This window comes from Priestia koreensis (assembly GCF_001274935.1).
Classification (GTDB): Bacteria; Bacillota; Bacilli; order Bacillales; family Bacillaceae_H; genus Bacillus_AG; species Bacillus_AG koreensis.
Genome location: NZ_LILC01000007.1, coordinates 168,572 through 225,758, shown reverse-complemented (window position 1 = coordinate 225,758; position 57,187 = coordinate 168,572). Strand labels below are relative to the sequence as shown.

General features: G+C 40.9%; 61 protein-coding genes (2 of these 61 cut by a window edge). 40 read left to right on the top strand and 21 right to left on the bottom strand.

The genetic code is table 11. From position 1 onward, the window contains the following. From AMD01_RS06415 to AMD01_RS06400, 4 genes are all read left to right on the top strand, one after another. A protein-coding gene (locus tag AMD01_RS06415) for a branched-chain amino acid aminotransferase (protein WP_053400621.1) crosses the window boundary here: on the top strand, positions 1–65 show its 3' portion. It extends 1,003 nt beyond the left edge of the window; only the last 65 of its 1,068 coding nucleotides appear in the window; its start codon lies off the left edge, out of view; it ends in the stop codon at positions 63–65. Between the two features lie 191 nt (positions 66–256). Continuing rightward, on the top strand, positions 257–1,417 hold the full coding sequence (spoIIP, locus tag AMD01_RS06410) for a stage II sporulation protein P (protein ID WP_245638904.1): 1,161 nt from the start codon (positions 257–259) through the stop codon (positions 1,415–1,417). A gap of 187 nt (positions 1,418–1,604) precedes the next feature. Further along, positions 1,605–2,309: a Type 1 glutamine amidotransferase-like domain-containing protein gene (locus tag AMD01_RS06405; RefSeq protein WP_053400576.1), complete on the top strand. Its 705-nt coding sequence runs from the start codon at positions 1,605–1,607 to the stop codon at positions 2,307–2,309. A 353-nt stretch (positions 2,310–2,662) separates the two neighbouring features. Then, positions 2,663–4,054: a C40 family peptidase gene (locus tag AMD01_RS06400; RefSeq protein WP_053400575.1), complete on the top strand. Its 1,392-nt coding sequence runs from the start codon at positions 2,663–2,665 to the stop codon at positions 4,052–4,054. 45 nt (positions 4,055–4,099) lie between these two features. Here the strand turns inward: AMD01_RS06400 and AMD01_RS06395 are convergent, their stop codons facing one another. The 3 genes from AMD01_RS06395 to AMD01_RS06385 all read right to left on the bottom strand — a co-directional run bounded on the left by AMD01_RS06395 (position 4,100) and on the right by AMD01_RS06385 (position 7,287). Then, positions 4,100–4,957 carry a TIGR03943 family putative permease subunit gene (locus tag AMD01_RS06395; protein WP_053400574.1) on the bottom strand — a complete coding sequence of 286 codons (858 nt, stop codon included), beginning with the start codon at positions 4,955–4,957 and terminating at the stop codon, positions 4,100–4,102. A 1-nt stretch (position 4,958) separates the two neighbouring features. Further along, entirely contained in the window at positions 4,959–5,843 is an 885-nt protein-coding gene (locus AMD01_RS06390) for a permease (protein WP_053400573.1), read from the bottom strand. A 199-nt stretch (positions 5,844–6,042) separates the two neighbouring features. Beyond that, complete coding sequence (locus AMD01_RS06385; protein ID WP_053400572.1) at positions 6,043–7,287, bottom strand: MFS transporter; 1,245 nt, start codon at positions 7,285–7,287, stop codon at positions 6,043–6,045. 269 nt (positions 7,288–7,556) lie between these two features. Between AMD01_RS06385 and AMD01_RS06380 the strand changes: the two genes are divergently transcribed. Together AMD01_RS06380 and AMD01_RS06375 are read left to right on the top strand one after the other, a co-directional pair. Beyond that, positions 7,557–7,910 carry a YtxH domain-containing protein gene (locus AMD01_RS06380; protein ID WP_053400571.1) on the top strand — a complete coding sequence of 118 codons (354 nt, stop codon included), beginning with the start codon at positions 7,557–7,559 and terminating at the stop codon, positions 7,908–7,910. Positions 7,911–8,177: 267 nt separating this feature from the next. Further along, entirely contained in the window at positions 8,178–9,071 is an 894-nt protein-coding gene (locus tag AMD01_RS06375) for a glycerophosphodiester phosphodiesterase (protein ID WP_053400570.1), read from the top strand. A 38-nt stretch (positions 9,072–9,109) separates the two neighbouring features. Here the strand turns inward: AMD01_RS06375 and AMD01_RS06370 are convergent, their stop codons facing one another. Continuing rightward, positions 9,110–9,718, bottom strand: coding sequence for a VanZ family protein (locus tag AMD01_RS06370; RefSeq protein ID WP_245638903.1), 609 nt, complete (start codon positions 9,716–9,718; stop codon positions 9,110–9,112). A 133-nt stretch (positions 9,719–9,851) separates the two neighbouring features. Between AMD01_RS06370 and argH the strand changes: the two genes are divergently transcribed. The 4 genes from argH to AMD01_RS06350 all read left to right on the top strand — a co-directional run bounded on the left by argH (position 9,852) and on the right by AMD01_RS06350 (position 13,368). Then, positions 9,852–11,345, top strand: coding sequence for an argininosuccinate lyase (gene argH, locus AMD01_RS06365; RefSeq protein ID WP_053400569.1), 1,494 nt, complete (start codon positions 9,852–9,854; stop codon positions 11,343–11,345). A gap of 71 nt (positions 11,346–11,416) precedes the next feature. Beyond that, entirely contained in the window at positions 11,417–11,992 is a 576-nt protein-coding gene (locus AMD01_RS06360) for a DUF6434 domain-containing protein (RefSeq protein ID WP_053400568.1), read from the top strand. A 309-nt stretch (positions 11,993–12,301) separates the two neighbouring features. Continuing rightward, positions 12,302–12,775, top strand: a complete 474-nt coding sequence (locus AMD01_RS06355) for a YrvL family regulatory protein (RefSeq protein ID WP_053400567.1) — start codon at positions 12,302–12,304, stop codon at positions 12,773–12,775. Next, a complete protein-coding gene (locus tag AMD01_RS06350; protein WP_053400566.1) occupies positions 12,772–13,368 on the top strand; it encodes a hypothetical protein in 597 nt (198 codons plus the stop codon). Before AMD01_RS06355 ends, AMD01_RS06350 begins: the two co-directional genes overlap by 4 nt. A 31-nt stretch (positions 13,369–13,399) precedes the next feature. Here the strand turns inward: AMD01_RS06350 and AMD01_RS06345 are convergent, their stop codons facing one another. Then, on the bottom strand, positions 13,400–13,900 hold the full coding sequence (locus AMD01_RS06345; protein ID WP_053400565.1) for a hypothetical protein: 501 nt from the start codon (positions 13,898–13,900) through the stop codon (positions 13,400–13,402). Positions 13,901–14,154: 254 nt separating this feature from the next. Here AMD01_RS06345 and AMD01_RS06340 point away from each other — a divergent pair, with 254 nt between their 5' ends. The 5 genes from AMD01_RS06340 (at position 14,155) to AMD01_RS23940 (ending at position 17,430) form a co-directional block, all read left to right on the top strand. Next, on the top strand, positions 14,155–15,270 hold the full coding sequence (locus AMD01_RS06340; RefSeq protein WP_053400564.1) for a serine hydrolase: 1,116 nt from the start codon (positions 14,155–14,157) through the stop codon (positions 15,268–15,270). Positions 15,271–15,281: 11 nt separating this feature from the next. Further along, positions 15,282–15,803, top strand: coding sequence for a DUF1648 domain-containing protein (locus tag AMD01_RS06335; RefSeq protein WP_053400563.1), 522 nt, complete (start codon positions 15,282–15,284; stop codon positions 15,801–15,803). Then, positions 15,796–16,200 carry a GNAT family N-acetyltransferase gene (locus tag AMD01_RS06330; RefSeq protein ID WP_053400562.1) on the top strand — a complete coding sequence of 135 codons (405 nt, stop codon included), beginning with the start codon at positions 15,796–15,798 and terminating at the stop codon, positions 16,198–16,200. The genes AMD01_RS06335 and AMD01_RS06330 overlap by 8 nt, the downstream gene beginning before the upstream one ends. A 175-nt stretch (positions 16,201–16,375) precedes the next feature. Further along, on the top strand, positions 16,376–17,203 hold the full coding sequence (locus AMD01_RS06325; protein WP_053400561.1) for a hypothetical protein: 828 nt from the start codon (positions 16,376–16,378) through the stop codon (positions 17,201–17,203). Between the two features lie 53 nt (positions 17,204–17,256). Beyond that, a complete protein-coding gene (locus AMD01_RS23940; RefSeq protein ID WP_157052637.1) occupies positions 17,257–17,430 on the top strand; it encodes a hypothetical protein in 174 nt (57 codons plus the stop codon). Positions 17,431–17,443: 13 nt separating this feature from the next. On the opposite strand, the gene AMD01_RS06320 is transcribed toward AMD01_RS23940, so the two are convergent. Further along, a complete protein-coding gene (locus tag AMD01_RS06320; protein WP_053400560.1) occupies positions 17,444–17,626 on the bottom strand; it encodes a hypothetical protein in 183 nt (60 codons plus the stop codon). 132 nt (positions 17,627–17,758) lie between these two features. Beyond that, positions 17,759–18,568 carry an alpha/beta fold hydrolase gene (locus AMD01_RS06315; RefSeq protein WP_053400559.1) on the bottom strand — a complete coding sequence of 270 codons (810 nt, stop codon included), beginning with the start codon at positions 18,566–18,568 and terminating at the stop codon, positions 17,759–17,761. Positions 18,569–19,061: 493 nt separating this feature from the next. On the opposite strand from AMD01_RS06315, the gene AMD01_RS06310 reads away from it, so the two are divergent. From AMD01_RS06310 to AMD01_RS06295, 4 genes are all read left to right on the top strand, one after another. Continuing rightward, on the top strand, positions 19,062–19,727 hold the full coding sequence (locus tag AMD01_RS06310; protein WP_053400558.1) for a cobalamin B12-binding domain-containing protein: 666 nt from the start codon (positions 19,062–19,064) through the stop codon (positions 19,725–19,727). Next, positions 19,714–20,538, top strand: a complete 825-nt coding sequence (locus AMD01_RS06305) for an STAS domain-containing protein (RefSeq protein WP_053400557.1) — start codon at positions 19,714–19,716, stop codon at positions 20,536–20,538. The genes AMD01_RS06310 and AMD01_RS06305 overlap by 14 nt, the downstream gene beginning before the upstream one ends. A gap of 296 nt (positions 20,539–20,834) precedes the next feature. Beyond that, positions 20,835–21,479, top strand: coding sequence for an SDR family oxidoreductase (locus AMD01_RS06300; protein ID WP_053400556.1), 645 nt, complete (start codon positions 20,835–20,837; stop codon positions 21,477–21,479). A gap of 165 nt (positions 21,480–21,644) precedes the next feature. Then, positions 21,645–22,124: a hypothetical protein gene (locus AMD01_RS06295; protein WP_157052636.1), complete on the top strand. Its 480-nt coding sequence runs from the start codon at positions 21,645–21,647 to the stop codon at positions 22,122–22,124. Here the strand turns inward: AMD01_RS06295 and AMD01_RS06290 are convergent. The 3 genes from AMD01_RS06290 to AMD01_RS06280 all read right to left on the bottom strand — a co-directional run bounded on the left by AMD01_RS06290 (position 22,116) and on the right by AMD01_RS06280 (position 25,842). Further along, positions 22,116–23,096 carry a quinone oxidoreductase family protein gene (locus AMD01_RS06290; RefSeq protein ID WP_053400554.1) on the bottom strand — a complete coding sequence of 327 codons (981 nt, stop codon included), beginning with the start codon at positions 23,094–23,096 and terminating at the stop codon, positions 22,116–22,118. The two genes, AMD01_RS06295 and AMD01_RS06290, sit on opposite strands and share 9 nt — an antisense overlap. A gap of 115 nt (positions 23,097–23,211) precedes the next feature. Then, the gene (locus AMD01_RS06285; protein ID WP_053400553.1) at positions 23,212–24,090 is read right to left on the bottom strand and encodes a PhzF family phenazine biosynthesis protein; all 879 of its coding nucleotides are present in this window, start codon (positions 24,088–24,090) and stop codon (positions 23,212–23,214) included. A gap of 135 nt (positions 24,091–24,225) precedes the next feature. Continuing rightward, on the bottom strand, positions 24,226–25,842 hold the full coding sequence (locus AMD01_RS06280; RefSeq protein WP_053400552.1) for an APC family permease: 1,617 nt from the start codon (positions 25,840–25,842) through the stop codon (positions 24,226–24,228). A 442-nt stretch (positions 25,843–26,284) separates the two neighbouring features. On the opposite strand from AMD01_RS06280, the gene AMD01_RS06275 reads away from it, so the two are divergent. The 12 genes from AMD01_RS06275 (at position 26,285) to AMD01_RS06220 (ending at position 37,782) form a co-directional block, all read left to right on the top strand. Beyond that, positions 26,285–26,731 carry a DUF4385 domain-containing protein gene (locus tag AMD01_RS06275; RefSeq protein ID WP_053400551.1) on the top strand — a complete coding sequence of 149 codons (447 nt, stop codon included), beginning with the start codon at positions 26,285–26,287 and terminating at the stop codon, positions 26,729–26,731. A 69-nt stretch (positions 26,732–26,800) separates the two neighbouring features. Continuing rightward, entirely contained in the window at positions 26,801–27,445 is a 645-nt protein-coding gene (locus AMD01_RS06270) for an NUDIX hydrolase (RefSeq protein WP_053400550.1), read from the top strand. Between the two features lie 83 nt (positions 27,446–27,528). Next, positions 27,529–28,350, top strand: coding sequence for an MBL fold metallo-hydrolase (locus tag AMD01_RS06265; protein ID WP_053400618.1), 822 nt, complete (start codon positions 27,529–27,531; stop codon positions 28,348–28,350). 94 nt (positions 28,351–28,444) lie between these two features. Then, positions 28,445–29,035, top strand: coding sequence for a GNAT family N-acetyltransferase (locus tag AMD01_RS06260; RefSeq protein WP_053400549.1), 591 nt, complete (start codon positions 28,445–28,447; stop codon positions 29,033–29,035). Positions 29,036–29,175: 140 nt separating this feature from the next. Continuing rightward, complete coding sequence (locus AMD01_RS06255; RefSeq protein WP_053400548.1) at positions 29,176–29,400, top strand: hypothetical protein; 225 nt, start codon at positions 29,176–29,178, stop codon at positions 29,398–29,400. Between the two features lie 255 nt (positions 29,401–29,655). Continuing rightward, complete coding sequence (locus AMD01_RS06250; protein WP_053400547.1) at positions 29,656–30,102, top strand: GNAT family N-acetyltransferase; 447 nt, start codon at positions 29,656–29,658, stop codon at positions 30,100–30,102. 44 nt (positions 30,103–30,146) lie between these two features. Beyond that, complete coding sequence (locus AMD01_RS06245) at positions 30,147–30,887, top strand: SDR family oxidoreductase (protein ID WP_053400617.1); 741 nt, start codon at positions 30,147–30,149, stop codon at positions 30,885–30,887. Positions 30,888–31,011: 124 nt separating this feature from the next. After that, positions 31,012–32,736, top strand: a complete 1,725-nt coding sequence (locus AMD01_RS06240; RefSeq protein WP_053400546.1) for an ABC transporter ATP-binding protein — start codon at positions 31,012–31,014, stop codon at positions 32,734–32,736. A 47-nt stretch (positions 32,737–32,783) separates the two neighbouring features. Continuing rightward, positions 32,784–33,008 carry a hypothetical protein gene (locus AMD01_RS06235; protein WP_053400545.1) on the top strand — a complete coding sequence of 75 codons (225 nt, stop codon included), beginning with the start codon at positions 32,784–32,786 and terminating at the stop codon, positions 33,006–33,008. 113 nt (positions 33,009–33,121) lie between these two features. Then, positions 33,122–33,796, top strand: a complete 675-nt coding sequence (locus AMD01_RS06230; RefSeq protein WP_053400544.1) for a response regulator transcription factor — start codon at positions 33,122–33,124, stop codon at positions 33,794–33,796. Continuing rightward, a complete protein-coding gene (locus AMD01_RS06225) occupies positions 33,793–35,166 on the top strand; it encodes a sensor histidine kinase (protein ID WP_053400543.1) in 1,374 nt (457 codons plus the stop codon). Before AMD01_RS06230 ends, AMD01_RS06225 begins: the two co-directional genes overlap by 4 nt. 282 nt (positions 35,167–35,448) lie before the next feature. After that, entirely contained in the window at positions 35,449–37,782 is a 2,334-nt protein-coding gene (locus tag AMD01_RS06220; protein WP_245638902.1) for a heavy metal translocating P-type ATPase, read from the top strand. A 46-nt stretch (positions 37,783–37,828) separates the two neighbouring features. Here AMD01_RS06220 and AMD01_RS06215 read toward each other — a convergent pair whose 3' ends face one another. Continuing rightward, positions 37,829–38,077, bottom strand: coding sequence for a hypothetical protein (locus AMD01_RS06215; protein WP_245638901.1), 249 nt, complete (start codon positions 38,075–38,077; stop codon positions 37,829–37,831). 116 nt (positions 38,078–38,193) lie between these two features. On the opposite strand from AMD01_RS06215, the gene AMD01_RS06210 reads away from it, so the two are divergent. The 3 genes from AMD01_RS06210 to AMD01_RS06200 all read left to right on the top strand — a co-directional run bounded on the left by AMD01_RS06210 (position 38,194) and on the right by AMD01_RS06200 (position 39,715). Further along, complete coding sequence (locus AMD01_RS06210; protein WP_053400541.1) at positions 38,194–38,631, top strand: MarR family winged helix-turn-helix transcriptional regulator; 438 nt, start codon at positions 38,194–38,196, stop codon at positions 38,629–38,631. Positions 38,632–38,637: 6 nt separating this feature from the next. Then, positions 38,638–39,063, top strand: a complete 426-nt coding sequence (locus AMD01_RS06205) for an organic hydroperoxide resistance protein (protein WP_053400540.1) — start codon at positions 38,638–38,640, stop codon at positions 39,061–39,063. A 136-nt stretch (positions 39,064–39,199) separates the two neighbouring features. Continuing rightward, the gene (locus tag AMD01_RS06200; RefSeq protein WP_245638900.1) at positions 39,200–39,715 is read left to right on the top strand and encodes a CcdC protein domain-containing protein; all 516 of its coding nucleotides are present in this window, start codon (positions 39,200–39,202) and stop codon (positions 39,713–39,715) included. Between the two features lie 51 nt (positions 39,716–39,766). Here the strand turns inward: AMD01_RS06200 and AMD01_RS06195 are convergent, their stop codons facing one another. The 5 genes from AMD01_RS06195 to AMD01_RS06175 form a co-directional block, all read right to left on the bottom strand. After that, the gene (locus AMD01_RS06195; RefSeq protein WP_053400538.1) at positions 39,767–41,395 is read right to left on the bottom strand and encodes a PAS domain-containing sensor histidine kinase; all 1,629 of its coding nucleotides are present in this window, start codon (positions 41,393–41,395) and stop codon (positions 39,767–39,769) included. A gap of 192 nt (positions 41,396–41,587) precedes the next feature. After that, positions 41,588–43,498: an ABC transporter permease gene (locus AMD01_RS06190; protein WP_053400537.1), complete on the bottom strand. Its 1,911-nt coding sequence runs from the start codon at positions 43,496–43,498 to the stop codon at positions 41,588–41,590. Continuing rightward, positions 43,473–44,243 (bottom strand): ABC transporter ATP-binding protein, encoded by a 771-nt coding sequence (locus tag AMD01_RS06185; RefSeq protein WP_053400536.1) that lies wholly within the window; start codon positions 44,241–44,243, stop codon positions 43,473–43,475. The genes AMD01_RS06190 and AMD01_RS06185 overlap by 26 nt, the downstream gene beginning before the upstream one ends. Positions 44,244–44,397: 154 nt before the next feature. Beyond that, positions 44,398–45,408, bottom strand: coding sequence for a sensor histidine kinase (locus tag AMD01_RS06180; protein ID WP_053400535.1), 1,011 nt, complete (start codon positions 45,406–45,408; stop codon positions 44,398–44,400). Continuing rightward, positions 45,405–46,100, bottom strand: a complete 696-nt coding sequence (locus AMD01_RS06175; protein WP_053400534.1) for a response regulator transcription factor — start codon at positions 46,098–46,100, stop codon at positions 45,405–45,407. Before AMD01_RS06175 ends, AMD01_RS06180 begins: the two co-directional genes overlap by 4 nt. A 240-nt stretch (positions 46,101–46,340) precedes the next feature. On the opposite strand from AMD01_RS06175, the gene AMD01_RS06170 reads away from it, so the two are divergent. After that, a complete protein-coding gene (locus AMD01_RS06170; protein WP_053400533.1) occupies positions 46,341–47,666 on the top strand; it encodes a polysaccharide biosynthesis protein in 1,326 nt (441 codons plus the stop codon). Between the two features lie 28 nt (positions 47,667–47,694). Here AMD01_RS06170 and AMD01_RS06165 read toward each other — a convergent pair whose 3' ends face one another. The 5 genes from AMD01_RS06165 to AMD01_RS06150 all read right to left on the bottom strand — a co-directional run bounded on the left by AMD01_RS06165 (position 47,695) and on the right by AMD01_RS06150 (position 53,288). Next, positions 47,695–49,500 carry a transglycosylase domain-containing protein gene (locus AMD01_RS06165; protein WP_053400532.1) on the bottom strand — a complete coding sequence of 602 codons (1,806 nt, stop codon included), beginning with the start codon at positions 49,498–49,500 and terminating at the stop codon, positions 47,695–47,697. An 85-nt stretch (positions 49,501–49,585) separates the two neighbouring features. Beyond that, positions 49,586–50,716 carry a Ger(x)C family spore germination protein gene (locus AMD01_RS06160; protein WP_053400531.1) on the bottom strand — a complete coding sequence of 377 codons (1,131 nt, stop codon included), beginning with the start codon at positions 50,714–50,716 and terminating at the stop codon, positions 49,586–49,588. Beyond that, entirely contained in the window at positions 50,713–51,828 is a 1,116-nt protein-coding gene (locus tag AMD01_RS06155) for a GerAB/ArcD/ProY family transporter (RefSeq protein WP_053400530.1), read from the bottom strand. Before AMD01_RS06155 ends, AMD01_RS06160 begins: the two co-directional genes overlap by 4 nt. After that, positions 51,821–52,207 carry a spore germination protein gene (locus tag AMD01_RS24900; RefSeq protein WP_281176848.1) on the bottom strand — a complete coding sequence of 129 codons (387 nt, stop codon included), beginning with the start codon at positions 52,205–52,207 and terminating at the stop codon, positions 51,821–51,823. Before AMD01_RS24900 ends, AMD01_RS06155 begins: the two co-directional genes overlap by 8 nt. Further along, positions 52,107–53,288, bottom strand: coding sequence for a spore germination protein (locus tag AMD01_RS06150; RefSeq protein ID WP_281176847.1), 1,182 nt, complete (start codon positions 53,286–53,288; stop codon positions 52,107–52,109). Before AMD01_RS06150 ends, AMD01_RS24900 begins: the two co-directional genes overlap by 101 nt. 199 nt (positions 53,289–53,487) lie before the next feature. Between AMD01_RS06150 and AMD01_RS06145 the strand changes: the two genes are divergently transcribed. The 5 genes from AMD01_RS06145 to nfsA all read left to right on the top strand — a co-directional run. Continuing rightward, complete coding sequence (locus AMD01_RS06145) at positions 53,488–54,105, top strand: alpha/beta hydrolase (protein WP_053400529.1); 618 nt, start codon at positions 53,488–53,490, stop codon at positions 54,103–54,105. Between the two features lie 378 nt (positions 54,106–54,483). Then, positions 54,484–55,182, top strand: coding sequence for a polysaccharide deacetylase family protein (locus AMD01_RS06140; protein ID WP_083446445.1), 699 nt, complete (start codon positions 54,484–54,486; stop codon positions 55,180–55,182). Between the two features lie 37 nt (positions 55,183–55,219). Beyond that, positions 55,220–55,825 (top strand): DedA family protein, encoded by a 606-nt coding sequence (locus AMD01_RS06135; RefSeq protein ID WP_053400528.1) that lies wholly within the window; start codon positions 55,220–55,222, stop codon positions 55,823–55,825. Positions 55,826–55,852: 27 nt separating this feature from the next. Then, positions 55,853–56,989, top strand: a complete 1,137-nt coding sequence (locus AMD01_RS06130) for an MGDG synthase family glycosyltransferase (protein ID WP_053400527.1) — start codon at positions 55,853–55,855, stop codon at positions 56,987–56,989. A gap of 105 nt (positions 56,990–57,094) precedes the next feature. Then, positions 57,095–57,187, top strand: partial view of an oxygen-insensitive NADPH nitroreductase gene (nfsA, locus tag AMD01_RS06125; protein ID WP_053400526.1) — the 5' end (the start) only. Its footprint extends 657 nt past the window's final position; only the first 93 of its 750 coding nucleotides appear in the window; the start codon lies at positions 57,095–57,097; the stop codon falls past the right edge of the window.

Below are 57,187 nucleotides of genomic sequence, written 5' to 3'. Positions count from 1 at the left end.
AAGAGATGACAGATATTCAGCTTGGAAGAATTCCAGATCCATATCAATGGACGGTAGAAGTATAATTGAACATGACGAAAAACTAGGCCTTGTGCCTAGTTTTTTTATGTGGAAATAATAAAACAAGCGAGCTTTATGCCACTTTTTTAGCTTCTTTTATTCGTATTCTAGCAAATTTTACTAGAATAAATAGGGATAATTTAAAATGCTAGAACATACACATAGAGACAAGAACTAAAAAAAGAGGTGAGGCTTGTTGAAGTATCCAAACGCAGGCAAAGTAAACGGGTTGAAATCAAATATGAAGCTTGTCAATTTATTAATTGTTTTTACCATTGCTAGTTTTCTCTTAATATCGTTGCTTGCCTCTCCTTTACTTAAAACAGATATGGCGTCCTCGACAATGTATAAGTTTTTGTCTAAATATAAAACAGAAGCTATGATGTATGTACTCGGAAGTGAAAATCCTTATTTTCTACAAGGTTTAGATAAACCAGTTAAAATGCCTTCCCTCTCATCAACCGCTTTGCAGCTGGCTACTAACATTCACATCACGGATGTGCGAACGCTGCTTGGAAATGAACTTCCTGGATTCAGCTTTTACGATTCAGAAATTTTAGCAGGCGAAGGGCTTCATTATACCGAGTTTCCAATTGAATCCGCTCCACCTCTTGACGTCGTCTTAAAAGAACGCGCAGAAGTCAGCAAAGAAGTAGCAGAATGGAACAAAGAAAGCGAAAAACCGTCTCCTGGTCCAGCTATAAGCGGGCGGAAAGTGTATATTTATCACACACACAGCTGGGAGTCATACTTACCTCTTCTTGGTCTAACAGGTGATCCGAACGAGAACAAAGCCGTTGATGCGAAAACAAACATTTCGTCGCTTGGAAATCTACTTGCGAAAAAACTGAACGCCAATGGTATTGGAACGATTAATGATCAAACAAACGTCGGAACAAAATTAAATGAGAAAAAGTGGGGAACGTCTAAAGCATATGCAGTATCAAGAGAGATGGTCCAAGAAGCAATGGCGAAAAACAAAAGCTTAGACTTTTTCTTAGACTTTCATCGTGATGCCCTACGTAAAAAGAGTACAACAACAACCGTTAATGGCAAATCTTATGCACAAATTGTGTTTGTTGTAGGAGAAGAAAATCCAAACTTTGAGAAAAACAAGCAGTTTGCTAATGACCTCCACAAACGATTGGAGGAAAAATACCCTGGTGTAAGTAAAGGGGTTCTTGGTAAAAAAGGAAAGAAAGTAAACGGTATTTACAATCAGGACCTTTCACCAAATTCAATCGTCGTAGAGCTCGGAGGAGTCGACAATACGGCTGCGGAGCTTCAGAATACGATTGATGCATTTGCAGACATATTTAGCGACTACTTTTTTAAGGCTGAAAAAGTAAATGGGTAACAGAAGCTTGGCGCTGAAATCTTTGTTTGCTACCTTTGTGTTAACGACCTTGTCGTATTTATATTCAGCGCTTAGCGTCTTCACCGTTTCCTTATTTCTGACCGGCTTCATCATATCATGCTACTACTTTATTACAGAGCAGCTAAAATAACCCATATGTTATAATTTGGGAAAAGGGGGCGCTCATATGAGACAGATTATTGCACTTGGAGGCGGCGGATTTTCCATGGAGCCGGAAAATCTGCTTCTTGATCAGTATCTAGTAAGTCAGGTAAATAAAAAACAGCCGAACATTTGCTTTATTCCTACCGCTAGCGGAGATTCTGAATCGTACATTGAACGATTTTATGAAGCGTACAAAAAGCTTTCTGCAACTCCTACACATCTTTCCTTATTTTCGCCAAACTGGGGCGAGAGTCTGGAATCATTTATTTTACAACAGGACATTATTTACGTAGGGGGAGGAAGTTCTCGCAATTTGTTAACGCTTTGGAAAGAGTGGGGGTTAGATCACCTTCTATTAAAAGCATATGAACAAGGAATTGTACTAGCCGGTATTAGTGCAGGGGGAATTTGCTGGTTTCAAGAAGGAGTTACGGATTCGGGAGGCCCAACGTACAGAGAAATATCTGCGCTTGGAATTTTACAAGGAAGCTTTTGTCCACATTATGAGGGTGACGAAAAAAGACGACCAGCGTATCATGAGCTTCTTCAGGAACAGCGCATAACGGAAGGATACGGAGTGGATGACAGTGTAGCTCTTCACTTCATAGATGAACAGCTTCATCAGGCAATATCGTCTGTAGACGGAAAAAGAGCCTTTTATGTGAAAAAGCAAGATGAGAAGGTTGAGGAAAATAGTATTCAACCACTATTTTTAGGAGACAGTTAAGTCAAAAAGCCTGTACGGAGACAAGTGATCCGAACGGGCTTTTTTTGATGTTTTTTAAGAAAAAAAGGGCATGTCTATCAAACTTTCCACTTATGTTCAACGTATATTAGAAAAGGTGGCACCGTGTGCTTTTCGTTAAACATTACAGAATCATTACATTTCCATAATTAACAAGACGTGTAGGAAAGAAAAGGTTATAATGGTTTTGTTCTATAAGTCTTACGGACTATCAGAATGTTGTCGATATACATAAGAGAAGCACGAATGATGATTAAATTTGACATAAAAATAAGTCGATAGATTGAGAACGACCCATTTGCATAATGCAAAACAGAAAACGGAGGATTTAAAAAGTGAAAAAGAAACTAGCCGTCTTACACACAACAGTAGTGCTAAGTTTTAGCAGCGTCCTCGCAACGCCGCTAGTCGGGCATGCTGAAACGATCCAGGATATGCAAACGAAAAAAAGCTCCATTCAAAAAGAACGAGAAAATGTGAAACAAAGTATTCAAGCAACGAAAGAAAAGATTACAGCGGCAAAAGGAGAAAAAGAAAAAATCCTCGAGCAAATTAAACGTTTATATTTAGCAATTGCACAAAATACAGCAAAAGTGAAGGAAACGGAAGAACAGATTAAGGATAAACAAACGGCTATTTCTAATCTTGAAGCAGAAGTTTCTGACCTTGAAGAGAAGATGGAAAACCGCAAAGGAATTTTAGAAGAACGTGCCCGCTCTTTCCAAGAGAACGGGGGAAGTCTTAGCTACTTGCAAGTACTCCTTGGTGCGTCTAGCTTTAGTGATTTTATTGACCGCGCAGATGCGGTGAACACGATCGCAGAAGCGGACGAACAAATTCTAAAGCAAACGAAAAAAGATCAAAACATCCTAGAGAAAAAACAGAAGACGGTCAAAAAGCGTTTGGATGAACTGACAGATATTAAAGCGGAATTAACGGAGATGATGAGCGGACTTACAGCGCAAAAAGCACATCAAGATGCGTTAATGAAACAAGCGAATCTGACAGAAGCAGAAAACAATCGCTTAAAAGCGGAGCTTCAACAAAAAGATGGGACGCTTGCAACACAAGAAACACAAATTCAGCAAAATATTGAGGCGGAAGTAAAGCGTCAAGAGGAAGCGCGAAAAGAAGCGGAGCGTAAGCGTGAGGAAGCACGTAAAGCGGCCGAAAAGGCAGCAGCAGAGAAAGCGGCGGCCGAAAAAGCAGCTGCTGAAAAAGAAGCATCTGCCAAAGCGAAGCGTTCACAAGACACGGCGACTAGTCAGTCACAAGATACGTCAACATCATCGAACGTTTCCCTTCCTGATGATACGTCAACGCCAACAGGATCAGCAGCTGACGTTGTCACAGTAGGAAATCGCTGGATTGGCAACTCTGCTTACGTATTCGGTGGCGGTCGTAACCAAAGTGATATTGCAAACGGCTTGTTCGATTGCTCAAGCTTTGTTCACTGGGCATACTCCCAAGTAGGAATCAAGCTTGGACCACTTGGATGGGTGAGTACAGAAACGTTAAAGCATCAGGGACGTCAAGTATCCGTTGGTGACATGAAGCCTGGAGATCTTGTTTTCTTTGATACGTACAAAAAAGATGGTCACGTAGGCATTTATGTTGGAAATCATAAATTTATCGGAGCACAAAGCGCAGGGGTTTCGATTGCAGATATGAATAGTAACTATTGGTCTAGTCACTTCAACGGACGTGTGGTTCGGATTATTAACTAATGAAAAAAGCGTGTGAGCTGAACTCACGCGCTTTTTTTGTATCCATTAATTGAATTTCCAATATGCATATGGATCTTTCGGTTTTGAAATTTTTTCATAGCCGGTTACGTTTAAAATAGGAATGGTCTTTTTCAAAGGCTGATAATACATCGTGCTCATTTTTCCTTTGACAGTAAGCCACTGGTCGTTTTCCATTTTCATATCCTTTGGAAACTGAAGGAGCATGCCATAGACGCCGGCATCTGCAATACAGTGAATAATGCCAAAGCGGAAAACAAACAGCTGGTTGTCTTTGAGATCTTTATTGTTGTAACTGAAACCGGTTAGTTCAATGTTTTTACCTGTAAACTCACCTGGATAATGATAAAGGGCTTCCATGCCTTTTAAAAACATAGGGCCTTCTAATTTAATGGTATTTTTATCTTTGTAATACTTTTGCGTTTGATCCATCATTTTTTGATGATAATCGGCACCATAATAGGTGCTTGTGTCAGGCTCTAAAAATTGATGTAAGCTAGAGGAGCCACCGTCGTGCAAAATCGGAAAGTGAAATCCCTTTGCTTCAACGGTAGATGAATCAAGCGTTGCGACCGGAAAAAACATCACTGAGGCAAATGGAACAATTAGAATTGGATAAATAACGAGCTTTTTGTACCATTTGTCTTCGTCATGCGCATGATCATGTCCGCAGCTACAGTTTGGTCCGTGATCGTGGTGATGATCGTGCTGATCCTCGCCTTTCATATAAAAATAGAGCTGTGCTATCGTTAGGGCAAGGAAGATAAAAATAGCACTAAATGAAATATAGGAATACCGCATGTTAATATACTTCGTAATATCTCCTGTAGCATGAAGATGCATAAAAATAAACGTAAACGCCATTAAAATAATAATTCGGAGCACGTTACAACCCTCCTCTAATTAGAAAAGCTGCGCCTAAGAAGGTAAAAATAAACACGTACATAAACAGCACAAGCACAAACTTTCCTTTAAAATTACCAAGCATCATGAGCGTGTTCTTAATGTCAAACATCGGTCCGAAGGATAAAAAGGCGACAAGCGCATTGTTCGCAAAGGATCCTCTAAATGATGACGCAATAAACGCATCTGCAGATGAACAAACCGATAAAATAAAGGCAAGCACCATCATAACGACAATCGGCATATAATGGCCGTTTCCGATGGAGAGAAGTGTTGACGTTTTAACATAGGTTTGCATGGCAGCCGCAATAATGCTTCCGGCTACAAGGTATTTCCCCACAAGGAAAAACTCATCAATGGTATGTTTGATTGCTCCGCTTACTTTTTCCTTAAAAGGCATTTTAGCCGTAGAGTGAACATGAATTTCTTCTTTTAGCTGACTGTCTTTAAAATGAAATGAAATCATCCAACCCGCTAAAAGGGCCACGATGAAGGATAAACCAACGCGCTGACCAACCATACTCCAACTGTTCCCAAATGCAATATAAGTAGAAAAAATAACGACAGGATTAATAACGGGACCCGTTAGCATAAAGCCAGCAGCGGCGTGTAAAGGAACGCCTTTTGCGATAAGGCGCTTTGTGATGGGAATAATTCCGCATTCACAGGCTGGGAAAATGGCGCCCAGCAGTGTTGTAACAACGACAGATAAAAAACGATTTTTTGGGATGATTTTTGCAAGCATTTCTTCTGTCACAAACATTTGAATGATACCAGAAATAATAACGCCTAATAACACGAAGGGCATTGCTTCAATCAAAATACTGATGAAAATCGTATTCATCTGCAAAAACGATTGACTTGTCATGATGACACCTCACAAGTGGCTAGGGGGAAGAAAAAAACTAGCCGATTTAACATTTACATAGTCTATCATAATCATTCAAAATAGACTATTAAAATCCATTTGTAAGAAACGTTCTACATGTTTTGCAAGGGAGCTCTAAAGCTTGCGGTGGAGGGAAGGAAATGAAGTAAAGAACCCGTGTCGAGACGACACAGGTTCTTCATGAAGAGACGGTTGAATTGGCAATCTTTTCGCTTTCTCTTTCTAGCATTTTTTCATCCGTAATAGGTGATTTGACCGCTAGTAAGAGATTTCCGATGCGTAGCCCGCTTGCAAGGACATAGACCGCAATGGAACCAAATACTTCTGCAAGAGCACCTGCGCTCGATTGACCGAGCGGAGCGCTTGCCCACACCGTTAAACGGATACTAGCCCCTGCTCGTCCTAACATTTCATTTGGAATAAGCGATTGTCTGAGCGAAACCGAATAAATATTCCAAATGACGCCTGTTCCACCCATTACAATCATCGCGGCCATTAAAAGAAAAGGCTGTGAGCTTAATCCGATGATAAGAGGGGGGATAATTTGGATGCTAAGTAATAGATAAATCATCATTTTCATCGTAAAACGTGAGCTTAAAAAAGTGGAGAAGAAGGAAGCAACAATCGCTCCAATGCTAAATCCGGTCATAATTAAGCCCGATAGATCTGATGAAAGATGTAATTCTTGCTGTAACCGATACAAAAACACCACGCTCATGGCAGCATTTGCAATATTAGATACAAATGTCAAAATGCTTAGTGTGCGTATCGTCGGGTACTTCCATATGTAAGCAAGACCTTCGAGCATTTCTTTTCCCATATGCTTTTTCGCTGGTGCAGAAGTAGTAGATAAGGATTGTTTAATAAACAATAGCGTTGTAATCGAGAATATGTAGGACATACCGTCCACTAAGAGCGTATTTGCAGCTCCGATTTGGGTAACGAGTACACCCGCAATGGCAGGACCTGCAATCGAGCTTGCTGAAATGCCCATCTGCATGATAGAGTTGGCTTTTTTGAGCTGCTCTCGTTCCACGATTCTTGGCAAGCACGCACCATATGAAGCATCAAATAATGCATCACATACGCCCATCCCACTGCGTACAAGATACAAGTGCCAAATATGAAGCTCCCCCGTAACAAGTTGGGTAAGGGGAAGAGACAGAATGAGTAGCATTTTGCCGATATTGGCACCAAGCATAATTTTTTTTCGATCGTGTCGATCCGCCCACACCCCAGCAGGTAAAATGAAAAAGAGATAGCTAAGAAATCCACACGTAAATACGAATCCCATCTGTAAAGCAGAACCGGTGATTTCGAGGACAAGCCATGGAACAGCAAACCCACTGACTGCAGAGCCAAGCGTTGAAACGGTTTGTCCACTCATTAGCCACATGAAATCACGGTTTTGTTTTAGAATCACATTTTGTCATCTCCTTCCTAATATATGTAAGATTAGTTCATTTTACCCCTGTGCGAAAGGGCTAAAAGTATTGATTTTTCAGAAAAAATAATTTACTTTCCAATTCACGACAAGAAGCGTCAAAAATAGAACCTGAATGTCAAAAGGTTTTCGGCATTTTTTAGCGAAATATATTGTTACAGAAACGCATTCAATCGTCACTGCTTTCACAAAAGATTTTAGGGATGCACATGTATTCTGATTAAAACAGAACATTGGGAGGAATAATCATGGCTCAAATCTTAAAAGGTGTAAAAGTGGGAGAAAAATCCAAAGGTATTTTAGTTGGTACACTAGTAGGTGGGGTAGTGGCAGCAGTTACAACGCTTCTTGTCACACCAAAGTCAGGAAAAGAGCTTCGTTCGGATATTCAAGGACAAGCGGTAAGCGTGAAAAATAACGTCGTTCATATCGCATCAAATGCAAAAAAGAACGTGGTAGAATCGAAAGTAGTCGATAAAGTTCGTACACTAAAATTTGTTGGGAAGAAAAAATATCAAAGCATTCATGAACAGACTGGAGAAGAAAATACAGTCGAGTCAGCCGAAGGTTCTGACGAAAAAGAAGAACAAACGGCTATGTAATAGGTGTGGAAAAAGGAGGAGCACATGGCGTGCTTCTTTTTTTTTGAATGATGTACCTGTAAGTAGGAAAAAAGTGAGAGTATAAAATCAACCTATATCATCATTCACATAAAATGAAAAACATGCTAGGGTAAAGTCGGGTAGCGAGATTATGTTACATATGGAGAGAAGTTTTTCGTAAGCGTACACGATTTTAAAAAGCTGGGTACACTAATCATAACGAACTGAACCGTTAATTTTAGTGTGACCAAATGAAGGGAGACGCACATGGGAAAACGAATCGGAATCTTTATATTAACGGCTATATTAATTCTGTCATTTGCAAGCGGTGCTTCCAAGGCTTCATCAAAAGGAGATCTTTTATCTCCAAAGCGTATTGTAACGATTGCTCACCGAGGGGCATCAGGTTATGCGCCAGAGCATACGATGTCATCCTATCAGCTTGCTTATAAAATGAAAGCTGATTATATCGAGCTGGATTTACAAATGACAAAGGACGGACAGTTAATTGCAATGCACGATGAAACGCTCGACCGTACAACAAATGGATCTGGCGCTGTGAAGGATCATACGTTACGTGAAATCAAACAGTTAGACGCTGGGTCCTGGTTCAACGAAACTTATCACAATCAAGCAAAAATGGAGTACAAGGGCCTTAAAGTTCCAACGCTTGACGAAATACTTGAGACATTTGGCAAGCATGCGAATTACTATATTGAAACGAAATCGCCTAACACGTACCCAGGCATGGAAGAAAAGCTAATTGAAACGTTGAAAAAGCACCATTTAATCGGACCTCACGCGAAACGTGGTCAGGTGATGATTCAATCTTTTAGCAAAGACAGTTTGTTGAAAATACGTGATCTCGATCCTAAACTTCCAACCATTCAATTGTTAAATGCCAAATCGATGCAGTCTATAACAGATGCCACGCTAACAGAGATTCGGTCATATGCAGTAGGGATTGGACCGGATTTTAAATCATTGAAAGGTAAAAATGTTCAGGACATTCGTCAGCATGACCTTCTGTTGCATCCCTATACGGTCAATGATAAGGCGGAAATGACCCGACTTTTAACACTTGGCATTACAGGAGCTTTCACGAACTATGCGGATCTTTTTAATGAAGCTAAAAAAGAGTTTAAACATACCAATAGATAAACAAATCCCCGCGTCCTGTTTTAAAAGGTGCGGGGATTTTAGCGTTTGTTTAGGTTTATTACTTTTGTGAATAAAGGATACACCCAGTATCCAATGAGTACGCCTGCCATATTTAAGATAAAATCGTCGATGTCGAACGTTCCTCGATTTGTCAAACGCTGTGTGGTTTCAATGCCTAGTATTGCGACTGATGGAAGAATGACTAAAAGCCATGCGTGTAAAGAACCTTCCTTGTTTTTTTGCATGAGATAAATCCCGTGTGGCACAAATAATCCAATATTGGCGGCTAAATTGTAGAAAGCAACTAAAGGAGATACCGCTCCTGTAAAGTAAAAGGCGATCGTTTGAAAGGGAATGACATTCCATGAGCTATAGTCTTGATTGTTTGGGCGGAAAAACAGGAGGATCAATAATCCGATTGTATACATAATGAGCACCCAACGAAATAAAGGCCGTGAAAGCGGGATGGTTTCGCCTCGAACGAAAAACACACTAAAAAAAGTGAGCGCCGTCACGCAGATCCACATTACAACGACTACGGCAGGGTGGAGATAGGCCACTAGCTGAATGAACAACGGAAGACCGATGATAAAAATATGCTGAGATAATAGAAGAGATAGCCAAAATATTTTCGTCATTCTTTGCATGTGAAAACCCTCCTTGGTATGTTTACAGTGTTTTATTATACATCATGCTACGTCTATTCCAAATACATAACTCACATAATGCCTACACGCCTAATAAGATAAAGGAGGTTCACGTTAGAGAGGAGAGAAAGGTATGAGTCATTTTGAAAAGCAGTCAGAAGACAACGCGCACTTTCCGGCTAAAACATACGCAGACGAAATATTGGAACCCATTTTTGATTTTCAGCGTGATTATTTATATGAAGTAATGCTACAAGTTCACAGTGCTCATTCACTTATGCTTCACAAACAAAACATTCTCACAGCCGAGCAAACAAAGCTCATTTTGACGGCGATCTGCTCGTTGTCTTGTGAAAACTCCAAGCAGTGGTCATATCAATCCGCGTTTGAAGATTTGTTTTTTATGATGGAGGACAAATTAGGTAACATGATTGGAAAAGATTTGGCGGGTAACATGCACATTGCGAAAAGTCGAAATGACATGGGGGTCGCCATGTATCGTATGGTTCTACGTCAGCATCTGTTAGCCCTTATAGAAGAAGCTCAGGCGTTAGCAGAAGTGCTGCTATATCAGGCGGAGATACACAAAAATACGGTCATGCCCGCTTATACGCATACACAGCCTGCACAGCCAACAACGTTTGGTCACTATCTGATCGCCATTCTAGATGTACTTAACCGAGATATTGATCGCCTCTGGCATGCCTATGATACGGTGAATCAATCGCCACTGGGAGCAGCCGCTCTTTCTACGACAGGATTTCGGATTGATCGATTACTAGTAGCAGAATTGCTAGGGTTCTCAAGAATCATAGAAAACTCATACGATGCCGTCGCGGGTGGTGATTATTTGCTAGAAAGCGCGACGTCGGTGCTCGTACTAATGACTAACACCGGTCGCTGGGTGCAGGATTTCCTGCAAGGAGCGATGAAGGAATTTGCTGCGATTCGAGTGTCGGATGCTTATGTCCAAATTAGTAGCATCATGCCGCAAAAGCGTAATCCTGTATCGCTTGAACATGCCCGTTCGCTCGCTAGTTCAAGCGTCGGTGAAGCTCATTCGGTATTACAAATGATCCATAACACGCCGTATGGAGATATTGTAGATACAGAAGACGATCTGCAGCCTCATTTATATAAGGCATACGAAAAAGCGTCGCGTGTATTAAGGGTGCTTACAGAAGTCATTCGCACGATGGAGATTAATAAGAAGCTTTTAGAGGAACGCGCTGGTGAATCGTGCATTACGATTACAGAGCTAGCGGATGTGCTCACAAGGGAGAAGGGCGTCCCATTTCGAACGGCACATCACATGGCGAGTGGGGTCGCAACGTATGCTGCTAAGATGAGTAAGCGGCTAGATCATTTTACGGCGGCTGAGGTAAAAGAGCTTCTATCTGTCCCTCTCTCAGTGGAAGAATGGAGAATGATTGTTTCTCCGCTCGAATTCGTTAAAAAGCGCTCAGTACAAGGTGGGCCCGCCCCCTGTGAAGTAGAGAGAATGTGCACAGAGCGCAGAGAGGGACTGCGCTGTCAGCGAAAAACACTTGCTCTTGAAAAGGAGCGATTACAGCATGCAAATGACCAGATGGGGAGTTTTCAGCGAGCATTAGGTGTGGAAGCATAACGTAAATTATTTGAAATAGTAGAATATCTGTTCTAAAATGGTAATATATTGATTTTTTAGGAGATAAGCAAATGAAACCATCTTTAGTACAAAATCTCTCAAAAGACACGTTTTTAGACTACTACTGGCTGAAAACGGAGCTTCAGCAATTTTGTCGTGACTCAGGTATGTCTGCTTCCGGTTCAAAGGAAGAGTTAACCGAGCGAATTGCGCTTTTTTTAGAGACGGGGAAAAAATCAGCTCCGAAGCGTACGTCACGTAAATCCGGCATAAAAATTCCCGAGCCCCTCTCTTTGCAAACGGTTATTACAGACACTCACCGATGTAGTCAGGACGTACGTGCCTTCTTTAAAGAAGTGATTGGCCCTCATTTTCATTTTTCTACTTATATTCAAACCTATTTCAAACAAAATGTAGGAAAAACCTATGAAGATGCAATCGCAGCGTGGCACGAGGAAAAGGAACGAAAAAAGTCTCCTGACTATGAACGCCAAATTGGCGCACAGTTCCAATACAATCAGTTCACACGCGACTTTTTTCAAGACCCTCAAAACAAAGGGAAAACTAGGCAAGATGCGATTGATGCTTGGAATAAAGTAAAAAAAACAAAAGGAATGCAAACCTATCAAGAGAGCATTACGAACTGACAGCCCTCGCGCTGTCTTTGTTCGTTTGCCTCCAATAGGTTTGGGGCGACTGTACATAATGTGAAAAAGCAAGAAAAGCCGTTGAGCTGCTATGAAAGTGGACGAGCTTCTTCAATAGAAGAAAAATGGTATTTTAAAACGGCGTACGCGTAAAATCGCTAGATAAATAGGTAGAAATAGTGAGATTTAAAGTTCCCGTTTCATAGAGTAGAAGAATATGCTGTAAAGAATAGAGAGAAATGTTTGTACCGTTAGGTTGTATTCATTACGATCAACCAGCTTAGATGAAAAAAAGAAGGGGGACATCTTGTGAACTCAGATAAAGAATCCTTTCGTGACATGAGTATAGGCGTAAAAATTTTTATTGTGGTATCAGTAGGCGTGATTGTTTTAGGAGGCTTACTATTTTCTCTTTTCGTCTACTATTTTGGACTAGCAGGAATTTTCCGTTTGCTAGACGTATCCTATGAGTCATCGTTTGTGTTACTCAAATACGCTGTGTATACCTTTTTACTCTGCATGGTTTTAGATCTCCTTTCAAAACCTATTTTAGCACTCTTCAACTCTGTGCAGCCAAGTGCAGTCGGACAGGTTTTATTCCGGGCACTTGTCGATACGTTCTTTACCTGGCTTGCGCTGCATACAATTGATCAGCTCATGGAAAGCATCACAATCTCAACCGGAACGGAGTGGATTTGTGCCTTTTTGCTATTTATAGTGGACTGGGCATTAGATGATCGAAAGAAGGCAAAAAACGCTCAAAAAGCAAAGGAGGAAAAATGAAAAAATATTGGTTCGTTTTATTCGTAATCGCTCTTAGCATAACAGGGTGCAGCACGAGCAGCTCGTCGAAGTCTTCCACACAAAGCTCTATTTCTGTTCAGCCGGAAAAGTTAAGCAGTAGAGAACAAGAGCTGATCTCCAAAACAGGGGTAGGAACAATCAGTTATTTTACCTTAAGTGGACGTCTTAAAAAAGGCGAAGACATTGAATTTGAAGTTGTAAAAGTGGAAAGAGGAAAAAAGAGTCCTGGTTTAAAAAGCTATGGTGTAATGACAAAAAATCTCAAAAAAGAACTGATTTCGTTTGGAGTCGTCAACAGAAAGAGTAATCTACAACTCTTACTAGGGACGCCAGGTGGATTAGTGACCGGAAACGGTTCTGAAACAGTAAAAGCTTCTATGTTCCAAGATCTATCTTCAAAAATTACGCTTTCTAAAAATAAGCCCGCTTATCTTGCCGTATGGTCTGGGAACAAGCATGGATCATCGCTAGAGACGCTTGATCTACTTGATCATAAAGAGCTGATGAAGCGCTTGAAAAGAGTGGATGTGGCCTTTCTTTATCAACTAACATTGGTGGATAAAAAGAAATAAAAAACGTCGAACAGTGTGTTCGACGCTTTTTTTATTTGGCTGTATAGCCATATTCGTAGTGATCAAATTTTTCAGCATAGGCGTATTTCGGTGCTTTTGACGTGGGTGATTTTTTCCCGCCTACGTCCTTATACTGAACTTGCTTAAATTTGTATTTTTTATATACTTCACGGTAGCGCAGTGTGTATGTTTTTCCTTTTGGTACTTTTACAGACCAGTGCGCTTCATCAATGGATGTGGCAGACGCACTAAAACCTAATGCTTTTCCAATCGTAAAGCGTGAAGCTAAGACTGAACCAGAAAGCTCAATTCCATGCTCGATATCCTCTGATAAAGATGCAACAGAAGGGCCTTTGTACGTTCCGTTTGTTTCCCAACCTTTATGAACAGCTCCTACGTAGGCTGAGTCTGTAGCGGTCCAATACGTATATGTACGGTGACTGCTTGCTGCCATACTATCCGCTGGGATAGCAATGAGGGCTATGCTCGCAAAAACTAATGTCGCCATCAATGTTGTAATTGTTCTTTTCATACAGATCCTCCCTACTCGGTTTACTAACATACCATTATACTAGCATAAAAATAAGTTGCAATCCTACCGACCATTTCCGTATCTTTCACGCGGCTTTTTTTATGGAAACGTTGGATTTATCTAACTATTGAATAGCTTTTTTACATAAAAATTCCTTTTTGTAGCACTAAATATATAAAATTCCTGTTTGGATATGAAACTTACTATATCTTCCATTCGTATAAAGAGAGGGAAGGGAAGGAGTAATGAAAAAAATGAAGGTATCTCTGATCATTATTGCTCTTGGACTTATTGTTAGTGTTCTTATTACCCGATTTTCAGCAGCTCATGAACAAAAGCCAAAAGAGAATGATTTTTTAACATTTTTAACAAAGCACCCAGCTCAAAGCTCCATTGCGTTTATTCATAATGAACGCACGTTTGAGCACAACAGTTTTGAAGCTTTTCCACTTGCTAGCGCAGTAAAAACGATTATTGCCATTGAATATGCTACACAGGTATCGAACGGGACGATCAATCCGAACGAAAAAATACCGTTAAAGACGCTCAATGCTTATTACATAGGTCTTGACGGCGATGCTCATTATCAATGGCAAAACTCATTGAAAGAAGAGAATAAAGTAAGAGGTAACCGAGTAACGATTGAAGAGATTGCAAAGGGGATGATTCAATTCAGCTCTAATGCTAATGCGGAATATTTAATAGAACGACTTGGGTTACCTGAAATTAATGCACAGCTTAACAGGTTGCATCTGAACGATCACACGCCGATCAATGCTTTTGGTGGCTCACCGTTCATACCGTACGAAGTGATGGAAGGGAATATAACGAAGAAAAATAAGGAAGAGGCAAAGAAAAAGGTACATAAGCTTTCACAAAAGGAGTGGAATGAGTATGCGCTCACTGTTCATCAAAAGTTAAAAGAGGATGTGAACGGTGAATACAAACAAAAAGTAGATATTAAGAGCTGGTACGACAGAGACTTTGATCGAATGTTCACCGATCGATTTACAACAAGTACGACTCATGATTACGTGCAGCTTATGAATAGATTAAATAATCGGGAGCTATCACCGAAGGTCCATCAGTACTTGGATCCTTTACTAGAGTGGCCGATGAAATCAAAACAAATTCAGCAGGATTTTCAGCGCTTCGGTGGTAAAGGAGGTTCAACTGCTTATGTCTTAACGGATGCACTGTATGCGATTTCTAAAGACGGAGAAAAAACAGCTATGGCTATTTTTCTGAAAGATCTTACCCCGTCACAGCAAGAAAAGCTGCAGCAATCAATAGAAGCATTTGAATATCGCTTATTAACAGATGCTGCGTATCAAACACAGGTAGAGAAACAATTATCAGGTGAAAAGTGAGATGAAGAAAAATGTTTAACGAAACTCGTCCAGCTTTACAAATCCCAAGAACGCTCGTGGAATATGTGTTGACTATTGCTTCATTTGTACTGTGGCTTGCAATGATCGTATACATTAGCACTCAATGGCCTGCACTTCCTGATCGCATTCCGACCCACTTTAATTTTCAAGGAGAAGCAGATGGATGGGGTGGGAAGGGTATGGTGTGGACATTACCTGGGATCGGGATCGTTCTTTTGATCGGTTTAACCATTATAGAGCGCTTTCCGCACGCGTATAACTATCTTGTTCCAATTACAGAGGCCACCGCAAAAGCGCAGTATCAAAATGCTCGACTGATGATGGTGGTGATCAAATTTGAAATCATTGGTCTGTTTGCTTACTTTAGTTGGCAAAGCATTCAGCTTGCGTTTGGACGAAATGTAGGGCTTGGTAATTGGGAACTGCCTGTTGTTCTTATAATGATTTTTGGTACGTGTATTCTTTTTGTCGTTCGCTCATTTCGAATGAATAAGAGAAGTCAGCATGAGTAGCTGTAAGCGTATCATGTATCTAAAACAAGAAGAGTTGCAGCCGCTCTTAGAGGAAAGTAAAGAAGAGGGGTTCCGGTTTTTACAAAGGTTATGGGATGACTATGAACAAGGTGTAAACTGCTTTCACGAGCAAGGAGAAGTGTTGATGGGTGTATATAATGAAGAAGGACGTTTGCTTGCGATCGGTGGGATAAACCGAACCGATCAGCAAAGTGTTGGCAGACTAAGGAGATTTTATGTGACTCGGTCTCAACGCCGCAAAGGAACGGGTGGTGAACTTCTAGAGGCATTAATCGCATATGCGACTACATCCTATACCCAACTCGTTTTGTTTACGGATACACAGATTGGAGATGAATTGACCTTAAAAGGCCTTGAATATCCAAGGTTTTTTTAATTCTTGCTCCAATAAGGAATGAGACCATCAAAACGAATTTTGTTTCTACCTGCTTCGTTATCGGTAAAAAGAGCAACGCCTTTTCTATCTTTGTAGGCAGGGATTGGGCAGGAATGAGTAGAAGTTTATTTTAGGAGAGAACAAAGATAAGTATGAAGAAAAGGAGGGAGAGAGAATGGGGTCTGAGTATCCGACGCAAAAGGACTGGCTGCGGATTGCCGTTTTGACCGTCTACAGCATCGTTTTTTTTCTCATTGTGGCCTCTGCCGTGTGGCAACTAGCGACCGTATCTCCTGCATCTTCCTCTTCAAACGCTTCTGGATCGACGATTACGGATCTAGTTGTTCGTCCAATTGTAGAAAATCCTCGTGTGCAGATTATTTTCGAATACATTTTCTACTTGCTCGTGTGGTTGTTTTTATTTCTTCTTTTTCCGGTTGCTTTCAGTCGTTTAAAGCGCCTAAAGTTCTTTCAATTTGAGTTTGAAATTGAAGAAAAAGAAAAGCATGTAATTGAAGTGCTTAATGTGACCACTTCGAAAACGGCACTTCTATCAAAGTTTGCGACGGATAAAGAAGAAGTGCAGTTCATTCGAGAAGTACAGCATATGACGGACGTTAAGGAAGCACTGCAGCTGATGACAGAGAAGATTCAGGATTATTACGAACAGCAGCTGGGAATGATGTTTGAGTACGAGGTAGTAACAAAGGAAGAATTTGAACAGTCTCATGTCCCGCGCGTGGTGAAAAAGTCGTACCCGCTCGCAAAGGAGAGCCATGAAGCAGTTCCTATTAATAAGGACAATTTGGATCAGCTCTACAAGCGCAACTTCTTATTATCCGTTAAAACATATGAAGGACAAGAGTATGCCATTGTGCTGTCAAACCATCTGTCTGTGTTCGACGAGTATGACATGTTTGTTGTATCAGGCTTGTTGTCTTTAGCTATTAAGTACTTTGAACGAGCAAACGTCCTGCAATTTTTACGTGATCTGTCGCAATAAAGATTGAAAAAAAGCAGGAAACCTTTTACAATAAAGAAAAAGAGGTGAGGGTAATGAATCAGCATAATGACCAGGAGAAACAAGAGCAAATTGAAAAGTGGTCTTCAAAAGCTGCTGAAGTACTAGAAGGGCCTGTTTCCCATCCCCATCAGTTAAAATCACAAGTTCATATTACAAAAGATAGCGTGATCGTGAAAAAATACTTACAATATCGAATGGCTAAATAACCCGCTATGAGGGTTATTTTTTTATGTGTAATTGTTTGGCAATCACTGCTTGAATCACATGATTACGGCTTACCCAATTTGAAGCTCGCTGAATACGACTTGAACTCCATCCGCTTATCCGGTGGTTAGGATGGGGAGGGGTATCTAGAATATCCGCTGCTTGCTGCGCGTATTTTTGTAGGCGTGATGATGTCATAGAGTTCTCCTTTAACTTAATTGATACAGTAGTATACGAAGGTAAAATCAAAAAAGAGAATGTCCTTCCTTTTTAATATGAAGAAAAAGAAAAAAAGACATACAAAAAAAAGAGCTCTTCAGCTCTTTTTTCTTAGTCGACTAGCAGTACTTCCACTAATTTTGTATTGAAGTATTCCAATTCATCGTAAAACAGCCCGTGACCGCTCTCTTCAAAAGGAATGAGCTGAGAATTTGGAATATGATCATGCATGATCGTCGCAAATTCGAATGGACAAATTTGATCTTTTTTTCCGTGGAAAATGTATGTTTTCGCTTGGATGTCTGCTAACTCGCCTCGTAAATCTTCATCGCGCAGTGCTTCAAGTGCTCGAATCGTCCCGTGACCAGAGGCTTCTAAGTTTAATCCTGTAAACCATTCTTTAAACGGTTCGCTGACGTTGCTTTCGAAAAACTGTGTACCGAATTCTGCTAGCGTTTTCGGGCGATCGCGATACATGCCGTGAATAAGTGTATCAACTTCTTCTTTCGTTGAACCATAGGGGTAGTTTTCACGCTGTGTGAAGGATGGTGCGGCTGCTCCTAGCAATACAAGCTTGTTCGCTTGATGACCTTGGTGCCTTGTCATATAGCGGATGCAAATGGGACCGCCCATAGAGAAACCGACTAATGCAAAGTTTTCAAGGCTAAGCGCGTCGACTACCGCTCGAATATCATCTGCCATGCGATCATATGAATAATCATCAAACGGACGATCCGATTTTCCAAACCCTCTCAGGTCGATACCGATACAGCGATAACCATAGGCAGGAAGTGCATTGAACTGATATTCATACATTTTGTGACTAAGCGGCCAGCCGTGAATAAAGACCACCGGCTTTCCTTGTCCAATATCCTCCACAAATACATTAACGTTTTCTTCGACATTTACATAATAGCCCATCTTTTTTCCTCCGCTTCTAATCATGTGTAAAGAAGATTTATTCACTACACTATGTATTTCTCATTTCAAATAAGATAGTTAAGATGTACCCTTTACCTTCAATTTTTTAAACGCTCCGATGTGTTCGCTTTTTAGAAAATCAAATAGGAGAAAAACGTGAAAAATAGGGGATGTTGTCGAAAAAGAAAAAGCCGCGTGGAAAAATAGGAAAAAATACATCTTTTTGCTTTTTTATGAAGAGTTTTGATCATTCCTTTGTTGTGAAAGGGCGCTATATGTGATAAGGTGAAGTAAGAATAATAAGATTTGAACTTCAAATGAATTGAGCATCTAAGAACGAGAAAGTGGAACACCCTTTCTCGTTTTCGTTTTATAATGATTGTCTAATTAGGCAATCATCGAACGGAATTAGTCAAGAGCTCTCGAGAATGAGCGATCGGATTTGGTCAATTTATGGTGAAAGAGTTCTTTCCATTTTATTGAGGTGAACCGAATGACAGCAAGAGTAAAAGAATTTGTTAATTGCCTACTCGCTGGCGATCAAGACTGTGCATGGGAAATTGTCCTAGAGGAAATCCAACAGGGCAAAAGCAGCTTAGAAACTTACGAAACATTAATCACCAAAGCTATGCAGATAACAGGTGACTTGTGGGAAAATAATGTGATTTCTGTAGCGGACGAGCATGTAGCCACTACAACTTGTGATTATATATTATCTCGTTATCGATTTCATAAAAAGATTCAAGGTAACACATCGGAAGAGACCCCAAAAGCAATGTTTCTCTGCTTAGAGCAAGAGGAGCATTTTATCGGTTTAAAAATGGTATCACAGCTGTTTGAAGAACACGGTTGGAACACACGGTTTTTGGGCGCAAACCTTCCTATTCGCTATGCGGAAGAAATGGCGAAAGAATGGAAGCCAGACATTGTAGGGCTATCGGTCACAATTCCTTACCATGTCGAAAGGCTTTCTGAATACGTGAAGACGTTGGATCAATTAGAAAACAGACCAGTTGTAATGGTAGGCGGACGATTACTGCCACTGTTAGATTTTACCTCCCATTGTTCTGAGGAAACGTTATTAATTCCCAACCTTCACGAATTAAATAGCTGGCTAAACAGCTATAAATCGGGAGTGGAAATGAATGTCGATGCTTGAATATGTTCCTGTTCCTTACTTTCTTGTAGACACTGATTTTAATATTCTAGAATGGTCTGTACAATCTGGACACGTATTTCAACCAGCCGCCAATTTCTTAGATTTGGTCGACACATTCAGCAAAGACAAAGCGAAAAAATTTCTCGCTACACGCTCGTCAGATTCGGCGGAATTATCCGTTGATCAACCACATGAGAAGGATACGCTGATTCAACATCGTGGACAAGCAATTCAAAAAGTAGAAATTGTTTTAAAAACAAACAGCTCTCCATATTCCTTATTTGAATGTCATATTCAATGGGATAATGATATTGGACACTTAGTGTGCATCCAACAAGATGAGCGAATTCAAGAGTTAACAACCCTTGTGCAACGTCACAGAAAACGTTTGGCAGAGACAGACTTTGAATTGCTTCAGCAGAAAGAACAGCTAGAAGACTCGTTAAAGCGTATTAAACAGCTGTCAGCGTCGTTTATTAAGCTGTCACCGAGCGTAGGTCTTGTACCTCTATTCGGGGATCTTGATCGCCAGTTAGTGGATGAAAACACGAAGGTGCTCCAAGAGTGTGTGTATGATGGACATTATACGACGCTGCTGTTCGATTTTGGTGGATTAGCAGAACTAACATCCGAAGGAATTCATGCATTTGCTGAGTTTATGAAATCCTTCTACTTAATGGGCGTCACATGCTATGTGATTGGTATGAGACCGCCTCATACGCAATCATTGCGCAACCGTTCGTTCGGAGAGCAAATCATTTATATGAACAACTTAAGTGAAATTATTAATGTTGGAAAACACGTGAGTTAACAACTGCACGTTGGGAAGCAGCTAAAATGGCTGCTTCTTTTTTATTTATCTTTTTTTGCGAATTTACGATAATCTCTCTAAGACTTACGCATTTTACGTCAATAAATAAGCCCTCTTCACCCGAGAGAAGTGCTGTTTCTCGGGTTTTGGAGCTTTACGCTCACACTTGTTTTACCCATACATAAAACATATAAAACCTTCCATACTAGAGAAGATGAGCCAAACAGAATAATTGAAGTGAATAAATATTTTTGACATAATGGCTACAAATCTTTAGAAGGAAGGGGACTAACATCATGAAAGTATTGGTTGTAGGAGCAAATGGACAAATTGGGCAGCATCTTGTTCATCTATTAAAAGATAGCAGCACTCATACGGTACGTGCTCTCGTACGTAAAGAAGAGCAGGCAAACATCTTAGAGAAGTCAGGGATCGAAGCAGTTGTTGCAAGCTTAGAAGGAACGGTAGAAGAAATCGCAGAGGCAGCAAAGGGCTGTGATGCTATTGTCTTCACGGCGGGTTCAGGCGGAAGCACAGGGTCCGACAAAACGCTATTAGTCGATTTAGATGGAGCGGTTAAAACAATCGAGGCAGCCGAGCAGGCCGGTATTAAACGATTTGTAATGGTTAGTGCCCTTCAGGCCCATAACCGTACCAATTGGAATGAAAGCTTAAAACCTTACTATGTTGCCAAACATTATGCAGATCGTCTTTTAGAAACAAGCGGACTTACATATACGATCGTTCGACCAGGAGGCTTGTTAAATGAGCCTGGAACGGGCAAAGTGCGTATCGCAGAGGATTTAGAGCGTGGGTCGATCCCTCGTGCCGACGTTGCACAAACGGTTCTAATGTCATTGGACGCAGAGCGTACCTTTAATCGTTCGTTTGATTTAGTAGCCGGTGATACAATGATTGCGGAAGCACTGCAATCATTATAAAGTGAAAAAGAAGCGGAGCCATTGTTCCGCTTCTTTTTTGTTATAAAATAGGTTGTTGATGGAAAGGCTAGGGAAATCATTGTCCGTATGCAGGATTCCATTCATCCAAAGAGGAATGTATACAAAGAGGAAAGGAAGAAACTTTTTTTGAAAGGAACATACCAGATGCTGAAACGAATTTTAACTTTTTCGATCGTCGCAATGATCTTAACGATGGGTGCGTATCAATTGAATGCAACGTTTAACAATCAGTATGCGGTATGGAAGGAGAATTGGGGATTTTCCACCCCAAACCCATCCAAGTCACAGGTAATCTTTGAAAAAACGTCTAGCTTCCTTGGCCGTTCCCTAGCCTATGTCGTATTAGATTATAATCGCAAACAGTTTGAAACCATTCGCTATCAGGGCGTTTGGAAAACGATTGATGCGAATACGATGCAGCTGTTGCAAGAGAAAATTGAGGAATTTTCAAAGGATGCAAAAGAAAAAGGGCATGCGAAAAATAAAATTTTCCCGAAGCATCCCATTCAATATCAAGTAGGTGATTTGTACTTTTATAAATACAATCCAGAGCGCTCTAGCTACTTTTTAGCGATTTTGGATGTGCGAAACCACCGTTTGTATACGCTTGAAACACTATTGTGAGACGTGCAGTAAGATCTTTCCTGTGCTTTTTCTACTCTCAAGCCATTCGTGAGCAAGGGCCGCCTCGTCAAGAGAAAAGACGTTTCCAATGTTGATAGTCAGTGTACCTAAACGAAGAGCTTCAAATAGCTGAGCCGCAGGTTCTTGTAGAAGGTGAGGCTTTTTCTTTCTAGTCGTGCCTAAACTAAAGCCAAGAACGGAGCGGCAGCTCGCATGCAGCTGCTTCGTCATAAATGATCCAGTCTGTCCGCTTGAATTCCCAAAATGCACAAGACGACCATAATCCTGCAAACATTCTAAGCTCTTTTCCGCTACGACCCCTGAGATGGAGTCAAAGACAACGTCTACTCCTTGTCCATTTGTCAGCGTATGTACGTGGTCCATAAAGGATTCTTTCTCGTAATTAATAACGTAATCAGCACCTGCTTCTAGAGCAATTGCCTTTTTATTTGAAGCTCCTACCGTCCCTATAATAGTACCAGCACCAGCCGCTTTTAACAGCTGAATGAGCGTGGTTCCTACTCCTCCAGCGGCTGCGTGAACGAGAACAGCTTCCCCTTGTTGAACGCGGGCAATCTTATGAACGAGCATGAATGACAACATACCGACGACAGGACAGGCTGCCGCTTGCTCCAAGTCAATGCCTTCCGGTAGTTGAAACGTAAGATTTTGATTAGCTACAGCGTACTCAGCATAGCTACCACTGCTCGGAAATGCGACAACGCGCTCTCCAATCGCCACATTTTCTACGTTTCTTCCGATTTTCACAACCGTTCCAACCGCATCAAGACCTGGAATGAAGGGAAGCTTAGCATTTCCTTTTTTCCCATACCGAGCTTTTACGTCCGCGAAATTTACGCTTGTCATTTCTACTTTCATAAGCACGTCGTCATCACCGCAAGTAGGAAGTGCTGTTTCCACGTATTTTAATACTTCAGGTCCACCTAGCTCCTGTACCAACATTGCTTTCATTCATTTTCTCCCCTTTACTAGTATCTTCCAATTAACATAATAGTATAAAAGCAGGCGTGGACATAGATTATAATCCTTATGATCAGTCATAAGAAATTTGGATTAAAGGATTTTGTTAAAGAGAAATGGTCCATTTCTTCACAAATACAGCGTTGCCACTCATTTTCACTTCTTGGTGAGGACTAATCGAAATATGAACACGTCCGTCTCGGTTCATTTCTGACCCTTGTTCGATCACGAGCTGAACGGCATCTTCTGTTCGTTGAATATATCGCTGATAATACGCACCCATCACGCCTGATGCGGTCCCTGTTACAGGGTCTTCAGTTGTGCCAGAAAACGGAGAAGAAAAATGTCTAGCGTGCATATGGGTATGAGGATCAACAGTTTCCAAACAAAACGGATGAAGAGATGCGTTAGGCATGTCTTTTAATATAGAAGGAAAGAGGTCATTATATGGCTTCATTTGTGAAAAGGATGCTAGCGTTTTAATGGGAACTAATAGTGTCCAAATGCCTGTGCTTCCGTACATAATAGGAAGAGTGAGGTCAAGATCATCTTCCGTTAGGTTCATCGCTAATGCTAAGGCATCTCGATCACCGTGAAAATGGCGAAATTGCGGTGTTGCTTGTTGAAGCGTTATGTATAGCTGATTATCAACTTCAGTCACACGAACGGGGAGAATCCCAGCTTTCGTCTCGATCGTGTATGCTTCTTTCACAGGAAGAAGACCATGTGTACGAAGGGCAAAAAGGGTGGCAACCGTCGCATGACCACACAAATCCATTTCATGTCCAGGAGTAAAATAGCGGATGCGAACGTCAGCGACAAGAGAAGGTACAGGGAACGATGTTTCGTTAAATCCCACTTCTAGTGCAATACGCTGCATGTCTTCATCTGTTAATGATTCTCCGCCGAAAACAACGCCAGCAGGGTTTCCTTTATGGGGAACGTCGCTAAATGCCTCATAGTGATAAATGGTTATTTCTTTCATAAAAACACCTCCACGTAGTTTGTTAACTATACCATATATTTTAATTTCTGATTATATAAAGACAATAATATTATTATGTAAACTATATATAAAAAAAGAAAAAGACGATCCTTTTTGAGGGGATCGCCTTTTGTCTTAGTGTGCAGGGTTTTCTTCTGCTTTTTCATGCTCAGCGTGTTCTTCAGGTGATTCATCATCATTATCAATCATTGCTTTTGGTAATCCACTATACTTCGCCCAGAAGAAAATAGCGAGAGAAACAATGGCAATAATGATTAAATCGACAGGTGTATCAATAAGTCCTTTACCTCCACCGAATGAACCGATGTATGAAATGATCAGCATTACGATGTAGTACGCAACAAGCCACCAAGAAGATTTAAGCTGTTGCGGTAATTTTACTTTGTCTGTTGGAACGTATTTGGCGAAAATTAAGTAAACCACAAACATGATGAGCTGTGATCCAAGTAACCAAGAAATTGTTTTCCATCCAGACCAATATACAATAAATGAAGCAAAGATAAATGAAATAGGGGCAATGATGTTCATGCCTTTCAATTTAAATGGCTTCTCTAAACCTTTCGCATTAACAGAGAATGTCGCTGCTGAAACAGGAGCAATCGCATAAGAAAGAATTAATGCTACAGAACATACGTTAACAAGTGCATTCCAAGAAGGGAATGGTAGTGTCCAGAAAATAGATAAACCAAGTGACAACCATAGTGACGAACGCGGAATACCTGTTGCTTTATCAACTTTAGAAAACGTTTTGAATAATGTACCGTTTCGAGACCATGCATACACAAGGCGAGCTGTTGTATTCATGAAGATATTTCCGTTACCACCTGGTGATAAGATCGCATCAAATACAACAAGTGACGCAACCCATCCTAATCCTAAAACAACGGCGATATCTTTAAACGGAAGAGAGAACTTGTCTTGAATAGCTGTCCAGCCACCGCTTGAAATCATATCTGTCGGAATCGCTCCGATAAATAAAATTTGAAGAGCTGTGTAAATAACGGCTGCAAGAATGATACAAAGTACTAATGCGATTGGAATGTTTCGCTGCGGATTTTTAACCTCACTCGCGACCGAAACGATCGGGTGAAGACCTAAATATGCAAACATGACCCCACCGGTTGAAATGGCACCTTGTATTCCATCAAACCCAAATGGTGCAAATCCTTCTACTGTAAAGTTTCCTGATTTGAAGTGGAAGGCTAGTACAACGATGATTGTTACTGGAACGACGTATTTAAAAATCGAGATAATGATATTAGATTTTGCGAATGCTTTTACACTCCAGTAGTTCAGTAAGAAAAAGGCTACTAATAAAACAAATTGTAGAAGCCATCCTAGAATGGTAGGGGAGTCTGAGTTAGCCTTTGTCAGAACACCGCCTGCCCAGTAGTCTACGTACTGACGTACAGCCGTTACCTCAATCGAGATTAAGCTTGTGTAAGCCACGATCGTAATAAAAGAAATCATATAGCCGACTAGCGGTCCGTGTGAATAAACGGGATAGCGGATAATTCCACCTGTTCGTGGTAATGCCGCCCCAAGCTCAGCGTATACGAGACCGATTAGTAGGATAATGACCCCACCAATGATCCATGAGAAGCTCCCTGCTGGACCTGCCTGTGACGCTACGTTACTCACAGCGAACAGCCATGCAGATCCAAAGATTGCCCCAAGACCTATAAGGGTAAGATCTAATAATGATATCGTCTTTTTAAATTTTCCACCCATAAATGTATTGTTCCTCCTTCAAGTTAAAACCAATACCCAACGTTTTTTTCGCTTTCCCTCCTGTCTCTAACTTTTTTTCTTGCTGTATATTTACGCAAGACTATACAAAATTATTGCCAGGTTGAAAGTATTGCACATACGTTAAAATCATCATAAAAATTTGATAATGCATATGTAGTAATATGTGCAAATCTCCTTTTACTATACCTTCTGTCTATATACCTTAAACATGATTTTCACAGGTTTCAAGCGAGTATGCGCTTACAAATTAAATTCGTAAAATTCTTCATTTTGAATAAAAAACTTATATTTACATTAAAAGTAAATAATTTCCAAAACAAATCCTCCTTGTTCCTTCCTTTTTAGGAAGTGTCTAACCCTTGATAGAAAAGGGTAGATATGCATATAAACATGCAATAAAAATGATCAAGGAGGAGTGGAAATGGCATTCGATTACTCGTTAAACTTTGATGAAATAAATTTCCGGAAAAATCCCGAAAAATATCGGGTTGGAAGAGGTGAACAAGGAGTTTTACTCGTAGAACCGTACAAAAAAGAGATTTTACCCTATTGGAAATTCAAGACACCAAAAGAAGCGAAAGAATCCTCTGAGAAAATTTATGAGTTGTTTTTGGCGTACAAAAAAGCAGATGATTTCGTTGGGATGGATATGTCTAGAAAATTTCTGCAAATGGGGTACACGCGTGCACGGAGATATACAAACTACAAAGGTGGGCGCAAATACGACAAAGAAGGCAATCAAAAGGAACGTCAGCATGATGAAGAAAAAGCAAAATCAGCGGCTATTTTCGAAGAAAAGTGGAAAGTAGTACGGGAGGATGAAGACTATCTCACCAAAAAGAAAGCCCATCAGAAAAAATATGGGTAACAGCTCGATCTAATTCCTTTTCCGTACGTAAATTCGGTATGATGAAAGAGGAAAAGGAGGAGAGTCCAAATGGAAACAGAATTGATTCGGATTTTTGATGAAAACGAACGTCCAATCGGCGTAAAAACAAGAGCAGAAGTACACGAAAAAGGTTATTGGCACGAGGCGTTTCACTGCTGGTTCGTCGAAACGATCAATGAACAGGCATACATACATTTTCAGCTCCGTAGTGAGCAGAAAAAAGATTATCCGAACCTTTTTGATATTACCGCTGCCGGCCATTTGCTAGCGGATGAAACAGTTGTGGATGGTGTACGAGAGGTGAAAGAAGAAATCGGAATTGAGGTTACACTAGAGGAACTACGATCTCTAGGAACGTTAAAATATTGCGTCACAAGGGGGGCGTTGATTGATCGGGAGCTTGCCCATACATTTTTAGGTGTGAATAAATGCAGCATGAATCAATACGTACTTCAACGGGAAGAGGTAGCAGGAATGGCACGAGTTCGCTTAGAAGACGCAGAAGGATTATGGGACGGAACCAAAGACTCTATTCACATTGAGGGCTATATTGAGGACATTTCTGGTTTTCGGTGTATCTTCTCAAAGAAGGTCGGAACAGCAGCATTCGTTCCTCATGATTCAGCTTTTTATCAAGAGGTTTTTATGAAAATTAGAAAGCAACTAAATCGCTTCATCGGTCTAAAGTTGTAGGAAAAGTCAGTCTTTTGAGAGAGGAAGTATATGGAAGGAGATTGTATAGTAGAAGAAGAGATAACAAGGAAGGAATGGAAAATATGAATCATTACATTTGTGAAACGTGCGGTGTGCAATATGAAAAACAGTCACAAAAACCAAAGAGCTGTCCAATATGTTTAGAGGAAAGACAATACGTTCGTCCAAGTGGTCAGACGTGGACAACATTAGAAAAAATGCAGCAACAATCGTTTCACAATGAATGGATTCAAGAGGAAGAGTTTCTACATAGTATTAAAACGGTTCCGGAATTTGCGATTGGGCAAACGGCTTACCTTGTCGAGCACCAGGGCTACAACGTGTTATGGGATTGTATTACGTACCTGGATGAAAAAACAATGGAAGAAATAAAGGAACGAGGAGGACTTGATGCGATTGCACTCTCACATCCTCATTATTATTCAACACAGGTAGAATGGGCGGAAACGTTCAACGTTCCGATCTACGTTCATGAAGATGATAAGGAGTGGGTCATGCGAGCAAGTGAACATATTGTCTACTGGTCAGGTGAGAAGCTGACGCTTACAGATGGTCTGACTCTTCATCGTTTAGGTGGCCATTTTAAAGGTGCAGCGGTTCTTCATTGGGAGCGAGGTGATCAGGGGCGTGGGGTGCTTCTAACGGGTGATGTTATTCAAGTTGTAGCAGACCATAAATGGGTGAGTTTTATGTACAGCTATCCAAACCTGATTCCGCTTCCTCCTGAAAAAGTGGAAGAGATACAAGAAAAAGTACGACCTCTTCGTTTTAACCGATTGTATAATGCCTTTCATCGTATTGTGGAAGAGGAGGCGAATCAAGCTGTGCAACGGTCTGCTGAACGTTATATCCAAGCGGTTCGAGGTGTATTGTTTCAAACATAAATCTTATTTAAATAGGTCAAAATCATCAACTGATCGTTGTGAAAGATGTGGTATAATAAGTTTGAATTTTCGGTCAGTTGAAGGGGAGAAGGAAATGAAACAGTACAGGCTGAGAATAGAAGGGCAAAAGGTAGCGCTTCGAGACTTAACGGAGCGTGACGTTCGTAAGATGTATTATTGGAATTACGAAGCAGATGATCAAGAGCATCATAAATGGAATGGGCCGTACTATAAATTGAAAAACAAAACGCCAGATGAGTTTTTAGAAGGATTTCGCATGCGACTGCAAGAAAGTGAGACGGATCAGGCCCGTTCGATTATGGTCATTGAGGCAGATCAGCAATTGATTGGGATCGTTAGTCGTTATTGGGAAGATCAAGTGACGAACTGGGTAGAAAGTGGTATCGTTATTTTTGATTCCTCCTATTGGTCTGGTGGATATGGAACAGAGGCTTTTCAGCTTTGGACCGATTATCTTTTTGAGCATATGAATATTGTGCGCTTAGGTATTTCTACTTGGTCAGGGAACGTGAGGATGATGAATCTTGCGAGGAAGATTGGCATGGTAGAAGAAGGGCGAATTCGAAAAGCGCGCATCGTTGAAGGTGAATACTATGATTCCATTAAAATGGGGATGCTTCGCGAGGAATGGGAGCGCCTGCGCACGTATGAAATGACTAACTAAGGAGCTGCTTGTCCTATCAAGCGGCTTTTCTATGTGAAAAGGTGCATTTGATTTGTAAATAAAATGAAATGAAATACGGCTATCTTTTCCTAAACAAACATCGTATGATAAAGGAGACTATTTAATAAGGATGGAGAAAAATGGATTTCATGAAAATGAAAGTGTATGTTGAACTACTAGTTGTGGCGGTTGCGATCACTAGCTTAGTTTATGTTGTCCCTGTCTCTGCCTATTTAGGTACTCTCAAACCTGTATCAGCTGTCATCGATGCCTTTATTTGGGCACTTATTTGGCGTTATAACAGTTCCTTTCATGAGTTAGTCGGTAAATGGCAGGATCACGTTCAGCGAAAAAGAAGAAAATGATGAACAAAAAAGGCTTCTAATTGATTTCCAGTTCGTGAAATCAATTAGAAGCCTTTTTTCTACTTGAGAGTTCGTTTGACAAGTAGAGCTGAAGACTAGATTAATCCACCTGACAGCCAAAGGTGAACTGGAACAGAGATAGCAGAGTTTCATATTGACGGGTATTCCAAAAAGAGCTACGATAAATATAACAGTAAAATATTTGTATTATTCTAAAAATATACCAAAACATCATATAGGGAGAAGGTTTAAGGTATGCAGAGTATTCATTCATCATTAGATTACTTCATTACTACGGATCAAGAGCTTTTTGATCAATCGTTTATATGTGACTATTTACATAATACGTCTTACTGGGCCAAAGGACGTCCCTACGACGTCATTCAAAAGTCTATACATAATTCGCTAAGTTTTGGTTTGTTTAAAGGAAGTCCATCGAATAAAAAGCAAGTTGGATTTGCTCGTCTCGTCACGGATCAGGCGACGTTCGCTTACTTAGCTGATGTATTCGTAGTAGAAGTAGAAAGAGGACAGGGGTTAGGGAAATGGATGGTCGAAACCGTTTTAACACACCCCGAAATAAGTGACATTAAGCGTGTGATGTTAGTAACAAATGACGCACATGATCTTTATGCGCAGTTTGGATTTACATCACTAGCAACACCTGAAAAGGTGATGGAACTGAAGCGACAGCGTCCATAATGAGAAAAAGATAGAGACGGGAGGAAATAACAGTGGGTTTGTTTATGAAGCTTCACGATCAGACAGCGATCGTAACAGGTGCAAGCAGCGGGATAGGTGAAGCGATTGCTCACGAATTAGCGCGTGAGGGAGCGAATATTGTATTAGCAGCCAGACGGAGCGACCGATTAGAAGCGTTAGCTTCTCAATTAGAAAAAAAACACGGAGCGAAAACGCTCGTTGTAAAAACAGATGTTACGAGGCGAGATGAGATGGAAAGACTCGTGCAAGAAGCAAAGGATGAATTCGGTACGATCGATATACTCGTTAATAATGCAGGCGTGATGCTCCTCTCTTTTTTAAAAAACGATCACGTCGATGAGTGGGAGCGAATGGTGGATGTGAACATTAAAGGCGTTTTGTATGGAATTCATGCCGTCCTTCCATCGATGATGGAACAAAAGCATGGACATATTATCAACGTTTCCTCTGTTGCGGGTCATGAAATTTTTCCGTCTAGCACCGTTTATAGTGCAACAAAATACGCGGTGCGAGCCATTTCACAAGGAATGGAGAAGGAGCTTTCCTCATCTGGACTGCGTGTGACTAACGTGTCGCCAGGAGCGGTTTCAACAGAGCTTACCCAGCACATTACGGACTCAGAAGTGAAGGAGATGTTTGCAAGTCGCCCTATGAATCCACTGCAGCCAACGGATATCGCAAATGCAGTAGTATACGCGGTCACACAGCCTGAGAGCGTAAATATTAATGAAGTCATCGTGCGTCCAACAAATAAAGTGATGTAAAGGCTGAAGTTTATCCATGAGAAATAGGTGGGCCAACAGAGCTTGTTGATGAGCGTATACATGTTTCTTTTTGAAGGAAATATGTGATAATGAGTAAGATTGAAACATAAAGGAGTACGTGTATATGACATCAACATCTTTTCAGTTTCGGAAGCTTTGGAGGCTAACGAAACCGCCTAAAGGAAAGCTAGGTGTTTCACTTGTGCTATCATTACTCAACACAGGTGTGTCCCTTGCGATCCCTATTTTTATTAAACAGCTGATGGATTCTTTTCAAAACGGCTTTTCTCCGTCTATGATTGGGCTCATTGTCGGTTTGTTTTTTGTTCAGATAGCTTCAAGCGCCGTGTCTCTCTTTTTGCTAGCGCAAATTGGACAAGCGGTTGTTGAACGTCTGCGAACAAAGCTTTGGAATAAATTCATTCATTTGCCAATCTCATTTTACGACCAAAACCGATCTGGGGAAATGGTCAGTCGCATCACAAATGATACGACAATTGTCATGAATCTATTGTCAACAGAGATGATCGAGTTTATTACGAATAGCTTATCTGTTATTGTAGCCATCATCATTTTAATTACGATTGATGTACCGATGACGTTAATTTTACTCGCCGCTATTCCAGTAACGTTTCTTGTCATTATGCCGATGGCAAGAAAGATGTATAAAATTTCGAAAGAACAGCAGGATCATATGTCAAAGCTTACGGCCTTTTTAGCGCAAATGCTTGGCGAAATTCGCTTGATCAAAGCTTATACAACGGAAAAATCGGAGTTTGATAAGGGGAAAGAATCGTTTCACTCCCTCTATCAGTTTGGGATTCGTCGTGCGAAAATCGAAGCGCTCATTTCTCCGATCATGAGCGCTGTGATGACAGGAGTGCTCATTGCGATTGTTGGTTTTGGAGCATACCGCGTTAGTGCTGCGTACATATCAGCCGGAGAGCTCGTCGCCTTTGTTCTTTATTTATTTCAAATCATGATACCGATTAGTTCTCTTACACGCTTTGTGACGAGCTTTCAGCAAACAAAGGGGGCATCCGAGCGGATTTTTCAAATTTTAGATGAAGCAGAAGAACCGTATGAGGACGGACTTGCTGTAAAAGAGGCGGGTGTTCTGACGTTTAATAACATCGCGTTTGGCTACGGCGAAGACCTTATTTTGAAAAATGTCTCCTTTTCTGCTCAGCCAGGTACGATGACAGCTTTTGTAGGTCCGAGCGGTGTAGGGAAATCAACGATCTTCTCTTTGATGGAACGTTTTTATGAACCTTCATCTGGTGAAATTCGTCTTAACGGCCAACGTAGTGACGCCTATCAGCTAAAAGATTGGCGTGCCTTATTTAGCTACGTGCAGCAGGACTCCCCGATTTTAGTCGGAACGATTCGAGAAAACATGATGTACGGCTTGCAGGGTGAAGTGACGGATCAGGAAATCAGGGAAGCTTCTACTCAAGCGAACGCGCATGAATTTATTAGCGGATTTCCACAAGGATATGACACGCTCGTTGGGGAACGCGGCATCAATTTATCGGGTGGTCAACGACAGCGGATTGCGATTGCACGTGCTATTCTTCGCAACCCTGAGTTTCTTCTATTAGATGAAGCAACGGCAAGTTTAGATTCAGAGTCTGAAAAGCTCGTGCAGCAAGCGCTAGAGTCAATGATGAAGGAGAAAACGTCGTTTGTCATTGCGCACAGGCTATCTACTGTTGTGAACGCCGATCAAATTATAGTCATGCAAAATGGAACGATTACTGGTGTCGGTACTCATGAGGAATTAATGAACACGCATGATTTTTACCGAGGACTTGTCAGACAGCAGTTTCAAGCAGGGGAAGAAAATTGAAACCAATGTGATGATGACTCGTATAAAAAGAAGAAGGGGGAGGTAAGATGGATTTAGAAAAACGTCCTGAAACAAGTATTGTCCCAAAAGAGGAAGTAGACGAGTTAAAAAAGCAGGTGGAAGTGCTACAAGAAGCTGTGGAGCATTTACATATAGAGTTGCAGGAAGCGAAGCTTAATCAACCGAAGCCTGTCATTACTAGTGATATGGTGGGGCAAATTGGCGGCATGATTTTAGGGGCATTAGCCATTATCGGAATTTTTTGGTTGTAGAGTGTAATAGGGGAAACAAGCAGGCCCATCTTTATAGGTGGGCTTGTTCATATTGAGTTCATATTTGTTGTGTAAGATAATAGAAACAAGATTAGAAGAGAAAAGGTGAACGCATGATACGCATATTAGTAGCAGATGATGATGCACATATTCGAGAACTTATTTCGATTTACATAAAAAAAGAAGGCTATCAGGTCATTGAGGCAGCAAACGGAGAAGAAGCGTGGGGAAAGATGGAAGAGTATCGAATTGACCTCGCAATCGTTGATATTATGATGCCGTTAAAAGACGGATGGAGCTTAACGAAGGAAATCAAAGAGTTTTTTGATATTCCCGTTCTTATCATCACTGCACGTGGTGAATCAAATGACAAATTAAAAGGATTTGATGCGGGCACCGATGATTATATCGTAAAACCATTCGATCCCCTTGAGATGATGGCTCGTGTGAAAGCACTATTACGCCGATATCGTATTGAAGCAAACAAGCTTATTCATATCGGGCAAACCAAGCTAGATCGTCAAAAGCTTGAGGTGAGCATGTCAGATCTAACCTTTGACCTTCCTTTAAAGGAGTTCGAGCTTCTGTTTTCATTAGCGAGCACACCAGGTAAAATTTTTACGCGTGATCAGCTTATTGAGAAAATTTGGGGATTTGACTATGGCGGAGATGAACGGACGGTCGATGTACACATTAAGCGAATACGCGAAAGGCTAGGCGGACACCAAACAGGCTTTGAAATTAAAACCATTCGAGGATTAGGCTACAAGCTTGAGGTGTGTGGATGACAAAGTCTATTTACTTGAAAATAGTCATTGCGTTCATTGGAACCATTGTGTTTAGTTTAATCGTGTCCTTTATTTTATCTACTTCCTTTCGTGACAAGGAAATTGATCAGCGCTTGCAAAAAGACATGTGGCAAGTAGGGAAAGAGTTCGTTCATTTATACGGAAAAGAGGATGCAAATGAGCTGGCGTCCTTTCTGCATCATACATCTTTTTTTCAGTATTCTTTTGTGATTTATGATGAAAACATGCATGTAGAGCGCCTTGGAAATTCCAAGCATCCGTTTCGAATTACGGAGGGGGACGTTCACAAGCTTCTGAAAACCTCAGACGATTATTTAGTCTCTAAGCCAAAGGACGGGCCTCCTATGGGAATGGTGATGGGAATTCCATTTACAGAAGATGGACAAAAATACGTGCTATTTTTACAGCCTGATCCGATTAAACCAAACAAAGCGATTCAAAACGTTCAGCTCGTGCAGCTACTTTCTATTTTGGTCGTAGGTATTTTATCGTTTGCGCTGTTATCTCGACAGCTCGTAAAGCCGATTCGTAAGCTGACGAAAGCGATGAAGGAAATCGGAAAAGGAAATTATAATATTCGCGTCGAGCATGAATCAGCCGATGAAATTGGACAATTGACGGAGCATTTTAATCATATGTCAAAAGAATTAAATAAAATTGAAACGATGCGCCGAGAATTTGTGGCGAGCGTGTCTCATGAAATTCAGTCACCCCTCACATCGATTCGAGGCTTTGCGAATGCGCTAAAAGAAGAACACATTTCCAGTGAAGATCGCCTTCGCTATTTAAGCATCATTGAAAAGGAAAGCAGTCGCCTCGCACAGCTTGGAGGAAATTTATTAAAGCTCGCGTCCCTTGACTCCGAGCATCACCCCGTTACGCTGTCGACCTATTCGCTTGATGAGCAGCTGCGAACGGTGATTTTAGCGCTAGAGCCTCAGTGGAGCGGGAAAGATTTAGAATTGGATTTAAATATGAACGCCGTTCGAATTACGGCAGACCGTGATCTGCTTGAGCAAGTATGGATGAATTTACTTACAAATAGCATGACCTATACATCAGAAGGTGGGAAAATTGGGGTTGCACTGAACGTAGAGAACGGATTCGCTTATTGTATCATTTCAGATAGCGGAATCGGTATTTCGAAAGAAGATCAGCGCTATATTTTTGAGAGCTTTTATAAGGCGGATAAATCTCGCGGTGGGAAAGGAAACGGATTGGGACTAGCCATTACAAAAAAAGTTGTGTCGATTCATAATGGTTCCATCGGATTAGAAAGTGAGATTGGAAAAGGATCGATCTTTACCGTCACGTTACCATTGAGTGGAGACAAGGAAAGTCGAATGTAACATCATTCGGCTTTTTTGATTTTTATATGTTTATTTGAACAATTACTCATATAAGGATGTTATAATTAAACGAAATAGTGAAAATATTAGGTGATTGCGTACAATCCAAACGTTTCTTTTCACATATACTATGGAAAGCGTTTATGAATAATTGCACATATATTCATTTGGTGAACAATGTTTAACAGCGAACTGATATGGTAGAAAGAACTTTTTCAGTTAAATCATTTAGGTCCACTTAGGAAATTCTATAGATGAAAGATGAAATGGGAGGCATCGGTGGTGGAGAAACAAAAAACAAAACAAGAATTCATATTAGAAGGGCTCAATTGTGCGCACTGTGCGTCGAAAATTGAACACTCTATTCAACAAATAAATGATGTTGAAAACTGCATCGTCAATTTCGCGACAAAAACGCTGTCTTTTGATAGCCCTGTAACGTCAATAAGTGAAACATCGAAGGAAGCAGAACGGATTGTTCAGAAAATCGAACCTCACGTTCAAGTAAAACCGAAGGAAACGCACGCGATTACTTTAACGTTAGAAGGTCTCCATTGTGCAAACTGTGCGAATAAAATTGAACATGAAACCGCAGGATTAGAAGGCGTTCGTGAAGCAAGATTGAATTTTTCTACGAAAAAGTTAACCATTACAGGCGCTGATTTTGCTCAGCGTGAAGACGTGATCTCACGCGTGAAGCAAATTGTGAAGCGCTTGGAGCCAGATGTACAGGTGGTGGATTCCGAGGAAGAATCTTCTGCTTCACCAACGAAAAAGACGTTCACCCCGCTACTTGCGAGGTTAGGTATTGGTGGGGTGATGACCGCAGTAGCGGCTATTTTTTCCCTTCCTTTTGAACTCGAGCTTTCCCTGTTTATATGTGCGTATGTACTAGTAGGGGGAGACGTCGTTTTACGGGCGATGCGAAACATATGGCGAGGTCAGGTGTTCGATGAGCATTTTTTAATGGTTATCGCCACCATTGGTGCATTTGCGATCGGGCAATACCCTGAAGCCGTTTCCGTCATGCTGTTCTATCAAGTGGGTGAGCTCTTTCAAAGCCTAGCCGTCAACCGCTCTCGTGCATCCATTAGTGCGTTAATGGATATAAAACCTGAATATGCGCACGTAAAGCGAAACGGAGAAACGAAAAAAGTGTCACCTGAGCTTGTGAAGCGAGGGGAGTACATTGTCGTCAAACCAGGAGAGAAAATTCCGCTTGACGGTCATGTAGTAGAGGGACAGTCTACGCTTGATACATCCGCGCTCACAGGTGAGTCACTGCCTCGAAATGTGGAAGTAGGAAATGATGTAGTAAGTGGAAGCATTAATTTAAACGGGTTGCTTACCATTGAAGTAACGAAGCCTTACAAGGAGTCAACGGTCGCGAAAATTTTAGAGCTTGTGGAGCATGCAAGCAATCGCAAAGCGCCAACAGAAAATTTCATTACGAAGTTTGCTCGTTATTACACACCTGCAATTGTTGTAGGGGCTGCTGCACTCGCTGTTCTTCCACCGCTTTTTGTAACGGGTGCGACCTTTTCAGAATGGCTATACCGCGCACTTGTCTTTCTAGTCATTTCATGTCCGTGTGCACTAGTAATCTCCATCCCGCTTAGCTTTTTCGGGGGAATTGGTGGAGCTTCAAAGCGTGGTATTTTAGTAAAAGGAAGCAACTTTTTAGAAGCGCTTCAGCAAGTCAAGTATGTGGTTTTTGATAAAACTGGCACCTTAACAAAAGGTACATTTACAGTGACAGACGTTCATACACAAACCGTATCAAAAGATGAACTTGTTGCCTATGCAGCACATGCAGAAGCGTTCTCAACGCATCCTATTGCGGGGTCTATTCGAGCCTTTTATAAGGAAAAGATCGATGGAAAGCAAATTGCGAACTATCAGGAAACAGCTGGGTATGGAACAGAAGCCATGATTTACGGCCGCAGCGTTCTTGCAGGTAATGAAAAATGGATGGAACAACATGAAATTAAGTGTCCATCTATTGAAACAATTGGAACGCTTGTGTATATAGCGGTAGACGGGAAATATGCCGGTCACCTCGTTATTTCAGATGAAATAAAGCCAGATGCCAAGGCCGCAATTAATGCACTTAAGCGTCTAGGTGTGAAGAAAACGATCATGTTGACTGGCGATGCGAAAAGGGTGGCCAAACAGGTAGGTGAGAACGTAGGTGTTGACCAAATCTACGCCGAGCTTCTGCCTCATCAAAAGGTCGAGCAATTTGAAAAAGTAGACGAAGTGAAAGCAAAGCGTGAGAAAGTGATTTTTGTCGGGGACGGTATTAATGATACACCCGTTCTTGCTCGCGCCGATGTTGGGATTGCAATGGGCGGACTCGGCTCTGATGCAGCGATTGAAGCAGCGGATGTGGTCATTATGACCGATGAACCGTCAAAAATTGCCGAAGCGATTCACATTGCGAAAAAAACGAAGTCGATCGTATGGCAAAACATTGTGTTTGCACTAGGTGTAAAGGGCATCTTTCTTCTTCTTGGTGCTTTTGGCATTGCGACGATGTGGGAAGCGGTGTTCTCAGATGTCGGTGTGACGCTTCTCGCCGTACTTAATGCAATGCGAGTGCTAAAAAGCGAATAATAAAAAAGGAACTTCTCTCATGAGCAAGTTCCTTTTTTATTTCGGATTATGAACGTACCTCAAAATGCGCGTTAAACCAAAAATCCTCCTCTAATGTTGAAAAGGCAGATAAGAGATGAGGATGATTTTCTTCATCCATTGTGATCCACTGACCGTTGGCATCTTGCGAAATCGTGTACGTATTACCTTTCCTAAATAACACCACTGGGGGATGTACTTCGACGTAATCGTTCAGTTTTTTAAGAACATCTTCTTTGCAATAAATTAACTCCATACGTGTCACCTCAATTTTCATGTTTTACTATTATCCCACCAGTCATTGTCTTGGTCAATAAAAGAAGCTGTCCTTGCATTTTATGAGGTATTGTGTGAAACTTAATTGTGTGCGATTAAAATTGGTAGGTGCTTAAAATGAATGATCAAACGTTAAAATTAGAAAATCAGCTATGCTTTGCGGTATATGCCTGTTCAAAAGAAATTACAAGCATGTATCGACCCCTGCTGACCAAACTAGATCTTACGTTTCCACAATACTTAGTCATGCTCGTTCTATGGGAACACAAAGAAATGAGTGTCAAAGAGCTAGGAGCTCAATTATTTTTAGATTCCGGCACGCTTACCCCAATGTTAAAGCGTATGGAAACCGGTGGATTAGTGACTCGTCTTCGCTCCGAAATGGATGAGCGCATTGTGATGATTAGATTAACGGAAAAAGGGTATTCTTTAAAAGGAGAGGCGGCATGTATACCAGAAGAGGTAGCGCCGCGATTTGGTATTTCAACCGAAGAGTACATCAAGCTGTTAAAACAGCTACATCACATTACGCAAACACTACAAAAAGGAGATTGATGAATCATGAAACCAATGTACACAGCAAAAGCAACAACAGTAGGCGGACGTGACGGACACGTTAAATCAAGCGACGGAGTATTGGATTTAAACGTAGCGACACCGAAGGAAATGGGCGGAAAAGGCGGCGACGCAACGAACCCTGAACAGTTATTTGCAGCTGGATATTCTGCGTGCTTTGACAGCGCTCTGAACCTTGTGATCAATAAAAAACGCATCAAAGAGGTTGAGGGAACGGAAGTAACAGCAGAAGTAAGCATTGGAAAAGATGAGTCAGATAACGGATTTAAAATTGCAGTGGAGCTTATCGTAAAAGTAAAAGGCGTACCACAGGATCAAGCCCAAGAGCTTGTGGAAGCGGCACACCAAGTATGCCCATACTCTAAAGCAACTCGCGGTAATGTTCAAGTCAATTTAACAGTAGCAGAATAATGACAGAAGCTTTCCTATCAAGGAAAGCTTTTTTTTTTTGCTTAGATAACGTTTACGCTTCTTTTTATCCATTTAATGGTATTTTCGGATGTGATATAATGAGACATCTTCACATACGTTAAATGAAAGAGGTGAAATGATGCACGTACAGCCCTACATCTATTCATTTGTTATTATTGCATTCATCTTATACCGGCGAATTAAAAGAAGTATTGGTTTTCAGCTGTTTAAAACGAGGCGTCTTTTTATTAGAGCAATCCTTTTTTCCGTCATCGCCGTTTTGTTGTTGATAAACAGCGCTGTTCATCCTATTTCTTATTTGTACGATGCGATCGGAATTGTTGGCGGAATTATCCTGCTTAGCTATGCCCAAAAGCACAGTCAGCTCGAAATGCGCGAAAATCTTCTATATTATCGCACTCATATTTGGATCGAATCAATTGTTCTATTGTTATTTTTAAGCCGCTTTCTTTATCGTTTCATCCAAATCATGAAAATTGATCCTGAAACGCAGGCGAGCTACGGAAAGCATTTTGCGAGTGATCCGCTTACGATGATCGTTTTCTTTTTGCTAGCGACCTATTATATCGGTTATAACCTTTATATTTACGGAAAAGGGAAAAAATATTTGGACATGAAGCCCGTTTCATGAGAGTCCTAGCAAAAGAGCCTTGCATTCTATCGTTAGAATGCAAGGCTCTTTTTAGGCATGTGTTTCAGGAAACGTCACGATAACGGTTGTCCCGATACCGACTTCACTTTCATATTGAATGGTTCCACCATGCGAATGAATAATCCGGTGCGTAATGGTAAGTCCAAGCCCCGTTCCTTTTTCTTTGGAAGAATAAAACGGTTCGCCGAGGTGCTTAATCCGATCTCTTTCAATTCCTATTCCGTTGTCTTGAACGATCACTTGGATGCTTTCTTCCTGCTTCATAATCCGAATGTCTATCTTTGTAGCGGAAGCTTCCACCGCATTTTTGATTAAGTTAATAAAAATCTGTTTCAACTGATCCGTTTCACCCAATAGTAGGGAAGGACCTTCACCGCTATAGCTTACATCAATGGATGCGCCGTAATAATGCGCCTGTGAATCCATCAAATTCTTAACACCTATTAATAAATCGAAGATGTTACAGCGAGAAAGAGGGGTTTCCTGAGGTTTTGCTAACATCAGAAGTTCACTGACAATCCGATTAATCCGATTTAATTCATCGATCATAATGCTATAGTAGTGCTGGTGCTTTTCATCCTCTTGTTCCAACAACTGAACAAATCCTTTTAAAGAAGTAAGAGGGTTCCGTACTTCATGTGCCACGCTTGCTGCAAGCTCACCAACAACAGATAGCTTTTCACTTTTTCGCAGACGTTCCTGTGTTTCGCGGATGACCGTGACGTCTTTTCCGTAGCAAATAACGCCTTTGATCTCATCATTCACAATCATCGGAACAGAGGTGCAATGAAGTAAAACGGATTGTCCGCCTTGATTGAGAAACTGCACGTCTCCATTTCGCGTTCCTTTTCGACTTGTGACGATTCTTCGAATAATCTTTTGTACTTCAGAAGCCGTTACTTTTTCGAGAAGACGACAAACAGGACGTCCCATAAGTTCTTCATATGTATAACCGAGTGCGTTTAAAAATTGGGTGTTAACGTCTTGTATGCGTCCAGTGAGGTCCATCATAAATACAGGTTCAGGATTGTAATCGAATAGTGATTTGTATTTTTGCTCGCTTTCGTTTAAGCGATTTTCCATTTCAACTCGCTGTGTAATATCGCGCCCAATAATGACTAGACCTTTACGTGATCCGTCATGCATAAAGAGAGGAACCTTAATTGTATCAAACGTTTTGTACGTTCCGTCTGGTAGCGGAATCTTTTCTTCAAATCGTGTTACCTTTCCGTTCATCCAGACCTGCTCATCACTTCCCGTGCAAGCTTGAAGCGCTTCTGAAAAGTTCGGGGAGTATGTCGCAAGCTGCTGGTCTGTTTTCCCTTTGTATGGAATATCTTGAAGTTGAAAAAGCTCTAGCCCAAAATCATTTGCTTCAATCCACCGGCCTTCACCGTCTTTAAAATTAACGAAATCGACCATAGAATTAATCAAGGTAGATAATCGTTCTTCTTCTTCCTGAAGTTTTGAAAATTTCTCTTTTCGATGCAAATAGAGGTATAAAAACAAAGCAGAGGCGCCAACAAATACATAGCCTTTGACGCTTTGAAGAAGTTGGATAGCGTCTTGATCAAAGGAAGCGCTGACAAGGTCATCGGTCACATACAGCCAAGTAACTCCAATCAGTACGTAGAGTAGCGTAATTTTTAATTTTCCCATAGACTAGTCCTTTCGTTCAATCAATCAATCTTATTTTAAGTTGTATAATAGAAAAAAACAAAGGGAAAAATGACCACTTTCATGGTTAAACATCTTATTTTGTGCATCAATCGAGTGTTTTTATCAAAATTATTTTATGACGTAGGCAGACAAAAACACTCAGAGCAAGACGATTACTCTGAGTGCAGAAAATTACGCGGTAAAAATCCCTTTTTTAATATGAAACAGATAACGAGATCGAATGATAAGGAAATAGATGATTTGAAACAGCGCAAATGCGCCTAGCACAATCCCCGTTCTGCCCGCGATCGACAGTGAGAAAAAGCTTTGTAACGCCATAAACGCAAACACGCTGTGAATAACGGCGATGATGATGGGAATGAAAAACAACAGTGAAAGCTGTGTCGTAATAATTTTATTTAGTTCCTTCACTGTTAATCCGACACGTGAAATGGTCGCATACTGTCGTTTGTCGTACTCCAAGTCTGTATATAGCCTGAAATAAAGGAAACTTCCAGCGGCAATGAAGAAAACACAGCCTACAAGCAACACGACAAATAGCATCATTTTATACAATTGCATCGTTTGAGCATAAGCGTCTCCTAACGAAACGTAGTTAAACGAAGCCTTCGACATCGGATCTAACTGCTTTTCAATCGCAGCTCCAATTCCTTTTGTATGCTTCCAGTCCTTCACATAATATCCCGTGTATGTGCGTAGGGGGGCAGATGATGCTAATTTGTCATACGTGTCGTTTGAGACCACAAGCTGCAAATAATCGTTTTGATAGGCAGGTAGGACAATTTTTTTCACGTATCCTCGTGAACGGAGTGTAGAAGTTTGTCCCTCAATCTCAATATTTCCTTTCTTCTCATCATTTCCTTGCATCATCGAAGACGATTGAACAAAGTAAGCATTACGATTGCTCACCTGAATAGGCTTAACATGAAGAGGACGAGCAAGCTTATTAAAGTTTTTCTCAGATAAAACGGTCACGGTTTGTCCGTTTTTATTTCCATTTTTCATGTGGATCACGGCTTTTTTTAAGACGATTTCGTTCTTTTTGTAAGCAAGTCCTTGCTTTTCAAGATCCTGCTCAATTATGTTAAGGTGTTTGGCCTTTTCCTGGTTTTGCGCTGTTGAATAGTAGGAAACGGCATAAGGATAGTTAAGATGGTATTCATCGCCTGTCACTGTAAACGAAACGAGTGTTCCAACTGCACAAAAGGACGTAGTGGATACAACGGTTACGAGAAAAAACATGCGGGCATTATCTTTCATACGGTAGACGAGGTCAGAGATGACTATCACGTTCGTTTTGTTCCAGTAGAACACTTTATTTTTCTTCACTATTTTTAATAGAAAGATACTAAGTTGTGTATAAAGGAAATACGTCCCGATAATGACCATAATAATAACGGGAAAGAAGCGGAAACCAATCGTTAACACGGTTGACGTTGCAGCAAGATAGTAACCACCACTTAAAAGAACAGCAGCAAGTAGAGATAGTAGAATAGATGATTTCGGTTCCTTTTTCGGCTTTTGACTGCCTTGAAACAAATCGATTAACTTGTTTGTTCGCACAAATAAACTCGTAAATAAGGAGATAATGAAAAATAAGATCATAAATGAGCCAATGGTGAGTGTAAGTGATCGAGAAGGGAGCTGGAACGATAAATAATCAATTTCTAAAATGTTCGCACCCATCATTAAGAAGAGCTTTCCAAAGACGATTCCTACCAAAATCCCGGCAATTAACGAGGCAATTCCAATGAGCATATTTTCAAGAAAAACCATCGTATTTAGCTGTCGCCTAGACATACCGGTCATAATAAAAATCCCAAATTCTTTTTTTCTAGATTTTAAGAAGGCGCTGACGGAATAAAGAACAAAAAAGAATGAAAATACGTAAATAATGTACTCTGCTGCTTTCATTCCTTGAATAGCAATCCCACCGTTCACACCTGATTTCACGTCAGGGTGAAAGATAAAAAGAGAATAGACGAAAAAAACGGATACAGAGAAGGCGCTGCTCAAGAAATAAGCGGCATATGTCCGCTTATTTCTGAACACGTTTTTAATAACGAGCTGTCGAAAGTTCATGTGCATCACCGCCTAACACTGAAAGCATGTCGATAATTTGTTGGAAAAATGCTTGTCGATTTGCCCCTCGATAAATTTCATTGTATAGCTGTCCATCTTTAATGAAAATGACGCGGCTACAGTAGCTAGCAGCTAACGCATCGTGTGTCACCATCATCATAGTAGAACCTTCTGATTGGTTGAGGTGCTCGAGTGTTTCCATCACGTCTTTGGACGATTTTGAATCAAGATTTCCGGTTGGTTCGTCTGCAAGAAGAAGCTCAGGCTTGTGAATCATCGCTCGAGCGATCGCCGTACGCTGCATCTGCCCACCAGAGATTTCATACGTACGCTTTTTTAAAATTTGATCAATACCCAGTTTTTTCGTAATGTCAACGAGTCTCTTGTTCATTTCACTGACGCTGACGCCGTCTAATGTAAGGGGGAGAATGATGTTCTCCTCGACCGTTAACGTATCCAAAAGGTTAAAATATTGAAAAACAAACCCAAGCTTGCGGCGGCGGAAAAGCGCAATATCATTCTTTTTCAAGCCATGAGGGTTTTGACCATTCACAGTTACTTCACCAGATGTTGGTGAATCGATGGTTGATACCATGTTAAGTAACGTTGTTTTCCCGCTCCCAGATGGCCCCATAATACCGACGAATTCTCCTTTATCCACCGTAAAGTTAATGTTATCAAGCGCTTTATAAGATACTTTTCCTTCATAAATCTTTGATAAATGACGAACATCTAATACTGACATTGTGTACAATCTCCTTTCGCTTTGTGCGCGTGTTAAGTTCTTTAAAATCTATCTCTATTGTAGCCAAAAGAGATGTAGCAGTACCATCTGTTATCCTTACAGTCACCTTACAGTTTTGTAAGAAAGGAAAAATGAAAAAAGGTAGCAGTGAGCGCTACCTTGAAGATGGGGAATCAGTTCCACCCAAGTCTTCCTGAAAAATGAGGCGGACGGTTGTCCCGACGTCTACTTTTGACTCTAATTCTATTCGGTGATTAAGCTGCTTACAGATTTCTTTTGCAAGATAGAGTCCCATGCCCGTTGATTCCTGATATTTTCGCCCGTTTTCACCCGTAAAATAAGGGTCAAATACCCGTTTTAAATCTTGCGACGGAATACCTACGCCTTCATCTCTAATTTCCAGCGCCACTTGTTTGCCGCGGTGAAATGCCTGAATCGTCATTTTTTGACTGTGGCTCGCTGAATATTTTACCGCATTGGTCAATAGTTGAATCAGAACAAAAGAAAGCCATTTTGTATCAGAAGCAACAACGATACTCGGGTTGATATCTACGCTCGGAAAGACGCGATTGCGAATGAATAAGCGCTTTTGTTCAGAGGTGATGGAGGACATAAGTGCTGCGAGCGGCACCGTTTCGGCTTTAAAATCACGAGAGAACGTCTCAAGGCGAGCCGTATATAAAATCGTATCGAGTCCTTTTTTTATTCGATCCATTTCATCTTGAATGCTATCAAAAGCAGGGTGATCCTCCTTTTGAAGAATGAGATGAACAACAGAAACGGGCGTTTTCATTTGGTGGACCCATTGGTTAATAAAGGTCACGTGCTGGTCGAGCTTGGCCTTTAGAGAATGGGTATTATTCTGAAAGTGACTGTACTGACTTTGTAGAAGCTCGTGAAGATCCGTGCCTAGTGGACTATCTCCGTAATCAGCAATGCTTTCGTCCAAATGAGTTAATTTTGTTGAAAGACGCGCATAAAACTTTCGGTGCGTTATATAACGAAACGTTAAATAAGTGCCATACAACACAAAGCTGATCAGCACCGCGTACCAAATGGTTGATGAGCGGTGGCTATTATCTAACCAATAGATGAGGCTTGTAATGGCTACCTGAACAAGGAAAAAAATCGTAAGAGGGAGGTGCTCCCGCAAAAATAGCTTCATGGCTGAGATCTCCACGTCGGCTTCATCATATAGCCAGCTCCCCGCACCGTTTCAATCGCTCCGTCAATGCCAAGCTCCTTGAGTTTTTTTCTCGCTCGTGTCATATACACGTTCAGCGTATTGTCATCCACAAACGGCTGATCGTCCCAAATTTTCTCGAGCAAGCGATCGCGACTGACGACTAGCTCTAGGCGATCCATCAAAGCTTCCAAAAGCTTCATTTCGGTATGACTCACTTCTAACCGCTGCTCGCCGAAGGTTAATTCTAATCGCTCTGGAAAGAGAGTGAGTCCGTGTGCCTCAACGGTACGCTCGCCTGTCGGAGAAGCATATGTACCGTATGCGCGGCGCAGGTGGCTTCGGATTTTGGCGAGAACGATGTCGTAATCAAACGGCTTTGTGATATAGTCATCCGCACCGTTCTCAAGCGCCATCACTTGATCCATCTTGCCGTCACGAGCCGAAATGAACATAATAGGGCAGTTTGAAACCATCCGAATTTGTCGGCACCAATAGTATCCATCAAACTTTGGTAAGTTCACATCTAGTAAAACAAGCTGGGGCTGAAGGCGATGAAAATCATGCATCACATTGTCGAACGAGACGGCACAGCTCGCCTCCAGTCCATATTTTTGTAAGTGTGATAGAAGAAGATCACAAATTTTCGGATCATCCTCAACAACCATAATCATATGTATTATCTCCTCTCAATCGATGTCTAATAAGTATGTCTCACGCTATTGTAGCAAAAGAAGGAGGGGGACGAAATAACAATTGTTAAAAATATCCTCTTGCTTTCTTTTTAATAGGTCTAAACACCTAAATGAAAGACACTCTCTTTTGTCCGTGTAGTGCTCCTTGAGAATTCTTGTCCTTTTTTTAAGGACGTGACATATACATAGAGTAAGGAAGTTGATAAGGGAGATTCGTTTATGAATGCATTTTTAAAAGGAACATTCGTCCTAGCATCTGCTGCTTTTTTAGGGGAGCTAGTAGAGTTTTTAGTAAACATGATTTTAGCAAGAGAATTAGGGAAAGAAGGAATGGGGATCTACATGTCGGTTCTACCGATTATTTTCTTAATCGCAACCGTCGCAAGTCTTGAGTTTCCTATTTCCATCGCTAAATTTATCGCAGAGCATGATCGAAAAGAGCATCGTCATATGATGAAACATGCGACGAGGTTTGCCTTATTTATGACCGTCATTTTCTTTTGTTTAACAGCTGTAGTTGTATTTAGCTTTCCGGTTCTATCTCATTATCACCCGATGCTCAATCGAATTGTTCTCATTTTTATTCCCATTGTGGCGTTCTCTGCAATATTACGCGGTTACTTCACAGGGAAAAACAGAATGACAACGATTGCCGTATCCAATTTTATTCGCAAAGCCGTTCAGCTTACGCTTCTTTTCCTATTGTTTCGTACGTTTTCTTTTGAGAGTGCCGAGCTTTCCATGCTTGCGGCAGTAGGGGCACTCGTTGGAACAGAGGCGGTTATTTTAATCTATTTTTTCTTTTCCTATTTTACCTCACTGAACGTCATTACAAAATCACACCGCCCGACGCTTCAACCGAAGGAAATCCGCCATAAGCTTTTGGCTGTCTCACTTCCAACAACAGGGCTTCGTTTATTTAATGCCCTAGCCAACGCAATCCAGCCATTTTTGATCAAAAAAGCATTGGTTCTATCTGGTATGAGCATAAGTGTTGCGACGCAACACTTCGGGATTTTAATGGGGGTGGCGGCAACCATCGGGTTCTTTCCAGCCTTTTTTGCGCACTCGATTCTCGTTGCGCTCATCCCAGCCGTATCTGAGGCTCAGATTAAACAAGATTCAGCAAAACTTCAAGAACTTCTGCAACAGTGTATGAAGATGACCTTTACATATGGCATTCCGTCGGTTGTTGTGATGTATGTATTTGCTCATCCGTTAACGAATTTGTTTTTTCACTCAACGGAAGCGGTCTATTATTTACAAAACCTGTGGCCATTTTTTCTTTTCCATTATTTTTCAATTCCACTACAGGCGTATCTAATCGGACTAGGACTTGTAAAAGATGGGTTATATCATACGATTTGGGCACATATTATCTCATTCGGCATGATTTATCTGCTCGGATCTCAGCAAGAAATTGGCATGCACGGCATCATCATGGGTCTCAATGCAGGAGCAGTTCTCCTCATGTTGCTTCATTATGTGACGGTGTGTAGAGCCATTGGGGTCACGTTAATTTTATGGCGTACGAAGAAAACGTAAAAATCCCACAAGCTAGTGGGATTTTTTATTACGGCAAACTTCTCAACGTATTGCGGAAGATTCGAGCAGGTACGTCACCGCCGCCGCTGCGGAGATAGTGGCTGTTATCAGTTCGATCGAATCCAGCATGAATAACGAGCAGATTCTTGTCTGTATAACCAGCGAACCAGGCGTCTTTATTGGCCACACGGTTTGATGATTGCCAGAGCGTTGTGCCTGTTTTACCCGCAACATCTTCGTTATAAAGTTGCGCACGATGACCCGTACCGTATGATTTATCGACTACTTTCATAAGCATTTCGTTCATTTGATCCGCATGTTCTTTACTCATCATCTCTTTCGTTTGAAGTTCTTTCGATTGAATAACCCCATCTGGAAATACGATTTTTTTAATCGCACGCGTTTCTTCAAGGACCCCATCATTGGCAAAGGTAGTATAAGCCTGTGCCATTTGAAGAGGAGAGGCACCTTTTGTTAGTCCACCTAGCGCAAGGGCAAGGTTTTTGTCTCCTTTATCTAACGGAATTCCGCTCTCCGTGACGAAGTCGTAGCCTTTGCTGACTCCGATTTCATTTAGGAGAGTCACGGTTGCCACATTCAACGATCGAACAAGTGCTTCTTCTACCGTTACTTTTCCAAAATATTCGCCTCCAGCATTTTTTGGCTTATAGCCATTAAAGTCGGTTCCACGCTCATCCTTTAAGGTTGAGTCAGGAGTCCAATCATTTGTCTCGAGTGCAGGGGCATAGACAGCCAGTGGTTTAATGGAAGAGCCAGGCTGATAAGGAACAGTGGCTCGGTTTAAACCATTTTGCTTATAGCTTCGCCCGCCGTACATTGCTTGAATCATCCCGTTTTTTGGATTGAGCGCCGCTGCACCAATTTCAACTTTTTGATCAGAACGGTCATCCGCAAAATAAAATTGATCAACGGCCTGATTTAGAGATTCTTGAAGATCAGGATCAAAGTCCGTATAAATTTTATATCCACCTTTATACAGGGCTGCTCTTGTAACGCCGTACGTTTTACCTGCATCTTTTACAATGTAATCAATAAATGCTTGATTCGGACTTTGTTCTTTCGAAGGAACGCTTACTTGTTCAATGTCTTCGTTTTTCGCATCTTTTAATTGCCCCTCAGTAATGACCCCACTATTATACATAAGTTGAAGAACGACATCCCGGCGCTGTTTGGTGAGCTTTGGATCGTTGCTTGGCGAATATTTACTCGGAGCCTTCGGTAGTCCTGCTAGAATGGCTGCTTCGCTCACGCTCAGGTCACTCGCATCTTTTTGGAAGTAAAGCTTTGATGCAGCTCCAATGCCGTATACGCCGCTTCCAAAGTACACTTGATTTAAGTACAATTCGAGAATCTGGTCTTTGGATAGCTTATTTTCCAACGCATAAGAGAGGATTACCTCTTTAAACTTTCGTGTGAAGGTCTTTTCATTCGTTAAAAATAAATTTCGAGCGAGCTGCTGGGTAATGGTACTCGCTCCTTCTGCTTTACTAAACGTGACGATGTTTTTGGTCGTCGCGCGGAAAATACCTTTAAAATCAATGCCGCCATGATCATAAAACCGCTTATCTTCTGTAGAGATAAACGCCATGCGAACATAATCAGGCAAATCGCTTAAATCCACATTCTCGCGGGGAACCGTTGTATAGAGTTTGTCGATTTCGTCGCCGTCTTTATCGTATAAGACGGTACTCTCAGCGGCCGCTAGCTTTTTCGCGTCAATATGTCGGATATCCCGAATAGTTTGAAAGGAACAGCCTGACAGTAGCAGCGTGACCATCCCGACCATAACTAGAAACAATGAAATTTTTCTCATAGTAACCTCGTTGCAATAGATTTTCTCTATGTGAGAGAAGAGCTTGTTATACGTAGTATGAACCAAGCGAGAGATCTTCTTTCATTTAGCTCAAAATTCCACTTTCAACTACGCTTACGTTCACCTTTGTATGAAAGCGAACACGCGGATAGTCTTTCTCCCAGTTAAGTTTTTTCCACTGATCAGGGTATAAGGCCATAATCCGACGACCGACACCTAATCCGTCGCAGTCCGCTTGCTGTAGCTTAACAATTACTTTTTTGGCGTCTTTTGTAAATACCTTTGTTAAGCGGGCATTCATATCTGCGATACCGCTTTGATTCATAACGTGTTGCCTCGGATATTCAATTAAGCTCACTTCGAGATTTAAGGTTACATCCACGCTAACCTCATGGTCAGGGGTGAAATGGATGTCGAGTTGACGCTTTGATTTTTCTATATTTACGGTCACATAGTCATTAATCTTTGTTGTTGAATCTTTGAACACTTTTTTCGTAATGCGTCCGTTCATTGTACTGTTTTCATCCGCTAAATGTGTAAACAGCATGGATTCATCACTTCTCAAATAGCCTTTGTATTTGGTTTCATTGAACATTGCCAAGCCTTCAATCTTTAGCATTTCATTTCCAGGCATTTTGACTAAATAAGGAACCAGCGCATCAGATCCCGGATCGAACAGGCGCGAACATAGGTATTGAATGTTCATCTCTGGTATCATCGAAACATCCTCGGCGCTTGTGATGAGATCACTAATATATTTGCTCGTAATGGGCTCAGACTTCGGGGTGATTTCTAGAAACTCAGATGCTTTTCCGTCCACCACAATAATTTTAGCTGCAAGATTGCTCATTGGATCGCGATAGTACACATCTAGATAAGCGTACAAATCTTTTTTGGCAATCTCTTTGCTCACGAGCACGACACGATTTTTACTCGTGTTAATTTGTTCTGAAATCGTCCGATCCAAATTATTCCGACTACCGCGAACAGAAGGACCGATTGAGCTGTACACCACGCTTTCAAGCTGAGGAGGTCCTTGACCGCTTGCTGTCATAATGCTCGGAATAGATGTTGTAATCTTCACTTTATCTTCATCCTTTACTAAATCCATTCCAACAGCATAGATTAATTTCGTATCTTTTAATAGGTGCTGATCCCAGCAGCCCGTTAGCAAAAGGAGAGAGAAGGGTAACAAAATAAGTCTAGCTTTTTTCATGTTGATGACTCCTTATGAGGCTGACGTTTCTTAAAGAGAACGGCCACTAGGTAGAGAAAAATCGGAACTCCCACACAACAAACAAGTCCGCCCAAATTAATAAAGTTTCCAAAAGCTTTAATTTGCAACACGTTTCTTAACAGCAAAGAGATACAAAAACTCAGGGCGCCTAATATCCAAATAAAAAACGTATGCTTCTTTTTGAAAATACTCTCTAATGAAAGAGACGCTGTATAAACAAAGCTCATGTACGAAGTCGTAACGGAAATGACCCAAATCGTCAAAAAGATTACATCAATTCGTTCAATAAACGTAAAGCTCAGTGACTTTAGCACATATAAAACTGGCTGAGGAATTAACGGAATTTCATCGGGACTGAAAAAAACGAGACATGTAAGAACCAAAAAAGTGTAGAAAATCGTCACGATGGAAGTACCGATTGTACCGGCAATAAGCTTTTGTTTTTGTGTCGCATGACTTTGGTTATGAATGACCAGCAGGGTTTCAAAACCTAGCATCGCCATCACCGCTTCTTTTGAACCGCTTAAAATATGTGTAAATCCGCTTTGACCAAAAGGCATCAGATATAAAAAGTTCACGTGCTGATAGGCGTTAATGATAATGAGTACAAGGACAATGAGCAACGAACACATAAGCACATAAAAGCGCGCAATTACTTTAATACGATCTTTAATCAAATAGAGTGATGTCAATACAACAAGCACTTTAAAAAACCACTGCGGCGTATTTTCATATAGCCAAAGCTGAATGATGTAGTTGAACATGGAAAGCACATATGCTGCCACACAAATAAAATAGATAGCAAAAACAATATTAAGTGCTTTTCCAAATACTTTTCCAAGAATAAGCTGCGCCATGTCGAACAAATTCGCGTGTGGAAAGCGCCTAATTAAAAAATAAAATAAAAAAATAAGTAGTTGAACACATAGTCCAGCAATAAGAACCGAAATCCATGCATCGGACTTTGCCTTTTCATGCAGCTGACTAGGAAGCGCGAGTAATCCTACGCCAACCTGTGTTTGAATGATAAAGGCGGTCACTTGAAGCGGCGTCAAGGTGGCTTTTCGACTTTGCTTTTCTGGATTATTCATCTTGTTTCCACTTTCTAGAGTTTTCTTCTTTTGTCTGCTGCTGTGGCTTCGCATCACTTGGACGTTTATTGAGCTTCCAAATTGGCGCGCGAATGAACGTATCTTTTAATTCCTTCCAGTGAAACGGTGCTACAGGTGAGAAATAAGGAGAGTTAAAGGTTTCTAATTTGCACAAATGAATGAGTAAGATCATAAGACAAAATACAATCCCTAGATAGCCTAACACCGTCGCCGCAATCATTAGAGGAAAGCGTAAAATTCGTATGGCTGTATTCATTTCAGGAGAAGGAACGACATAAGACGATACGGCGGTCAAGCTGACGATAATAAGCATGGTCGTTGAGACGACTCCAGCAGCTACTACCGCATCCCCAATCACAAGTCCTCCGGACAATCCCAATCGTGGCACTAATCGAGCTTGGAAGACGTATTCCGGCTTCGCGAATCAGTTCAATCGTCAATTCCATTAAAAGAGCTTCAACGAGAGGAGGATACGGCAAATTTTCTAATGAACCTTTTACTGGTAACAATAAACTTTCTGGAATGACTTCAAAGTGAAACGAGACGGTTGCGATGTAAATTGACGGCAGCGTGATGGCGATAACAAAGCTAATAAGACGAATAATTCGATAAAAGGAACCTGTTAAAAATCGGCTGTTGTAATCGTCGGGTGATCGATAAAAGGAAAAGAAGTTGGCCGGCATAATAAGAGCCGATGGACTGCCTCCACCAAAAATAACGACGCGTCCTTCCATAAGGTGAGCGATAGTTCGGTCAGGTCTCTCTGTAATTAAAATTTGCGGAAAGGGTGACCACTGCGTATCTTCAATAAATTCACTCATGTATCCAGGGGAGAACATCATGTCGACATCAATAGAATCTATTCTCGTTTTAACCTCTTCTACAAGCTCTTCTTGTGCAATATCTTTCATATACACCATGGATATTTTGCTTTTTGTTTTTTTTCCAATCGTATAATAATTAATCATTAAGTTTTTATCCTGAATTCCTTGACGGACAAGCTGAAGATTTGTATGAATATCTTCAATGAACCCTTGATGAGAGCCGCGGAGAACCTTTTCGTTATCAGGTTCGGTAATCGCGCGATTATTACCTTTGCTTGCTCCAACGAGATAGACGTGTTCGTCATTATTAATCGTAACAATGGCATAACCCTCGATCATTGCGTCAATGCATTTTCGGAATGAAACCGTCGATTTTAAGTTGGATGTAATGATACTTTCCACAAAGCTCTGCGACGAATGAATCGTAATGGGGAGTAAGACGGTTTGCTCAATTTTTTCTTCTGCAACGAGTGTTTCCAAAAAAACGATGGCTGCTTGAAATTTTTCATGCTCAATAAATCTCGTTCGTAAATCAGCTGTTGGACCAATTTCATCGTAGATCATTTGCAGGTTTTGGGTGTAATTGAGCGTAAAATCAGATTTTGTAGACGACATGAAATTCCTCCTTTCACCAGTTCTTTTATAGGTAGTATGAGAAATATATGGAAAACCATGCACGTGAATATATTCTCACTTCAAGATTCTTGAGTTGAAGTGTTTACAAATGGGGGAACCATCCGTATAATGAAAATAGATATCTTTAATTCGAGATAAATGATCGTTTCACGAACAGATGAGAAAGGATGACGAGACAATGAAGCATATTTTTCAAAAAGGAACAGATGAAGCGAAACCAGTTTTTCTTCTTCTTCATGGTACAGGGGGGACGGAAACAGACCTTTTACCAATTGCGGGCATGATTGACCCTGAGGCCTCTTTTTTAAGCGTAAGAGGAAATGTAGTGGAGAATGGGATGCCAAGATTTTTTAGACGATTACAAGAAGGCGTATTTGATATTGAAGATCTAATCCTTCGCACAAAGGAACTAAAGGACTTTATTGAAGAAGCCGCTGCTACCTATCATTTTGATCTTCAAAACGTAGTGGCCGTTGGTTACTCAAACGGTGCTAATATTGCAGGAAGTCTATTGTTTCACTATGAAAACGTGCTAAGAGGGGCGATTTTGCTACATCCGATGGTTCCTCGTCGTGGGGTGGCCCTACCATCATTAGCAAACGTACCTATATTCATTGGAGCAGGAGATAATGATCCGATTTGTCTTCCGGAAGAAACAAACGAGCTTTCATCGTTATTGACAGATGCGGGAGCAAAGGTAGCAGTTCACTGGGAATCATTTGGTCATCAGCTTACAAGAACGGAAATTGAAGCAGCAAAAGCGTGGTATGAAGAGACATTCAGTCTAGGAAGATAAAATGAGATTGATCAAAAAATGCCAGAATGGTTGTTAAAAGGTGGAAAATCTTAAGAAAAATTAAGGTTTTTCGCCTTTTTTTTCGCAATAATTAAGGAATCTTTAATCTTTCTTTCATCTTTTTGTGTCATAATAGTCTAGAATAAGCGGGATTTTTTTGGTAAATTAATTGTAATCCATGAAATAATTTTGTAATGTAAGGCATAAATATGGTGAGATTATGGTGAAATGAATTTGAAGAAAACCATTTTTTGTGGTAAAAGTGGGATATATTGTTTGTGTAGAAGGGAGGAAGCAGAATGCTAAGCTTATGACATTGTCATAAGTTTTAGGACGTTTCTTTCTGAAGAAGAGAAGGATTTCGTAAATTCTGAACGAATGATTTTGTATATTGTCATTGCACTTATTTTATGTTTTTTGATTTACTCAGTAGGAGCTACGTGGCTTTATCGAACGTACTCAACGAAAGTAATGAAAAAGGGACGCGGCCATAAGCAAATTGCTTTAACGTTTGATGATGGACCACATCCACTGTATACACCGCAATTATTAGATTTATTGGATCAGTATGAGATGAAGGCCACCTTTTTTGTCGTGGGCGCCCATGCTCAAAAACACCCTGATTTAATTCGCACGATGCAGGCGAAGGGTCATAGCATAGGAGTTCATCATCATACACATGTAAGCAATTGGTTATTAACGCCAAACGGATTAAAAAAGCAGTTAACAGCGAGTCGAGACGCTCTTCAAAAAATCACGGGTTCTCGTCCTGTTTTATATCGTCCGCCTTGGGGGCATTTTAACCTATTTACGCCTTTTGTGGCAAAAAAATGGACGATTGTGATGTGGACAGGTATTTTCGGAGATTGGAACTTAAAAACAACATCAACTGTTTTAGTTTCACGCCTTCAGCAGTCTTTAGAAGACGGAGCCATCTTCTGTTTGCATGACAATGGTGAAACGCTAGGAGCTGACGAAAAAGCACCAGAAATGATGCTAGAAGCTCTTGCGGTTTATTTACCCTATTTGGTGGAACAAGGGTATAAAAGCGTAACAATTGATACTATGCTAACATAAGGGGCTTTGTTGCAAGCGTTGGAGGTTAGAACAGAAAATGAATTTAGATGTTGTCTCACATTATATTCAAGTGTTTGGATATATCGTTATATTAATAATACTATTTTGTGGAATTGTTGGCATTCCTGCGCCTGAGGAATCATTTTTAGTTTTGCTGGGGATCTTTGTTTCAAAGCATCAATTGCATTTAACCAAAAGCATGCTGTATGCTTTTGGCGGCGTATTTTTAGGAATGATGGTGGCGTATGTGATTGGCTATTACGTCGGAACCCCATTCCTATATAAGTACGGAAAATACATTGGTTTTTCCAAGCCGCGTATGCAAAAAGCGGAGAAACAATTTAACAAGTATGGAATTTGGGCCATCTTTTTTGGCTTTTATATCCCTGGGATTCGTCAGCTCTCTCCTTATTTTGCCGGTATAAGTCGTTATCCGATTGGCATGTATACGCTTGTCTCTTTTATTGGCGGCGCTGTATGGACAGTCGTGTTTATCCTCATTGGTTACTATGTGGGAGATAAATTTGAAGTGATGTACATCGGAATCGGTATTGGTGCGCTGGTAGTGATCTACTTGATTTGGAAGTCAATTCGACGGTCAAAACAGCAAAAACAGAGAGAAATCGAGCAAACTAAAGAGTAAGGGACGCAGGAAAGGGAGGCGTAATCGTTGAGAAAGATTTTATTTTTGCCGTTATTTCAGATGCCGTCTGGGCATCATCAAGTAGCGGATGCATTAATTTCATCTTTTTTACACCGTGTAGAAAATGTGGAATGTAAAAAAGTTGATTTTTTGAGTTACTGGAACGAGCCCATTGAGCAAATGGTTTCGTCCTTCTATATGAATTGGATTCGCTTGTTTCCATCACAGTACGCACAGTTTTATAAAACGTTTATGTATACAGATCCGGAACAACAAGGCAAACATGGGAAGAAGAGACGCAATATTATTTTTGAACAAAAAATGTTGCAGCTCGTTCGTCAAGAGCAGCCGGATCTCATCGTATGTACGCACAGCTTTCCGTCCAAGCTGTTAAGTAGTTTAAAGCGCAGAGGGCTTATTTCTGTGCCGATTGCCAACGTGTATACGGACTTTTTGGTGAGTGACGTTTGGGGGAAAAAGGGAATCGATTTTCACTTCGTTCCGGATACGGAAGCAAAGCGCTATTTAGTAGAGATTCATCAAGTACCGGCATCGAAAATTTTTATTACCGGTATCCCAGTCGACGATGCGTTCCGAGTACGTACGTTCTCAAAGGTGAAACGTATTCGACCGCACATCTTAGTAGCAGGAGGGAATTCTGGCTTAGGAAAGCTACGTCCATTTCTTGAAGAGCTTAAAAAGGAATCATATTTTCATTATACTGTTTTATGCGGAAGAAATCGTAAGCTCTATGAAGAAATTAAGTCGTGGAATCAGCCTAACATTGATGCCCATTCTTATATTAAGTCTCGTCAGGAGATGAATCGTTTATATGACTCCGCTGATGCGATCGTCACCAAAGCAGGGGGAGTAACCCTTAGTGAGGCGTTTCGAAAACAGCTACCCGTTTTCATTCACTCGGCGCTACCAGGACAAGAGCAAATAAATGTCAAGCACCTTCGCAAAAAAGGATTGGTGATTGATTTAAATAAATTTATGCCGCTTGAGGATCAGCTAAAAGAAATTTTAGACGATGAAGTGGAGCATAATCGCATGATGAAACGTATTGAGAATTACCTGATGACGTTAACAGATGATGTTGTAACGACATTAAACGAACGTTTATTAGAGTGGAACGTTCCTCATATTTTAACGAGACCGTAACTTTTTATGCTGTTGCGGTCTTTTTTTGAGCACATTAGTTTATGAAGAGATGAAAAAGAGCGTAAGATATAGAAGAAGAATTATATTCGTAAGGGAGTTTTTGGAATGAATTCAACAATTGAAACATTACTACAGCATAAGTCCATTCGTAAATACGAAGATAAACCATTAACAGACGAACAAATTAAACTGATTGTT

What these genes read in the sequence shown, in the direction of transcription:
- AMD01_RS06405 (WP_053400576.1), top strand. Translation starts at nt 1,605, where the DNA reads ATGAGACAGATTATTGCACTTGGAGGCGGCGGATTTTCCATGGAGCCG.
- AMD01_RS06390 (WP_053400573.1), bottom strand. Translation starts at nt 5,843, where the DNA reads ATGACAAGTCAATCGTTTTTGCAGATGAATACGATTTTCATCAGTATT.
- AMD01_RS06380 (WP_053400571.1), top strand. Translation starts at nt 7,557, where the DNA reads ATGGCTCAAATCTTAAAAGGTGTAAAAGTGGGAGAAAAATCCAAAGGT.
- AMD01_RS06375 (WP_053400570.1), top strand. Translation starts at nt 8,178, where the DNA reads ATGGGAAAACGAATCGGAATCTTTATATTAACGGCTATATTAATTCTG.
- AMD01_RS06370 (WP_245638903.1), bottom strand. Translation starts at nt 9,718, where the DNA reads ATGCAAAGAATGACGAAAATATTTTGGCTATCTCTTCTATTATCTCAG.
- argH (WP_053400569.1), top strand. Translation starts at nt 9,852, where the DNA reads ATGAGTCATTTTGAAAAGCAGTCAGAAGACAACGCGCACTTTCCGGCT.
- AMD01_RS06360 (WP_053400568.1), top strand. Translation starts at nt 11,417, where the DNA reads ATGAAACCATCTTTAGTACAAAATCTCTCAAAAGACACGTTTTTAGAC.
- AMD01_RS06350 (WP_053400566.1), top strand. Translation starts at nt 12,772, where the DNA reads ATGAAAAAATATTGGTTCGTTTTATTCGTAATCGCTCTTAGCATAACA.
- AMD01_RS06345 (WP_053400565.1), bottom strand. Translation starts at nt 13,900, where the DNA reads ATGAAAAGAACAATTACAACATTGATGGCGACATTAGTTTTTGCGAGC.
- AMD01_RS06340 (WP_053400564.1), top strand. Translation starts at nt 14,155, where the DNA reads ATGAAGGTATCTCTGATCATTATTGCTCTTGGACTTATTGTTAGTGTT.
- AMD01_RS06335 (WP_053400563.1), top strand. Translation starts at nt 15,282, where the DNA reads ATGTTTAACGAAACTCGTCCAGCTTTACAAATCCCAAGAACGCTCGTG.
- AMD01_RS06330 (WP_053400562.1), top strand. Translation starts at nt 15,796, where the DNA reads ATGAGTAGCTGTAAGCGTATCATGTATCTAAAACAAGAAGAGTTGCAG.
- AMD01_RS06325 (WP_053400561.1), top strand. Translation starts at nt 16,376, where the DNA reads ATGGGGTCTGAGTATCCGACGCAAAAGGACTGGCTGCGGATTGCCGTT.
- AMD01_RS23940 (WP_157052637.1), top strand. Translation starts at nt 17,257, where the DNA reads ATGAATCAGCATAATGACCAGGAGAAACAAGAGCAAATTGAAAAGTGG.
- AMD01_RS06320 (WP_053400560.1), bottom strand. Translation starts at nt 17,626, where the DNA reads ATGACATCATCACGCCTACAAAAATACGCGCAGCAAGCAGCGGATATT.
- AMD01_RS06315 (WP_053400559.1), bottom strand. Translation starts at nt 18,568, where the DNA reads ATGGGCTATTATGTAAATGTCGAAGAAAACGTTAATGTATTTGTGGAG.
- AMD01_RS06310 (WP_053400558.1), top strand. Translation starts at nt 19,062, where the DNA reads ATGACAGCAAGAGTAAAAGAATTTGTTAATTGCCTACTCGCTGGCGAT.
- AMD01_RS06305 (WP_053400557.1), top strand. Translation starts at nt 19,714, where the DNA reads ATGTCGATGCTTGAATATGTTCCTGTTCCTTACTTTCTTGTAGACACT.
- AMD01_RS06300 (WP_053400556.1), top strand. Translation starts at nt 20,835, where the DNA reads ATGAAAGTATTGGTTGTAGGAGCAAATGGACAAATTGGGCAGCATCTT.
- AMD01_RS06295 (WP_157052636.1), top strand. Translation starts at nt 21,645, where the DNA reads ATGCTGAAACGAATTTTAACTTTTTCGATCGTCGCAATGATCTTAACG.
- AMD01_RS06290 (WP_053400554.1), bottom strand. Translation starts at nt 23,096, where the DNA reads ATGAAAGCAATGTTGGTACAGGAGCTAGGTGGACCTGAAGTATTAAAA.
- AMD01_RS06285 (WP_053400553.1), bottom strand. Translation starts at nt 24,090, where the DNA reads ATGAAAGAAATAACCATTTATCACTATGAGGCATTTAGCGACGTTCCC.
- AMD01_RS06280 (WP_053400552.1), bottom strand. Translation starts at nt 25,842, where the DNA reads ATGGGTGGAAAATTTAAAAAGACGATATCATTATTAGATCTTACCCTT.
- AMD01_RS06275 (WP_053400551.1), top strand. Translation starts at nt 26,285, where the DNA reads ATGGCATTCGATTACTCGTTAAACTTTGATGAAATAAATTTCCGGAAA.
- AMD01_RS06270 (WP_053400550.1), top strand. Translation starts at nt 26,801, where the DNA reads ATGGAAACAGAATTGATTCGGATTTTTGATGAAAACGAACGTCCAATC.
- AMD01_RS06265 (WP_053400618.1), top strand. Translation starts at nt 27,529, where the DNA reads ATGAATCATTACATTTGTGAAACGTGCGGTGTGCAATATGAAAAACAG.
- AMD01_RS06260 (WP_053400549.1), top strand. Translation starts at nt 28,445, where the DNA reads ATGAAACAGTACAGGCTGAGAATAGAAGGGCAAAAGGTAGCGCTTCGA.
- AMD01_RS06255 (WP_053400548.1), top strand. Translation starts at nt 29,176, where the DNA reads ATGGATTTCATGAAAATGAAAGTGTATGTTGAACTACTAGTTGTGGCG.
- AMD01_RS06250 (WP_053400547.1), top strand. Translation starts at nt 29,656, where the DNA reads ATGCAGAGTATTCATTCATCATTAGATTACTTCATTACTACGGATCAA.
- AMD01_RS06245 (WP_053400617.1), top strand. Translation starts at nt 30,147, where the DNA reads ATGAAGCTTCACGATCAGACAGCGATCGTAACAGGTGCAAGCAGCGGG.
- AMD01_RS06240 (WP_053400546.1), top strand. Translation starts at nt 31,012, where the DNA reads ATGACATCAACATCTTTTCAGTTTCGGAAGCTTTGGAGGCTAACGAAA.
- AMD01_RS06235 (WP_053400545.1), top strand. Translation starts at nt 32,784, where the DNA reads ATGGATTTAGAAAAACGTCCTGAAACAAGTATTGTCCCAAAAGAGGAA.
- AMD01_RS06230 (WP_053400544.1), top strand. Translation starts at nt 33,122, where the DNA reads ATGATACGCATATTAGTAGCAGATGATGATGCACATATTCGAGAACTT.
- AMD01_RS06225 (WP_053400543.1), top strand. Translation starts at nt 33,793, where the DNA reads ATGACAAAGTCTATTTACTTGAAAATAGTCATTGCGTTCATTGGAACC.
- AMD01_RS06215 (WP_245638901.1), bottom strand. Translation starts at nt 38,077, where the DNA reads ATGAAAATTGAGGTGACACGTATGGAGTTAATTTATTGCAAAGAAGAT.
- AMD01_RS06210 (WP_053400541.1), top strand. Translation starts at nt 38,194, where the DNA reads ATGAATGATCAAACGTTAAAATTAGAAAATCAGCTATGCTTTGCGGTA.
- AMD01_RS06205 (WP_053400540.1), top strand. Translation starts at nt 38,638, where the DNA reads ATGAAACCAATGTACACAGCAAAAGCAACAACAGTAGGCGGACGTGAC.
- AMD01_RS06200 (WP_245638900.1), top strand. Translation starts at nt 39,200, where the DNA reads ATGATGCACGTACAGCCCTACATCTATTCATTTGTTATTATTGCATTC.
- AMD01_RS06195 (WP_053400538.1), bottom strand. Translation starts at nt 41,395, where the DNA reads ATGGGAAAATTAAAAATTACGCTACTCTACGTACTGATTGGAGTTACT.
- AMD01_RS06190 (WP_053400537.1), bottom strand. Translation starts at nt 43,498, where the DNA reads ATGAACTTTCGACAGCTCGTTATTAAAAACGTGTTCAGAAATAAGCGG.
- AMD01_RS06185 (WP_053400536.1), bottom strand. Translation starts at nt 44,243, where the DNA reads ATGTCAGTATTAGATGTTCGTCATTTATCAAAGATTTATGAAGGAAAA.
- AMD01_RS06180 (WP_053400535.1), bottom strand. Translation starts at nt 45,408, where the DNA reads ATGAAGCTATTTTTGCGGGAGCACCTCCCTCTTACGATTTTTTTCCTT.
- AMD01_RS06175 (WP_053400534.1), bottom strand. Translation starts at nt 46,100, where the DNA reads ATGATTATGGTTGTTGAGGATGATCCGAAAATTTGTGATCTTCTTCTA.
- AMD01_RS06170 (WP_053400533.1), top strand. Translation starts at nt 46,341, where the DNA reads ATGAATGCATTTTTAAAAGGAACATTCGTCCTAGCATCTGCTGCTTTT.
- AMD01_RS06165 (WP_053400532.1), bottom strand. Translation starts at nt 49,500, where the DNA reads ATGAGAAAAATTTCATTGTTTCTAGTTATGGTCGGGATGGTCACGCTG.
- AMD01_RS06160 (WP_053400531.1), bottom strand. Translation starts at nt 50,716, where the DNA reads ATGAAAAAAGCTAGACTTATTTTGTTACCCTTCTCTCTCCTTTTGCTA.
- AMD01_RS06155 (WP_053400530.1), bottom strand. Translation starts at nt 51,828, where the DNA reads ATGAATAATCCAGAAAAGCAAAGTCGAAAAGCCACCTTGACGCCGCTT.
- AMD01_RS06150 (WP_281176847.1), bottom strand. Translation starts at nt 53,288, where the DNA reads ATGTCGTCTACAAAATCTGATTTTACGCTCAATTACACCCAAAACCTG.
- AMD01_RS06145 (WP_053400529.1), top strand. Translation starts at nt 53,488, where the DNA reads ATGAAGCATATTTTTCAAAAAGGAACAGATGAAGCGAAACCAGTTTTT.
- AMD01_RS06140 (WP_083446445.1), top strand. Translation starts at nt 54,484, where the DNA reads ATGATTTTGTATATTGTCATTGCACTTATTTTATGTTTTTTGATTTAC.
- AMD01_RS06135 (WP_053400528.1), top strand. Translation starts at nt 55,220, where the DNA reads ATGAATTTAGATGTTGTCTCACATTATATTCAAGTGTTTGGATATATC.